Raw genomic sequence first — 57,671 nt, 5'->3', positions numbered from 1 at the left:
CTCGGAAGGGATGTGAATACATCCATTATCGACGAGTTGGCCGCCGGATAAACGCGACCGCGCGAGCGACCGCGCGAACGCGCCCGCTCGCGCGCGCCGCCGCCTTCGCGGGCGTCACGTCGAGTACCGTTTCCGGAATTGCAGCGGGGACAAGCCGGCGAATTGCCGAAAGCGGCCGGAGAAGTACGGGGCGCTGGCAAAGCCGGTCTGCTCGGCGATCCGCGCGACGGGCCATTCCGTCTTCAGCAGCAGCAGCTTCGCCTGCTCCAGCCGGTACCGGTGGAGATAGGCCATCGGCGAGCAGCCGAACGTCTCCTTCATGCAGCGCACGACGTAGTTCGGGTGAAAATGGAGCGCCGCCGCCAGCGAACGGTTCGTGATGTCCGACTGGAAGTGCTGCCGGAGATACGCCTCCGCCTTGTTCGCGAGGCGGACGGCGGGCGCGTCCTCGTCGCGCTCAGCCCCGCGGTCCTCCAGCAGGTCGAGCAGCTCCAGGAACAGCCGCTGCTCCTGCCAGTACGCCGCCGTCCGGCCGCGGCCGGCTTCCGCCAGCAGCTTGGCGAGCAGTCCCCGCGCTTGGGCGAACTCCGCGGGCGAGGCGTATTGCGGCAGGCGGAGCGTGCGCGGGTTGGTCCACATTTGCCGCAGCGGCGGGGCTTGCTCGGCCGCCGCATCCGCCGTCCAATCGCCGGCGAAGTCGAAGTGAATCCAGTAAAATGCGGTTTCCGTCTCGCACGGCTTGACCGCGTAATGGTACCGATCCGGCAGCAGCAGGAGCGTCTGCCCCGCCGCGACCTCCCATTGCCGGTTCTCTTCGCCGATGTGCAGCGTGCCCTGCACGACCCAGAGCAGGTCGAAGATGCCGAGATTGCGCCGGTTCGGATGCTGGTCGCCGGGGGCGAAGACGGACAAGCCGGTCGTGACGTAATACGGCAGCGGCGGGAGCGACAGCGCGATCAAGCCGTTTCGGTCGGACATGCGCATGGCCTCCTTGTTTTCGTGAGGGTTAAATATCGCAAGAAACTGTGTCGTTTTGGGCGTAGAAGTCCCTTTATTCCGAGGATAAACTATCGGTAGGCAATGTTCAAATCCCATCATTTTTTCATGCAAAAGGAGAGGACGTTCGTGGCGAAGCCAATCAGCGGCAATCCCGGAAGCGGCGTACGCATTCGGGACGATTTTTGGGACCGGTACATGGACTTGGTCCGGGAGACGGTCATTCCGTACCAATGGGAGGCGCTGAACGACCGCATCCCGGATGCCGCGCCGAGCTATGCGATCCGCAATTTCCGCATCGCGGCCGGGCTTGAGGAGGGCGAGTACGGCGGGATGGTGTTCCAGGACAGCGACGTGGCCAAGTGGCTGGAGGCCGTCGGGTATTCGCTGGCGAAGCATCCCGATCCCGAATTGGAGCGCACGGCGGACGAGGTCATCGACTTGATCGCGCTGGCTCAGCACGACGACGGGTACTTGAACACGTATTTTACGGTCAAGGCGCCGGACGAGCGGTGGACGAACCTGCACGAGGCGCATGAACTCTACTGCGCGGGCCATATGATGGAGGCGGCGGTCGCCTACTACGAAGCGACGGGGAAACGGAAGCTGCTCGACGTCATGTGCCGGTTCGCCGATTATATCGGCGAGGTGTTCGGCGATGGGCCTGGCCAGATCCGGGGCTACGACGGCCATCAGGAAATCGAGCTCGCGCTCGTGAAGCTGCACCGGGCGACGGGCGAGGCGCGGTACTTGAAGCTGGCGCAGTTCTTCATCGACGAGCGCGGCGCGCAGCCGAACTTTCTCGTCGAGGAGACGAACCGGCGCGACGGGCGGAGCATCTGGACCGAGCGGCGGCTGCGGCCGACCGCGGCGGACATGGCCTATAACCAGGCGGACGTGCCGGTGCGCGAGCAAACGGCCGCGGTCGGCCATTCCGTGCGGGCCGTGTACATGTACACGGCGATGGCGGACTTGGCCCGCATTACGGGCGACGTGGAACTGGCCGCGGCATGCCGCCGCTTGTGGGCCAATATGACGCATAAGCAGATGTACATTACGGGCGGCATCGGTTCGACGCATCACGGCGAGGCGTTCACGTTCGACTACGACCTGCCGAACGATACGGTCTATGCCGAGACGTGCGCTTCCATCGGGCTGATCTTCTTCGCGCAGCGGATGCTGAAGCTGGAGGCGAAGGCCGAATACGCCGACGTCATGGAACGCGCGCTCTATAACAACGTGATCGCCAGCATGTCGCAGGACGGCAAGCATTACTTCTACGTCAATCCGCTGGAGGTCTGGCCGGAGGCGTCCGCGCGCAATCCCGGCCGGCATCACGTCAAGGCGGTCCGGCAAAAATGGTTCGGCTGCTCCTGCTGCCCGCCGAACGTGGCGCGGCTGCTGAGCTCGCTGCACGAGTACGTCTATACCGCCGACCCGGCGTCCGGCACCGTGTACGCGCATCTCTTCATCGGCGGCGAGGCGCGCTTCGCGCTAGCGGCCGGGCCGGTCGCGGTCACGCAGCGCTCCTGGCTGCCCTGGGAAGGCCGCGTCCGCTTCGAGCTGACCGAGGCGCCGTCCGTGCCGTTCGCGCTCGCCCTGCGTATTCCGGCCTGGTGCGGGGGGAAGGCCGCGCTCGCGATCAACGGCCGGCCGGCGGCGTACGAGACGAAGGACGGCTACGCGGTCGTGCGCCGCGCATGGACGGCGGGCGACGTCGTCGAGTGGGCGCCCGAGCTGACGGCGCGGCTGACGGCAGCGCATCCCGACATCCGCGCGAACGCGGGCAAAGCCGCCATCGAGCGCGGGCCGCTCGTGTACTGCCTGGAGGAGGCGGACAACGGCCGGCCGCTCGCGTCCTTGTCGGTGCCGGCGGACGCGGAGCTGAATGCCGCGCACGACGCCGCCCTGCCCGGAGGGGCGGTCGTCCTCGAGGCGGAGGGACAGGCGGACGACCGGGCTTCCTGGCGGGAAGATACGCCTTATCGTCCGCGCTCGGAGCGGCCTCGGTCCGTCCCGGCCCGGCTGAGGGCGGTTCCGTATTACTTGTGGGGCAACCGGGAGCCGGGCGAAATGACGGTATGGATCCGCGTGTCGGAGGCGGCGGGCGGGAACGGATGAACGAAGGCGGGCAATGCGGCGGCTTCGGGTGCGTAGGCACCCGGGGCCGCTTTTTTGGCGTCTCGCCGGGCCGCCTTCGGATGATTCCGGCGGCCCGTTCGCGCGCGGGGACATCAGGCCGCCGGTCCTGCCAGGCCGCCGTCAAATAATTATGCGGACGGCTCAAGATTCGACCAAATCCGCCATGCGGTTTTATATACAATGGAGAGGTACGAGCCAAGGAAAGGGGAGGGCGACGCGATGGAGCGCGAGCGCATATCGGCTGCTTTGGCCGCCGGCGCGCCGGGAGGGGCCGGGCTGTTGTTTCCGGAAGGCGGACAGGACGAATTTTGGCGGCAAGCGAACGAAGCCGACGATTACCGCGACATCGTCGCGGAAATCCGCGAAGAGGGGCGGAGGCTGCTCGGCGAGCCGATTCTCGAGCCGACGTACGCGCAGTTCGCGGCGTTCGAGCGGACGGGCCATCGGCTCGCCTACGAGCGGGCATACTTCGCGAAGCGGCGAAGGCTGAACACGATGGCGCTCCTGACGCTGCTGGAGCCCGGGAACGAGGCGTACCGCGGGGCGCTGCAGGATATCGTCTGGTCGATCTGCGGCGAATATACGTGGTGCCTGCCGGCGCATCTGCGGGGCTCCGCGGAGACGGACGGCGGTCAGGCCTTCGCCGTCGAGTCGCCCGAATGGAGCCGCCGGGAACGGGATACTTGCATCGATCTGTTCGCGGCGGAGACGGGCTTCGCGCTCGCCGAAATCTCGGTACTGACGGACGGGGCGCTGCCGCCGCTCCTGCGGAGCCGCATCGAGGAGGAAGTCGTCGGCAGGCTGTTCAAGCCGTATCTGCGGCAAGGGCCTTACTTTTGGGAAACCGCGGATCATAACTGGGCGGCGGTCTGCGCCGGTTCCGTCGCCTCTGCGGCAATGCTGCTTCTGCCGGGCTCCGAGGCACTGACGGCGATCGTCGGCAAGGCGATCGGCACGATGGAGCATTATTTGGCCGGCTTCGGCGCCGACGGGGCTTGCCTGGAAGGGATCGGCTACTGGAATTACGGCTTCGGCTATTACACGTACTTCGCAGATCTGCTGAAGCAGCGGACGAAGGGCGGCATCGACCTGTTCCGCGGCGACAAAGTCCGGCGGATTGCCGAATTTCAGCAGAAGGCGTACTTGGACGGCGCCACGACGGTGAATTTCTCCGACTCCGCCGGGCAGGCTTACGTGCAGATCGGCCTGTCGCATTACTTGGCCGGCCTCTACCCGGGCATCGCGGTTCCGCCGGACGCGCTGCGGGCGCCGTATGCGGACGATCACTGCAGCCGCTGGGCGCATGCGCTGCGCAACGTGCTCTGGTTCGATCCCGCGCTGCGGGGCGCCGATTGGGCGGACGGCGATTATTATCTGCCGGACGCGCAGTGGCTCGTCGGCCGAAAGACGACCGGCCGCGGACGCTTCGGCTTCGCCGCCAAGGCCGGCCGCAACGACGAGCCGCACAACCATAATGACATCGGGCAGTTCATCCTGACCGCGGACGGCGAGACGTTCGTCTGCGACCTCGGCAGCGGCGAGTACACGGCCGATTACTTCGGCGCCGGGCGCTATGCGTACGCCTGCAACGGCTCGCAGGGCCATTCCGTGCCGGCCGCGGACGGATACGTACAGGCGGAAGGCGCGCGAAGCGCCGCGCGGGACGTGACCGCGTCGATCGGCGAGGAGGCGGACGAGCTCCGGCTCGAGCTGGCGGACGCCTACCGCGCGCCGGGGCTTCACTCGCTGAGCCGGCGGCTGGAATGGCGCAAGACCGAGCTGCCGCTGCTCATGCTGGAGGACGAGTGCCGCTTCGGCGACAAGCCGGGGACGTTTGCGGAGCGCGTCGTGACCCGGCTCGAGCCGGTCCTGCGCGGCGACGGCCGCGTGACGCTGCAGGGCTCGGCGGGCCGCCGGCTGGTCATCGCCTACGACGCCGGGGAGCTGGAGGCGAGCGTCGGGACGCATGTCATGCGCGGCCACGACGGCATGGACACCGTCTGGCACGCCGTTGATTTCGCCAGCCGGCGGCCGAAGACGGAGCACCGGGTCAGGCTGGAATTTCAATTCGAATAAGGCGTGCGGCCGCGCGCGGCTTCCCGCGCCGGGACGACGCTTCGAGGCATACGGTTCGAGATCGATTCTTGCGGAGGAGGAATTGGACATGACGACGAACATGCTGCCGGCCCACGAAGTGCGCCAGCGCGAAATCGTGCGGAAGGCGGCCGTCCGGGCTTTCGAGCTGCCGGAGCTTCCAAGCGGCTTATGGTTTCACGGCGATATCCGCGACAATTTCTATTACGCCTCGTATTTGTTCGCGGCGGCGGCCGACCACGAGATGGACCTGCCGTTCGACCGCGGCGAAGCGGCTGCCGCGGCGGTCCGCGTGCTCGGCGAGGTGCTGGCGCTGCAAAACGCCGACCCCACCGCCGAGCTGTACGGCCATTGGCCGCTCGGCCTGGGCCCGGCGCCGCGGGAGGCGCGGCCGAGCCCGCTGCCGGCGGAATTGATGGCCGGCCTGATGGCGTATTTCGCCGCCCGGTATGACGCCGCGCTGCCGGCAGGGCTGCGCGCGGCGTTCCGCGACGCGCTGACGCACGCGTACCGGAGCCGCTTCTACGACAAGCCGCTGCGGGATTTCAACCACCACGAGGCCAAATACACGGCGCTCAAGCTGATCTTCGGCCGCCTGTTCGCGGACGAAGCGCTGCACGCGGACGGACGGCGCAGCCTGAAGCGGACGCTGGCGCATGTCCGCGAGCGGGGGATGGCCGAATACGGGGCGCTGCCGTGGTTCTGGCATTGGGTGCAAGCGTTCACATGCGCGCTTGCGCTTGCGGGGGACGACGGCGGGCGCGAGGACGAAGAGGAGCGGGCCGACCTGCGCGGGCTGCTCGATTGGCTATGGCACGAGCGGGCGCTCTATTATTTGAAGGGCGCCTGGGCCGCCCCGCATGCCCGCGCGCTGGGGCACGATCTGCCGAAGGACGGCAACGTCCTGTTCGATTACGCGCAGTTCGGCGATTTTCCGCTGCCGGATGCGCTGCCGCGCACGGAGTACGCCGGCCTGCTGTTCTACGAAGCGCCCGAGGAGGCGCGCCGCACGGCGCTCGACCGCCGGAAGCCGGCCGAGGTGCGCAAGCGGATCGCGCGGGAATACGGCGGCGAAGAGAAGATGCTGCACGCGTACACGTACCTCACGGCGCGGTTCGCCGCGGGCGGCCTGCTGGAGCGGTGCGAGGAATTCGACAACGAGCAGCACCGCTGGGACGTCACGCTGCCGCTGATGGCTTCCGGCAGCGTCAACAAGGCGTACTTCTTCCATCCCGGCCGGGGCTACGCGGAAGGCGACCCCCGCCACCGCAGCGGCCATGAGCAGGTGCTGTTTCACAAGAACATCGTCATGGCGCTGTACGACATTCCGGAGACGGAGGACGGGCGGATCGTCGGCGTGCTGCCGAAAGGCGAATGGATCGCCGCGGGCAACGCCCTGCATGCGCTCGTGAACGACGTGTATTTGACGGTTTATCTGATGCAGCCGTTCGCGCTGCGCGAGGAACGCGACCGGATGACGGTCGTCTGCGCCGGCCGGCGGCACGGCGCCGTGGTGGAGGCCATGTCGGCGGAGGACGCGGACTGCATGGGCATCGACAGCGTCGAAGCGCTGGCCGCCGGCCGGAAGCAGCGGCCGCCCGCGTTCAGTGACGGCGAGACGCTCCGCATCGATTACGTGACCCGGCAGGGGCAGCCGCTGCGGCTGGAGTGGACCGGCGCGAACGGGACGCCGGCAAGCGAAACGGCGGAATTAAAATCAAAGGGAGGCGTTTGGCGATGAGTTTGACGACCGATTGGATCGAGGAAGCTTGGGCGCGGACGGTGGACAAGGTGAAGCGGACGAGCGGACGGATCGGCAGCGGGTATCCGCACGCGAGCGTGAACGGCCGCTACACGCTGGAGGCGCCGGACTGGTGGACCGCCGGCTTCTGGCCGGGGCTGCTCTGGCTGCTGCACGACGGCAGCGGCGAAGCGTCGTTCCGGCAGCTGGCCGAGGCTTGCGAGGGAGGACTCGACGCCGTGCTGGACCGCTACGATGAGCTCGATCACGACATGGGCTTCATATGGGCGCTGACGAGCGTCGCGCGGTACAAGCGGTACGGCGCCGAGGATTCGAGAAACCGCGCGCTGCTCGCCGCCGGCCAGCTGGCCGGGCGGTTCAACCTGAAGGGGAACTATATCCGCGCCTGGAACCCATGGCGGGCGAACGACGACAACGCGGGCCTCGCGATCATCGATTGCGCGATGAACATGCCGCTGCTGTTCTGGGCGTCCGCCGAGACGGGCGACCCCCGTTTCCGGCACGTGGCCGAGGCGCACCTGGACACGGTGCTGCGGGAATTCGTCCGCCCGGACGGCTCCGTCTACCATATCGTCCGGTTCGATCCCGAGACGGGCGAGCGGCTCGAGCGGATCGGCGGTCAAGGCTTTGCGCCGGAATCCGCCTGGTCCCGCGGCACCGCGTGGGCGCTCTACGGCTTGGCGCTCGCCTATCGCCACACCGGCCGGACCGCGTATTTGGACGGGGCGAAGCGCGTGGCGCATTTCTTCGTCGCCCATCTGCCGGCGGATCACGTGCCGCACTGGGACTTCCGCCTGCCGGACGGCGTCGAGCGGTTCCGCGATACGTCCGCCGGCGCCTGCGCGGCCTGCGGCCTGCTGCTGCTGGCGGATTGCGAGCCAGCCCACGGCGCGCCTTACCGGGCGGCGGGCGTCCGAATCTTGGAGTCGTTGTACCGCAGCTACGGCGCTTGGGACGACGACGGGGAGGAAGGGCTGATCCGCGGCGGTACCAGCCATTATCCCGAGCGTAAACACGTCGACGTGCCGCTCGTCTATGGCGACTATTTCTTTATAGAGGGGCTTGCGCGCTTGAGAGGCGCGGCTGTTATCGCCTGGGAGTAGCGGAGCTTCGCCTTCGCGTTGTTCGCGACGGACGGGTTGCACGAGGGGGTCCCCCGCAGGTTCATGCGCTTCCAAGACGCGATTGTTGTGTAGATAGCGTGCGGGAAGGCCGCGAACGGGCGGGACGACGAGTTTACGAGGGAGAGGAGCGAGCATGTATTTTTGTTTGAAGTGCAGGCGTCTTCACGAGCAGACCGTTCCCGGGATGACCATGGAGTCCGGCTTCGTGTACCGGGATTGGATGCTCGTGCACGCGGGGATCTGCTCGGAGCCGGCGGCCGCCGCCGAGGAAGACGGCGAGGACAAACGGCCGTTCGAAAACGCCGGGCTGATCCTGGCGTAAGGCGCCTCCTGGGAAGCCCTCCTCCGCATGGGCGAGGCGCTTCACCGGCATGCCGGCGGCAGCGGCGCGCATGAGCGCGCCCGCGGCGGCTTCGCACGCACGCGGCCGCTTGGCGGCGCAAGGACGACAAGGACCGGAGCAGGCGATTGCCCTCCGGTCCTTGTCGTTCTATTGGCGCGCGCGTCAGGTGCCGCCGAGCACGAACCGCTCGAGCTCGGCCAGCTTCGCGTCCGTGAGCGGCCCCGAATTGTCGAAGCCGAGGACGGAGCCCGGCGGAAGCGTCCAGGAGATCGTCCTGCGGCGCAGCGAGGACCGGAACGCGTCCCAATGGCCGAGCTTCCACGCGTCGAGCGAGGAGTCTCTGGCCTCGATGCGCGCGCGGTAATCGTCGTCTCCCGGCAGGAAGACGGAGACGACCTTGACGTTCGCGTCGCCGGTGGTCGCGCCGATGCGGGCGAGCTCGCGGTCCAGCCATGCCGGATCCGCCGTCTCCTTCGTGAACGGGCCGATCACGACGGCGTCCAGGCCGAGCGCCAGCTGCTGCAGCGCGGCGTCCATCGTGATTCGGTAGCCCAAATCGCGGCAGTGCGCCTTGTAGAACGGCGAATCCCGGTCCTCCGGGTCCTTGCCGGCGAGCGTCATGAGCGCTTCCGCCGCCGGCCGCAGCAGCGTGTCCATGTCGAGGAACGCGCCGCCGTGCTTGCGTACCCACGCTTCGGCCAGCGTTGTTTTCCCCGCGCCGGCCGGGCCGACGAAAAAGAGCAGCTTGCGCATGCGTTCACCTCCGGTCCGTTTGGTCGTCACAAGAGCTTATGAGCTTGTACCGACATTGTAGCACAGCAGGAGCCGTGAGCGCGCGGCTGCTGGTGGATGAACGAACGGCCGAACGCTCGGCAGCCTGAAGCGCCTCGCGGGAGGCCTCGTTTGACCGCGCGTGCTATTATGAGACGGCAGAACCGCTCGCAGATCGGATTTTTGCCAATCGGTATTCATTCGTGATCGGCCTGCCATAGATTCGACCGCCGCTGCCCTATAGCGGCGGTCTTTTTACATATTCTTCTTATGCACTTTCATGCCGGGCATTCATCTAATCCCCGCTCCGTAATCGGGCTTTTCCCTTGTTAGGAATTATTATCCATATATCGTCTTACTTCCTAAACAATTTCTTCGTGTTCTCCGAACATCCGGCTAACAAACCGCCAGTAGAATGATGTCGTTTTTATCCAAGAAAGGAGAAGCGACGAGAGGGGAAACAGGTCAGGGAAGCATGGAATTGCGATAGTACCATACGACGGAAGGAAGATCATTCGACCTTATGTGGAAAAAATGGCTCAATGCGGGGATTGCCGCCTCGCTCGTGTTCGGCATGTTGCCGTACGGCAAAACGTACGCGGCGATCGAGGGCAATGCGGGCACCTCGACCGAGGCGCCTCCCTTTACGTACGAAGGCGGCACGACCGGCAAGGACGTGACCGCGGGCGACACCTACTATTACGTGCAGAACGACAAGGCGATCGCCATCATCTCCAACAAAGTCGGCAAGAACAACGCGCAGGGCTCCTTCAAGAAAGGATGGCCCGTCGATTTCGTCTCCAAGGACCCGAAGGCGAACATGAAGGAAACGCTGGACTGGTCCGAGCTCGTCATTAGCCCGACGATGAACGACAAGTACGCGCAGACGGGATCTCAGCTCGACTTGAGCGGCATCTCCGTCGCCGGCGATTCGATCGTCGCTTCGGGTCAATGGGACGGCAATACGAAAATCAAAGGCTCGGTCAAGTACGAGATGCTTCCGGACGCCCCTGTCATGAAAATGACGCTGACGCTGAACAACACGGACACGAAGGACTTCTCGGGCTACTTCCTCTATTCGCTCGATCCCGACGTGCCGGGCGCTCAGGTGTCCTACGCGCCAGGTCTTGGCTGGCTGCCAGGATTGCGCACCTCCGGATGGAGCGAGAATTATATCTATGACGGCACCGATACGTCTTCCGGCGAACCGGCCCACGCCATCGCGTGGCTGGACAGCCAGCCCACGGGGATTCACGGCAACGATATTTATTTCGGCGCTTGGTTCGACGCCAGCATGAAGGCGGGCGAGAGCAAGCAGATTTCGTGGTACCACATCACGGAAATCCCGTCCGAGCGCGGCAACGCGTACGATAATTTCTCCGCGTACGCCAAAGAGCTTTCCGTGCTCGATCCGGCCGTACCGGACTACAGCAAGGTCAGCGGCACCATGACGGACGCGTCGACGGGCCAAGGCATCGCGGGCGTGACGCTGATCGCCAAAAACATCAACGCCCAGGTAGCGGGCACGGTCACGACGGATTCCGCGGGGAAGTACGAGCTGTACCTGCCGGCCAATACGTACACGCTCACGGCATCGCGGGCCGGCTACGAAGCGAAGTCCAGCTCCGTCGAGATCACGTCCGATCCGACTATCGAGTATCCGATGGATTATTCGATGACGCCGATTTCGGTCAGCGCGGGAACGGGGGTCAAGCTGCTCGGCTCGATGTCCGAAGGTTCCATGGACGATATCGTGCTCCAGAATTCCAAAATCGCCATGGCGATCGCGAAGACGACCGTCGACTCGCAGCTGAAAAATTCGATCGGACGTCCCCTTGATTTTACCGTGCAGGGCATGGCGGACGATCTGGACTGGATCAACCTGCCGTATTTGCGGACGGGCACCATGCCGGCGAACAATCCGTGGGACGTCGAGACGGTCACGTCGACGAGCGTGGACGTCGGCACCGTCACGGCGGAAGAGGCGTCCGTGAACGTGACGGGCACGTATGCCGAAGTGCCGGGCATTCAGGTCGATACGACCTACTCCCTTAAACAAGGCAAACCGTGGATCGACGCCGAAACGGTGTTCAAGAACACGACCGGCGAGGACCTGACGGCCTATGCCGGCGACGCGCTCGACCACGACGGTCCGGGCACGATCTCGTACGTTCCGGGCGTCGGCCAGCTGCCCGATACGGGCACGTACACGCCGTCTTCGCCGTGGTTCGCGCAATACGGCTCGTCCGGGCAGGAATACGGCATCATTTACGATACCGGCTTCAGCGGCTTTACGGTCTACGGCAACAACACTTACGTGGTGAGCGAGAAGCAGATCACGATTCCCGCGGGCGGCGAATACCGCATGCTGCGCCATCTCGTCGCGGTCGGCACCGAAGGTCTCGTGGACAAGAGCGCCGCGATGAACGACGTCTACGACACGCTGATCAGCGAGCAGACGGGCATCCGCATGGATCTCGCGACGGACAAGAGCACGCTGGAAACCGGCGATGCGTTCAAGGCCACGCTGACGGTGACGAACGATTCCGAGCAGACCGTGACGGGTCTCGCCGGCAACCTGAAGCTGCCGGCCAACCTGTCGACGGGCGACGCGCTCGAGCAGCCGATCCCGGATATTCCGGCGCACGGCAGCCAGTCCGTGTCCTGGAATCTGAACGCGAGCAGCGGCGGACACGGCAACCTGGAGGTTGGCATCGACAAGGACGGCGCGCCGTATACCGTCAAGACCGAGCAGGTCTTCGTGAACGGCCCGGGATGGTACGCGGGAGATAACCACACGCACAGCCGCTACAGCGACGGCAGCGGATCGATTAACGACAACGCGACCGTGGCCCGTAACAAAGGGCTGGACTTCCTCACGGCGACGGATCATAACTCCATTAAGCAAAAAGATGACGTGCTGAAGGAGAACCGCCCGGATTTCGTCGAGCTGCTCGGCCAGGAAGTGACGACGGGTACGGGGCATTCGCTCGCCTACGATATTTCCAGCCTGATCAACTGGGCGCAACCGACGCAGGGCTATATCGACGAGACGCGCGCCAATAACGACGGCCAGGGCATGCACTTCATCGCGCATCCGTTCTACCCCGGCCTGGAGTGGGAAGATTGGAGCGTCAAGAATTACAACGGCATCGAGGTGTGGAACGGCTTTTACCCGCCGAAGCACACGGTCAATGCTCAAGCGTTCGCCAAGTGGGACGAGCTGAATAAGCAAGGCCGGCACTTGATCGGTCTCGCCAACTCCGACGCCCATAACCCGGGCAAGGTCGGCGATCCGCATATCAAAGCTTACATGGACAAGCTGTCCAAGGAAGACGTCTACAAGGCGATACGATCGGGTATGCTGTACGGCACGAACGGCGACATTGACCTCGAATTCACGGTGAACGGACAGCCGATCGGCTCCGACGTGACGGTCGATCCCGCCGGCGGCGATGCTGCAATTACGCTAAGCGGCTCCGCTCCGGGTGGCGTAACGGCCGCACGCCTGATCAAGAATGGCGCGATTTTGCAAGAATATAAATCGCTCTCGGGCACGAGCTGGACGCAGACGGTACAGGATGCCGCCATGCCGGGCGACTTCTACCGGATGGAGCTCGAAGGCGCCGGCGGCAAATTCGCCTTCTCGAACCCGATCTGGGTGACGGACGGCGTGAACGTACCGCAAAGCATGAGCTTCGATCACCCGAATCCGAAGCTGCTCGAAGGCAAGTCAGCCGTGCTGGACGTTACCGGCACATACATCGACAAGTCGACGCGTGCCTTGTCCGCGACGGGCAAGCTGGCGTTCGCCAGCAGCGATCCGGCGACGGTCGCAGTCGAAGCGAACGACAGCTTGACGGCCGTGAAGCCGGGACAAGCGGTCGTGACCGTGTCCTTCGGCAACCTGGAGATCCATACGACGGTCACCGTCGAGGCGAATCAGGCGCCGATCGGTCAGCCTGGCACGTATTCGACGACGGCCGGGCATCCGGTAGACGGCTTGCTGGCCGCGACCGACGCGAACGGCGATCCGCTGACGTACGGCATCGCAACCCAAGGCACGAAAGGCGTAGCTACCGTGACGAACCCGGCGACGGGCGCGTTCACATACGTGCCGAACGAGGGCGTCGAACCCGGTCTGGACAGCTTCACGTTCACGGCAAACGACGGCAAGCTGACTTCGGCTGAAGCGGCCGTGACGATTACGATCAACGCGGAAGAGCCGGGCAATACCGCACCGATGGCGGCTGACGGCAGTTTCGAGACGGATCAGGGCGTCCTGCTGAAGGACGTGTCGTTATCCGCGGCGGATCCGGACGAGCACGATGCGTTGACGTTCGCGATTGTTACGAACGGCGAGAAGGGTACCGCTTCGATCGTCGACCCGGCGACGGGCAGCTTCACGTACACGCCGAAAGCCGGGGTTTCGGGCACGGATCATTTCACGTTCAAAGTCAATGACGGCCATGCCGACTCCAACGCGGCGACAGTCACCGTCACGATCAAGCCGGGCAATCATCTGCCGGCAGCGCAGAACATCACGGTTAATACGACGACGGGCGTCGCCATCGAAGTGACGCTGCAGGGTACGGACGCGGACGGCGATCCACTGACGTATGCGATCGTCGATCAAGGAACCAAAGGCGTGGCCGAGATCGCGAATCCCTCGGTCGGCAAAGCGGTCTATACACCGAACGCCGACGTGACCGTGGAAGCGCAGGATACGTTCACTTACCAAGTCAGCGACGGGAAGGGCACGTCCGCGGCGGCAACCGTCACGGTCTCGATTAAGCCTCCGGGCCCAGGACACGGAAACGACGGAAATCCGACGCCTCCGCCGGCGCCTCCGCAGACGCCGAGCAAGCCGGAGGAACCGGTCGATGCGCCTAAACCGCCGGCGCCAAGCAAGCCAGTCGACCAGATCTTTAACGACGTGGCGGGCAGCTGGGCGAAGAGCTACATTCAGCAGGCCGTCGACGGCGGCCTGATCAACGGCTTCCCGGACGGCACGTTCAAGCCGGAGCAGCCGATTACGCGGGTCGAGTTCCTGGCCGTGCTCGTCAGGGCGATGCGTTACGATGAAGCAGGCTCGACCGGCCAATTCAAGGATCTGGCGAACGCTCCAGCCTGGATAACCGACGCCGTCGGCAAGGCGCTCGCAGCCGGCCTCGTTTCCGGCTACGACGACGGCACGTTCCGTCCGAACCAGCCGCTCAGCCGGGCGGAAATGATCACGCTGCTCGCAAGAGCAATGGGGTTGACCGACAACAGCATGCCGTCTACGTTCGCCGACGCCGCTTCGATTCCGGCGTGGGCGCGGAGTCTCGCGGAGCAGCTGAAGCAGCAGGGCATTATCGAAGGACGCGGCGCCGGCAACTTCGCGCCGAATGCGATTTCGACCCGGGCCGAAGCGGTCAAGGTCATCGTATCCGCCCTGCAAGTGATTCAATAACGCAAGTTCGACCGATGCGGGAATACGGCATGGCTCGTATTCCCGCCTTTTATGAACCTGCGAAGGCGGAAGGGGCTCGTCCAAATGGAAAATTTTACGCAATACTTGACCATGGGCATCGAGCATATCTTATCGGGGTACGATCACTTGTTGTTCCTGTTCGGGCTGATCATCGCGAGAATGCCGAAGCTGAATATTTTGAAGGTGCTGACCGCTTTTACGGTCGGCCACTGCATGACGCTCGCGTTGTCCGCGCTGGAGGTCGTGAGCCTGTCGCCGGATATAATCGAGCCGCTTATCGCGCTTTCGATCGTCTATATCACCGTCGAGAACTTGTTCATGAAAAGGTTGAATCACCGCTGGATCGTGACGTTTTTTTTCGGGCTGATTCACGGTTTCGGATTTGCGGACATTTTGCGCGGGACGCTGTCGGAAGACTTCGCTATGCCGCTCTTCTCGTTCAATCTCGGCGTTGAGGCGGGCCAAATTCTCGTGCTGGCCGCCGTGCTGCCGTTAATCTGGGCGTACAAGCAAACGAAGTTGAACGAACGTTTTCTCGTATTCGGGGGTTCGGCGGTAGTGGCGTGCATCGGGCTGTTTTGGTTCTTCGAACGCGTGACGCAGCAATTTCTTTAATGGTCGAGGGAGAGTCTATGAACGTGAATACGATGAAGAGATTTATGGCCGGTCTCCTGCTTGGCGCCGGCTTGCTCGCCGCTTGGCCGCTCGCGGCGTCGGCGCATTTCGAGCCGGTCGGCTACTCGGACGTGACGGTCGGCGGAGATACGGTCGATTACGCACTGTATATGGATCCTTATCAGCTGATGGAATTCGTCGATCTGGATCTCAATACGGACGGTTACGTAGACGAGGAGGAAGTGGCCGGGCAGAAAGAAGCGCTGGCGGGATTCATGGGTACTGGACTGCGGCTGTCGAGCGGCGGCGAGGAGGCCAAGCCCGTTATCGGGCGAATCGAGCTCACGGAGAAGGGCAAGCTGCCGATGGTGCGAGCCGATCTGCAATTCAAGTTCAGCGGGCCGGTCAACAATCTCGACATCGAGTACGCGTTTTTCGAGAAGGAAGACTTCGTCCATCATCTGAACATGGCCCATATCCAACTCGCGAACGAGACGAAAGATGTCGTGTTCACCAAAGCGGCATCGTCGTTCGTCTGGGACCGCGCAAGCGGCGCGACGCACAGCGCTTCGGCCGTTCCGACGCAAACCATCGTCAAGCTTGGCGCCTTGATCGCGTTCGCACTGCTTGCGGCGCTCGGCGCGGCGCTTTGGAAGCGGCGCCGAACGGCGAAGGCTTAAGCGTAGTCGCAGGGGATGTTAGCGGATGGCCTACGGAATTTAACGGAAGTCCAAAAAAATGCATAACCAGAGAAGTCCCGGCGATTTGTTCGTCGGGGCTTCTCTATTTTGCTAAAGAACGCTTTCGGCCCGCCGCGAAACAGCTGCCGTCCCTGCCCGCGCCGCTTCCGCCTGCAGCCGCTGGCCGTGATGCTTCGGCGCGGCGCCGACGACTTTCTTGAACAGCCGGGAGAAGTAGGCGGGCTCCGGGATGCCGACGCTTTTACCGACTTGGCCGACGGTCATCGCGGTCGTCGAGAGCAGCCGGAGCGCCTGATCGATCCGGTATTTGATCAGGTATTGCTGCGGCGATTCGCCCGTCGATTTGGTGAACTGCTTGGTGAAGTACGTCCGTTCGAGGCCGACGTAATCGGCGATGTTCTTGATGGAGATCGGGCTCTGGTAGTGGGTCTCGATGAACTGCAGCGCCTTGCCGACGTAGTCCGCGGCATCGGCTTTGGCCGGCATCGCCGGGCGCGAAGCGAGGCAGGACAGCTCCAGCACCGCGAAAATATCGTACAGCGCGCCGTGAATCCGCGTTGCGGGGAGATCCCGGCTAGGGTAGGCGCGCAGCGTCTCGTTCAGGAGCTCGACGTAGCCGCGGATGGCGTCGCCGCCGTGGACACGGCGAACCGGCACGTCCTGGGAGATGCCCGCCCGCCGCAGCATTTCCTTGCTCCGTCTGCCGTCGAACGCGAACCAGCAAAACGTCCACGGGTCGCCCGGGTCCGTCTCGTACGAGATGAGCTCGCCCGGGAAAATCGCGAACAGTTCGCCGGCTCCGACCTTGTGGCGCCGGCCGCGGCTTTCGAAGAACCCGCTGCCGCCGATGACGTAGTGGATCAAATACCGGTCGCGGATATGCGGGCCGCAGGTAAAGAATCGCTCGACTTCCTCCACCCCGCAATAGTAGAGATCGAGATCGGAAACGACCGGCGGCGTATGGAAGCTCTCGATTCTCACGAACATCCCCTCCTCATCCGAGACTAGCAAACAAACCACATCCGTGCAAGAAAAACGCACAGCAATTCATAGCGCTTGCGCGCGCGCCGCGCTTACAATGGGGGTATCGGTACCGGTGCCGTCCATTACGCTAGAAAGCGCAGGTGTTATGCATGCCCAAGCAATTGATCGCGGTCGCGCCCCGCCAAGCGGCGCTGCGCCCTTACGAGGAGGCAGCCGAGCTTCGGCCGGGCCACGTCGGGGTCCGCGTCGAATACGCTTCGCCGAAGCACGGCTCCGAGCTCGCGGCCTTCCGCGGACTCAGCCCGTTTGTGACGGATTACTACGACGACGGCTGGCACGCGTTCCTGCCGCGCGAAGCGGCCGAGCCGCAGGAGAAATTCGGCGAGTGGAACCTCGGCAACCAATACGTCGGCGTCATTGCCGAGGTCGCGCCGGATGTGCGGCGGTTCGCGATCGGCGACCGCGTGTGCGGCTACTCGGGCATCCGGGAGACGGTCGTTGCGCATGCGGACGGCCTGCTGCGTGTGCCGGACGGGATGTCGTGGAAAAGCGCGGTCTGCTACGATCCGGCCCACTTCGCCCTCGGCGGCATCCGCGACGCGCATATCCGCGTCGGCGACCGCGTGGCGGTGTTCGGGCTTGGCGCGATCGGCCAGCTGGCCGCGCAGATGGCGAAGCTCGCGGGCGCGTCCTACGTCGCGGCCGTCGACCCGATCGCGAAGCGCCGCCAGGCCGCAATGCGCGCCGGAGCGGACGTCTGCTACGATCCGGCCGCCGACGACGTCGGCCTGCTGCTGAAGCGGGACACGGACAAGCACGGCGTCGATGCCGTCATCGAGACGAGCGCCAATGAATTCGCGCTGCAGCACGCGCTGCGCGGGCTTGCGTACGGCGGCACGATCGCGTTCGTCGGCTGGGCCCGTCCGTTCAAGGGCGGCATGAATTGGGGGCGCGAGGCGCATTTCAACAACGCGAAGCTCGTCTTCTCGCGGGCGTGCAGCGAGCCGAATCCGGATCACCCGCGCTGGGATTTCAAGCGCATCCGCGAAGCGAGCTGGAGTCTGCTCGCCGCGGGCAAGATCGACTGCGAGGCGATTATCGATCCCGTCGTGCCGTTCGAGCAGGCGGCGGAAGCATACGAGACGTACGTCGATCAACAACCGGAAGCCAGCATCAAGCTAGGCGTTTCGTTTACGGGAGAGGGGCTGACGCCATGATTTTTTCACCATCTTTGGACGCGATCTTCAGCAAGACGACGCTGACGTTCGCCGAGCGCGTGGAGCGGACGCGGGAATTGGGCTTTACCGCATTTGAGTTTTGGGGCTGGGGGGACAAGGATCTGGAGGCGCTCGCCGCCCAGAAGGACAGGCTCGGCCTGCGCGTCGGTTCGTTCTGCACGAAGCACGGCAACCTGGTCGATCCCGCGCAGCGCGGCAAATTCGTCGACGGCCTGATCGAGAGCCTCGCGGCGGCCGAGCGGCTGGACTGCGCGTACTTGATCGCGACGGTCGGCGACGCCCGCGAGGGCATTCCGCGCGAGGATCAGCACGACAGCATCGTCGACGGGCTGAAGGCCGCCGCGCCCTTGCTGGAGGAGGCGGGCGTCACGCTCGTCGTCGAACCGCTGAACGAGCTGGTCGACCACCGCGGCTATTACCTCGTCCGCTCCGAAGAGGCGTTCGCGATCATCGACAAGGTCGGGAGCCCGAACGTGAAGGTGCTCTACGACGTGTACCACCAGCAGATTTCCGAAGGCAATCTCATCCCGACCATCCGGGCGAACATCGAACGCATCGGTTATTTCCACATCGCCGACCATCCGGGCCGCCACGAGATCGGCACGGGGGAAATCCATTACCGCAACGTGCTGAACGCGATTCGCGATGCGGGCTATGCCGGCTTGATCGGCCTCGAGTATTTCCCCGAACGCGGCGTCGATGAAGGATTGACGGCGTTCTTGAAGGAATTCGCCTGATAAACGGGCATGCGCCTGGCCATCCTGCGCGAGAAGCCGCTTCCGGACCCGATCCGGGAGCGGCTTTTTTTGCGCCCGTTTCCGCCCTCCGCCGCTTTCCGGCGTTTACTGCATAAGGTACACTAAGAGCAGGAGCAGCAAAGGGGCGATGACGGCATGAAAATCAAAGTATTGATCGCGGACGACAATTCGTTCATCCGCGAAGGCATGCGCATCATACTGAACACGTTCGAGGAATTCGATGTGCTCGGCGCCGTCGAGGACGGGCGGCAGGCGGTGGAGTATTGCCGGGCGAACGAGGTGGACGTGGCGCTGCTCGACGTGCGGATGCCGAACATGAACGGTGTCGAGGCGACGCGCCTCCTAACGGAGCAGACCGGCACGAAGCCGCTTATCCTGACGACCTTCGACGACGACGAATACATCGTCGAGGCGATCCGCTGCGGCGCGAAGGGGTACCTGCTGAAGAATAACGACCCCGAGCGGATTCGCGACGCGATCAAGAGCGTCTATCACGGCAACAACGTGCTGCAGGACATCATTCTCGACAAGCTGAAGCCTGCGATCGGGGCGCCGTCGCCGGCGGCCGGGGAGCCGCCCGCGTCCGCGGGTACGCCGATCGACCTCTCCCCGTTCACGGAACGCGAGATCGAGGTGATGGGCTTGATCGCCAAAGGCTACGCCAACAAGGAGATTTCGAAGCAGCTGTTCATCTCCGAAGGGACGACGGCCAACTACATCACGTCGATCCTGAACAAGACGTCCCTGGAGCACCGGACGCAGATCGCGATCTACTACTTGACGGGCAAGACCCGCTAGCCGCTGCCGGAAGGAGGCCCGTGCCATGGAAGTATGGACCGTCGGCAACAAGACGATCGTCTGGCTGTATGTCATCGCGCTGGCGTATTTCGCCCGCCCGCAGGCGTCGAAGCTGCTCGTGCTTTATTTGCTGCTCTATCTGATCGTGAACCTGATCCTGCATATCGCGAAGCCGGCGCCCGTCAAGCAGGGGCTTGCGGCCGCGACGGTGGCGTACGTGCTGCTGTGCGGCGCGTACGTACGGCCGGAATTGCTGCTGCTGCTGCCGCCCAGCCTGCTCGAGCTCGCGTCCTTCCGGCTGCGGCGGCACCGCTTCGCGCTCGTGCCGGTCGCCGCGCCGATGTTGTTTCTTCCCGCGTCGCTGCTGCTGCATTACGCCTTCGTCGCCGTGTTCGGCTTCTTCAACTACGCGATCGTGAGGCGGTACATGATCCGGACGAACGCCCAGGAGGACGAGCTCGAGCGGGCGCGCCGCCGGCAACAGGAGCTCGGGCGCCGGCTGAACGACAGCGCCGGGTTCGCGCAGGCGGGCGAATATTTGGCGAAGCTGGAGGAGCGCAACCGGGTCGCGCAGGAGATCCATGACGGCATCGGACATGCCATCACCGGCGGTCTCATCCAGATGGAAGCCGCCCGCCTGACGCTGGGGCGCGATCCCGAAGGGGCGGAGGCATTGCTGAACAACGCGATCGCGATCTCCAAGGAAGGCATCGAGCAGATTCGGCGCACGCTCAAGGATTTGAAGCCGCCCGTGGAGCAGCTGGGCCTAATCCGGCTGCGCGCTGCCGTGGAAACGTTCGGCGGCAAGTCGGACCTGCTGACGACGGTCGTGCACGAGGGAGATATGGAAGCGATCACGCCGCTGCAGTGGAAAATCATCCACGAGAACGTCATGGAGGCGCTCACGAACGCGGCCAAATACGCGAACGCGTCCGCCGTTCACGTCGAGGTGCGCGTGCTGAACCGCTTCGTGAAAGCCGTCGTCTCCGACAACGGCCAAGGCGCGGACAAGATCGTCAAAGGCATGGGCCTCGTCGGCATGGAGGAGCGGACCGCCGTCGCGAACGGCACCGTGACGGCCGACGGCTCGCGGGGCTTCGCCGTGACGACGCTCATGCCGCGGGCGGCGCCGGGCCGACCGTGATCCGCAGGCGCCGCGAGCCGTCCTTGGCGCTCGGCGCCTGCCAAGGCCGCCAGACCAAGGCTGCGCCATGAATGCGGCCGTGAACATTTTCACGCCCGGTCGGCTGGCGCAGGCGGAGCACATGAGCTTTGAATATGAGATTTCCCATGGGAACGAGATGAACTTATGCACTGACATAAGGACGTCTCGTTTTTTTATACTGGATATAGAGATCAAACGAAAGCGAGTTGAAGGCTATGAACGTGCTGGATATCCGGGGACTGACGAAGAAGTTCGGCGATTTCGTCGCGGTGGACAATATTTCGCTGAAGGTGCGCGAGGGCGAAATTTTCGGCTTTCTCGGCGCGAACGGGGCGGGCAAGAGCACCACGATCAATATGATCTGCACGCTGCTGCAGCCGACCGGCGGCGAGATCCGCATCCTGGACCGGAACATCAAGGCAGAGCCCCGCTTCGCCAAGCAAAGCCTCGGCATTGTGCCGCAGGACCTGGCGATCTACGAGGACTTGACGGCCTACGAGAACGTCAGCTTCTTCGCCGGCCTCTACGGGCTCCGCGGCGGGCTGTTGAAGGAGCGGTCGGAGGAGGCGCTGGCGTTCGTCGGGCTCGCCGACAAGGCGAAGAGCTACCCGAAGAACTTCTCCGGCGGGATGAAGCGCCGGCTGAACATCGCCTGCGCCATCGCGCATAAGCCGAAGCTGATCATCATGGACGAACCGACGGTCGGCATCGATCCGCAGTCGCGCAATTACATCCTGGCTTCAGTGCGGAAGCTGAACGAATCGGGCTGCACGATCATTTACACGAGCCATTACATGGAGGAAGTCGAAGAGATCTGCTCGCGGATCGCGATCGTGGACCACGGCAAAATCATCGCGGAGGGCACGAAGGAGCAGCTGACGGCGACGATCACGGACATGAAGGACCTCGTCATCGAGCTGAAGAGCGCGGCCGGCGGCGAAGGCGAGACGCTTGCCGGACTGCCCGGCGTCCGCACGGTCAGCCAGGAAGGGAACGTCATTCGCGTTCACAGCGACGCGACGGTCGACAATTTGAACCGCATCCTGAAGCGGCTGATGGACGGCGAGTCCGAGATCCGCACGGTCGAGGAGCGCGAGCCGAACCTCGAGACGGTGTTTCTGACGCTGACCGGCCGCAATTTGCGGGATTGATGGAGGAGACGAGGAAAAAGGAGGGGATATCCGGATGATCACTTGGTTGATGACGGTCAAGGAAATCAAACAGCATTTCCGCGACTATCGGACGTTTATTTTCATGCTCGGCTTTCCGATCGTGCTGATGCTCGTCCTCGGCATTACGCTGACGAACGCTTTCGTCACCCAGCTCGAGCTGAGCGACATCAAGGTGCTGGTGCACGATGCGAGCAGCGGCGAATTGTCGCAGGCGTTCGACGGCTTCGAGAAGCAGCTGGCGAGTACCGGCGTCGCATTCGAGACGCTGAAGGACGGCGAGGACGGACGCGCGGCGGTCGAGGATAATCGATATACGGCGTACGTCGAGGTGACGGACGCGGGAATCTCGCAGTACGGCAGCAGCCGCGACACCGTCGAAAGCGGCATCGTGCAAGGGATGCTGAACGCGTTCGCGGACCGGTACAACGCCGCCGCGGCCGTCGCGCGGACGGATCCGGACAAAATCGGGCAGCTGCTTGCGTGGACGGACGGCGGAAGCTACCTGAAGGAGGAATCGATCGCGGCCGACCGCACGCCGGGCTCCATGGATTATTACGCGGTCGCGCTGACGGTCATGGTCGGCCTCTGGGGCGCGATGTCCGCGGGCGGTCTGCTGCGCTCGGAGCAAGTGCGCGGCACCGGCATCCGGCTGGTGGCGGCGCCGATCCGGCGCGGCGAAATCTATGTCGGCAAAGTGCTCGGCAACGTCGTCTCGAACTCGTTATGCATTCTGGCCATCATTTTCTTCAGTAAATGGGTGTTCAAGGCCTACTGGGGCGCGCACCTGCCGCTCGTCATCGCCGTGCTCGTCTGCGAGATTATCATGTCGACGAGCCTGGGCATCGCGGCGAACGAGCTCTTCAAGAACGGCGGCGGACGCGGCGTGGTGATGCTGATCGTGCAGGTGGGCTCCTTTCTCGGGGGCGCGTATTTCCCGGTGAGCGCTACCGGCATCATGGGGCTGGCCGCCTGGGCATCCCCGATCCGCTGGGGCAACTCGGCGCTGACCCAAATTATCTACGCGGGCCAAACGTCGTCCGCCTGGTCCGCCATCGGGTTGTATCTAGGCGCGGCGCTGGTGCTCCTCGGGGCAACGGCCGCCATCCGCCGGAACAGGGAGGGCTTCTGATATGCGCAATGAACTGTGGTTCCTCGTCGTATGGACGCTGCGGCACATCCTCCGCAACCGTTCCAATTGGCTGATTCATTTCGGCCTGCCGATCGGGGGCGTCATCCTGGCGACCGTCGTGTACGGGGCCTCGGCGCAGCCCGATGTCCGGGTGGGTATCGTGAACGAAGACGGCCAGGCGACGATCGCGGCCGATACGATCAGCTTCATGAATAAACTGGATCATATGACCATTACGATGGTGACCGAAGCGGAGCTGAAGGACCAGCTGGCAGCCGGGAAGCTGGACAGCGGCCTCGTGCTGTCGAAGGGCTTCTCCGACAGCGTGATGGCGGGAGAGCCCGGCCATATCGCCCTGCGGTCCGTGAAGGGCGCGACGGTGACGGCGTACTTCAAATCGATGCTGACCGGCTATATCGACAACGTCAGCGCGATGGCGCTCATCGCGAACGGCGACGCGGCCAAGTTCGACCGCTTCTACGCGGATTACCGCGCTTCGGCGTTCCAGGTAACGGCGCAGTCCGTCAACGATACGTTGACCACCAAACAAGTGTCGGCGCAGTCGATCGGCTTCCTGCTCCTGTTCATGCTGACGTCGGCGGGCAACCTGACGGAACTGATCTTGCGTAACCGGGAAAACCGCACGTACTTCCGCATTGTCTCCTCGCCGATCTCGGCGCGGACGTACGTGCTCTCGAACATCGTCGTCAACCTGATCGTCATGGCGGTTCAGATCGCCGTCGCGCTCTTCTTCATGCGGACGGTCTTCCGTTTGAGCATAGGCGTGCCGTTCGGGGAGATATTCGGGCTGCTGGTGCTGTACGCGCTTATCGCGGTCAGCCTCTCGCTCGCCATCGTGGCGTTCTCCAAGTCGTCGAGCGCGGCGAGCGCGCTGCAAAATCTCGTCTTCACGCCGACCTGCATGCTCGCGGGCTGCTTCTTCCCGATCGCCATCATGCCGGACGCGGTGCGGCGCGTGGCGGATTTCCTGCCGCAGCGTTGGCTGCTGGACGCGATCGGCAAGCTGCAGGACGGCAGCGGTTTCGGCGCGCTCGGGCTGCATCTCGCGGTGCTAATTGCCTTCGCGGCCGTCTTTTTCCTGATCGCCGTCTATAAATTCGGCCGCGGCAACGATACGCGCAATTTCGTGTGATGCGGACGCGGCACGGTCTATAATCGTATAATCGGACCCCCGCTAAGACTCTTGCCCCGCGCAAGAGTCTTTTTGCTTATTCCATGGCCCAAACCGCCGTTTCGGGTTATGATGGAAGAAGCTAGCATGTTGGAGGATAGGAGCTGAAGGCCATGGGCGATGAACGGCATTCCCGGCAGCGGTCCATTACGATCATCAGGGAGGAGGCATATCCGATGTCCCGCGCGCTGGCGTGGGACATGATGTCCGACATCGAGCGCGTCCGCCGGGCGATCGGGCTTAGCCCCGTCCGCGAACGGCCGCCGGCGCCGGGCGAGGCCGGCAGGCCGCTGCTTCGCTTGAAGCCGCTCCGACTTCCGGAACCGGCAGCGGAGCAGTTTGAGTGGTCCCGGTACCGATGGCACGAGGTCTCCCGCGAATTCGCCGCGGGACCGCTCCGAAGCTTCCGCTTCGGCGTCCGGCTGGACGATAAAGCCGCCGGCGGCAAGCCGGGCACGCTCGTGCAGCTGTACGCCGGCATCGTGCCCGCGCATCCGGCGCTGGCGCTGCCCGTCCGGCTCGCGGCGAAGCGGCTCATGGCGCGGATATTCCGGTATTTGGCGAGCGGACCGGCCGCGGAGACCGAAGCGCTAAAAGCGTCCGGCGCGTCATCCGCGGATCGGCCCGCCGCGCGCCATGCCGTGGACGAAGCGAAGCTGGCGGAAGGGATGCGGCAGCTCGCGGCCAGCGGCAATAACGAGGCGCTCGCGGCGCAAGCAACCCGCCTGATTCGCCTGGGCGGAGACGCGGCGGTCACTGATATTCGCCCGTACGCGCTGGCCCGGGCATGGAACGCGCCGCGCGAGGATGTGCTCCGGCTGATGCTGACTGGCGCGCGGCTCGGGCTGTTCGAGCTCGCCTGGCGGCTCGTCTGTCCCGTCTGTAAGGCAGCCGAGACGGCGGAGCCGGGGCTTCCCGGGCGTGCGGAGCGGCATCGCTGCGCGGCCTGCGGCGCAGCGCGCAAAACGGCGTTCGGCCGCAGCGCCGAGCTCCGCTTCGCGGTGCATCCCGCGGTCCGGCGCGCGGAACGGACGGCGCAGAGCGCTGGCACGGCCGCGCTGCCGCCGCATATCCACGCGCAGCGAATCGTGCCGGCGGGCGGGACGGTCGAGCTGGAGCTGCCGTCCCATGCGATCGATTGGCGGCTGCGGGCCGCGGGCGGCAACGAACGGTTGAAGCTTGCGCTGCTGGCGGGCCCTTCCGCGGGACGCAGCGGGATCGGGACGGCCATCTTGACGGAGGACGGCTGGACCGCCTCCGCCGTCACGGGATACGCGGGCAGGCGGATCGCGGTGACGAACGAGCGGAGCGTAGACGCGGTCGTGGCCGTGGAGCGGGAAGGGCTGGACGATGAAGCCGTGCTCGCGTCGGATGCGCTGCGGCTTCCCGAATATCGCGCCTTGTTCGCCGATTCCAGCGCGATGGCTTTCTTGGAGGATGACGAACAGCTCGAGGCGGATCGCATCGAATGAGGAGGCCGGGGGTCTTGCATAGATTGCAAACGCTTCCGCAATATCTGCCGCTAAAGCGTGAACGTTGGTTTGCCGCTTAGGGAATCCGGCACAGCGGAACTAAAAAGTTGCCAGCATAGCGCATCCCCGTTCGGCTAACGCTACTTATGGGCCGCATGAGTAGGGTTCAGACGATAAAACGGAGGATGATGGGATGCAGCATCGGAAGTGGGCAATGCTTGCAGCCGGAGCAATGTTATCGACAATGCTTACGGGCTGCATGGAGAAGCACGGCGAGCTGGGCAATCGCAACATTCGCGGGAACAGCGTCTCGTACGACATGAACGGCAACCGCATTTTGAATACCCGTTTCGCCAACGATCAGATGAATGAGATGAACCGGGTGGACGGCCACCGGCTGAACAGCAACAACCTGGTCGGCCTTCACAAGAACTACCGGATGGAAATGAGCGAGGCGATGGCCGACCGCATCTCGGGCATCAAGGGCGTGGGCAAAGCTTACGTCATGCTGACCGACAACAACGCCTACGTCGCCGTACGGCTTGATAACCGCGCCGGAAGCGGCAAAGGGAAGGCGGGAGCGGCCGTACACCAAAGCGGCGCAAGCTCGATAAGCTTGGGCAGTCCGTCGTTGCTGAGCCGCACGCAGCAGGCGTATCTGCGCCCGCACACGATGCGTTCGATGAACGCGCATGCCTATCGGGGCAAGGGCATGCACCGGATGACGCGGGCCAGCTCCATCTCGACGCCGAACGTGCCTTTATCGGGCACCAAGAATACGTACGGCTTGAACGGCATGATGGGCACGAGCGGCAACTACGGCATGAACGGCATGTACGGCACGAGCGGCACGGCCATGTACGGCAAGGCGGCTAACAAGACAAAGGGTCTGGCGAACGGCCGTATGAGCAGCTCGTTCCATAACGTGTCGCACGGCGTCCGCAACATGTCCCTGAGCATGAACACGAACAGCTATCTTCGCGGTCCTTCTTACAATTTCGTCAACAGCAACCGCAATAATATCAACGGATTGACCGACGGGCATCCGTCCGGCTTGACGAACCAGTCGCGCAATACGGCGAGGGACTTGACGAATCTCGCCAGCCCGAACGCGCTTCCGCGCGCGATGAGCAAAGGCACGAACGCGCTGTACCGGGGCTCGTACGACGTCGCGAAAGGCACGGCTAACGCCGGCCGCGACATCGGCCGCGGGGTGACCGGCTTGGCGCGGGGCACGGGCAACCTGCTGCGCAATACGGCCAACCTGCCGGCGGACATCGCGAAAGGCACGCCTAACCCGCTTGGCCGCGACCTGGCACGCGATACCGGCCTCGCCGGCCGCGACATCGCCCGCGGCGCGGCGGATATCGGCCGGACCGTCGGCCGGGGCGCGGCGGACGTCGCGTCCGGTACGGGTAACGCGATCGGCAACGTCGCCAGGGGTACGGGCAATGCGATCGGGAACGTCGCCCGCGGTACGGGCAACGCGATCGGGGACGTCGCCCGCGGCACGGGCAACGCGATCACGGACGTCGCCCGCGGCACCGGCAACCCGATCACCGACGTCGCCCGCGGCACCGGCAATGCCATCACGGACGTTGCGCGGGGCACGGGCAGCGCGATGACGGATCTCGGCCGCGGCGCGGGCAGCGCCATCAATGACGTGACGCGCGGCACATCGCGCGGGTATACCGATTTCGCCGATGGCCGGACAGGCTCCGTCACGCCGTTCGCCGCCGGCCGCACGATGGCGGAAAGCGACGTTCCGGCGGCGCTCAAAGCCCAAATCGCGCAAGAAATCAAGAATATGTCGCCGTCGATCAAGGCAGTTTACGTCTCGGCGAATTCCGAATTCGTAGATCGCATGGCCGCTTACGAAGCCGACTACAAGAAAGGCCAACCGATTCAAGGCTATATCGCCGAATTCAACGCCATGGTCGACCGCATCTTCCCGGCCCGTTACATTTCGGGCCACGCGCGCCGCTAGTCCTTAAGATGAACCAAGAATGGGCAGCCGATTCATGCTTGGCATGATTCGGCTGCCCGTTCTTTTGCTTGCCTTGTTCGCGCGCCCGGCGGCGGCGTTCGTCACGTGACCATCGCCGAACAAAATTGGCTGAAGCTCGCGCCCGTTTTCCGCTTGAACATGCGCCCGAACGTATGGACGTCCGCGTAGCCGACGCGGAGCGCGATTTCGCCGATCGACATGTTCGTCAGGATGCCGAGCTCCTTGGCGCGCTCGATCCGCACGCGGGTCAAGTACTCGAACGGCGTCATGCCGAACGCCTTGCGGAATTTGACGATAATGTAATTGCGGCTCAGCCCCGACAGCGCTTCGAGCTCGGCGTGCTTGATGTCGCGGTCGTAATGGTCCGCGATATGATTGCGGATGAGCACCATTTTCGTCTTGATCTTCTGCTGTTCCGTGGTTTGCGACGCCTGCTCCTGCTTGTAGTCGGCCACTTCGCTCAGCATTTGCATCAGCAGGCCTTGGCAGGCGGCGTGATTGGCGAGGCCCGGCTGATGGTAGCGGGCGATCAGCCGCGTCAGCAGCTGTTCGACCGCATGTCCGGCGAAGTTGCCGACATACCGGTCCGGCCGGAGCAGCTCCTCGACGGGGTAGGGCACGCCGCCGAAATCGAACAGGATGGAGATACAGACGTATTTCTCGTCGGGAAAGGTACGCACCCCGTGCGCCTGCGCGGGAGCGTGGTAGATAAGATCCCCGCGTCGGGTCGCAATGGCGCGTCCTTCGATCGTGTATTCGGCGGCGCCTTCGACGACGTACTGGAATTGATAGCTCGACAGCACCCGGCTCGGGAATCCCCACAGCCGCGGGGCGTGGAAGAGATGGGCCAGCGTGATATAAGGCGGGTGAAAATACGAATGGGCCGCATGCTCCGGCAGCGGGGCGGCGCTTCCCGACATGTGACGTCCTCCTTCGCGCTTTCGCGTCCATTTATGTATACGTTCTCATATCCGTGTGATCCCGGCAACCTCTTTGTTACTTTGCGCTACTTACAGGCCGCCCGTTCTCCCTTATACTACGGGTTAAGCAGCACATTTTCCTACCCAGGGAGGCGTGAATCATGGAGAAGACCGGCATGAACATTCCGGTGTCGGACGCGCGCAAGCAGGCGACGATCACGGACGAACAGGCGCAGTATTTTCTGGATAACGGCTTTCTCGTCGTGCGCGGCGTGCTGGCGGGCGAAGAGCTCGCCCTCGTGCAGCGCGAAATGCGGCAGTTGTACGAGAAGGGCGCGGCCGGCGTAGAGAACGACCCCGACTATATGTACGGGACGGGCGTGAAGTCCGGTCAGCCGGTGCTCCGGCGCATCGAATACGTCATCGACAAGAGCGATCCGATGAAGGCGCTGCTCGGCCATCCGTTCATTCTGCGCTCCGTCGAGAAGCTGCAGGGACGCAATCTGATTCCGACGTGGGACTCCATGGTGCTGAAGGCGCCGGACGAAGGCGTCATCGTGCCGTGGCACCGCGACGCGGCCGTGCCGGACGGCTGTACCGATCCGCGGCCGATCTTTAATGTCGATTTCTATCTCGACGAAGCGGATCTGAAGACCTGCCTGTGGGTCATACCGGGCAGCAACAAGTGGACGAAGGCGGCAGCTGACGCGCGCTGCAGGCAGCCCGGCTTCTCGACGGACGACGCGATTCCGGTGCCGATGCAGCCCGGCGACGTGATCTTCCACAACATCGAAGTGCTGCACGGCTCGCCTTCCGGCGACGGCAACCCGCTGCGCCGGACGGTATACTACGAGTTCCGGCCCGGGGAGATCGAGGCGGAGTTCGGCCCGCACACGCTGGAATATTTGACGCTGAAGCAGCAAGTGCTGCTCGACTGCATCGAACGGCGCAAGGCCGCGCCGTACGCGCAGGGCGAGACGCCGTTCGAGTACCGGCCGCATGGCGCGTTCGCCGTGCACGCCGCAAGGCGGCCGGCGCAATACAGGTACGGGCACGAGCATTATTGGCGCAGATAAGGGAGAAAGCTCGCTTTAACGCGACCAATCATTCCCGAGCGTTCTGATTCATAACGACTGCCCTCCGCGGGAAGACCAACAGTAGCAACTCACTTTTCCCGCAGAGGAGGCACTACCTTTGAAAAAGATGAAGCACCTGCTTTGCTTTGCCGCGCTTGGCTGCTTCGCGCTCCTGTTCGGCGCCGGCATGCTTAGCGCCGCCGGCAAGGAGCCCGTCAACAGCATGACATCGCCTACTACGCAAAGCTACGACAATGCGGACAATCGTATCCTTCAGACGAACATGTATAACGGCAACCGCGTGACCGGCGGAGACTACCGGGCCGCCGCGGTGGACAATGACAACGATTTCGATTGGGGCTGGCTCGGCCTTCTGGGCTTGATCGGCTTGGCCGGCTTGCGCGGCCGCAACCACGACCAGACGCCGGAGCGTTCGTAATCTGCTTCGCCTGCGTGAAGCGCAAATTCAAGCAAACCGGGAAACCCGTGCCGCGAGGCCGGGTTTCTTTCTTTTGCCGCCTGCGGCAATGCCGCCCGTTCATGTTCCCGGCGCGTCAAAAAACCTTCTTGCAGCGGTCCCGTATGAATACGGAATCACTGCTAGAAGGCTTGAGCAAGGTATGCGGCGAAGAACGTCAAATTTTTAATTCCCCAAGCTTGATCAGCTCGACAACCGCTTGCGAACGACCTTTAACGTTCAACTTTTGCATGACGTTGGAAATGTGGTTACGGACGGTTTTCTCACTGATGAACAGCTGCTGAGCGATGTCTCTAGTCGTCTTATCCTGCACAAGCAGTTCAAAAACCTCGCGTTCACGATGAGTTAACAAGAACTTGCTCTTCTGGTCGCTACCCATTAATTGTGTCACCCCTCCTTGCTCGGGTTTTTATGGTGTAACAAGGTTAAGGGATACAGTCAAAGTATCATATGAAAGGGCTTATGGAGTGGTGCGGTTATCCGTAAAAATGGGCGGGTATTCGTCGGGTTTCGCGTTCTAAAAGCGATCGCGGCCGCATAATCGGGCGTTTGCGGCCAATAGGTCCCGTTCCGGCGGATTATCGTGCCGCGGGAACCGGCTGCGCCCGGCTGCGCGGGCCTTGGCGGCCGCAGTCCGGCAAGCTCCGAGATTTATCGGCGGCCCCGCCGGGCCGGTTGCGGACGGCAAAAAGGACGCTTCCGCGAAACAGGTGCGGGGCACCTCGTTTCGCGGGAGCGTCCTTTATCGTGCGCGCGGCCGAGCGACGACCTTAGCAGAAAAACAAACCGTCGTAGAAGCGGATGTATTTCGCCTTGATCTCCTCGATGGAGAGCCCGCGGTCCTTGATGAGGTAGTAGAAGTTGCTGGGATTGAACGAGGCCGCGATCGTGAAGGCGGCGAACTCCGCGTCGCCCGCTGCCGCCTCGCCGTTCTCGGCCGCTTCGTCGAGCAGCGACTTCAGCGTGGCGACGATGTAGACGAACGGCTCGGCCTGGTAGACGTTCGTCTGGTCCTCCTGGCACCATGCCGACGGTTTGATGGCGTTCAGCCAATCGATCTCCCGTTCGATGTAGCCCAGGATGCGGTCGAGGAAGCCAGCGAGCCGTTCCCGGACCGGCGCCTCGGCCGCCTGCTCGAAGTACTGCCCGATCTCGGCCTTGAACCGCCGGAAGCTGTCCGCCATCAGCTCCAGGCACAGCTCGGCCTTCGAGGAATAGCGCCGGTACAGCGTGCCTTGCCCGACGCCGGCGGACTTGGCGATCTGGTGCATGCTGACGCCCTCCACGCCGTGCTCGTGAAACAATTGGGAAGCGGTATCGAGAATGAGCTCGCGATGCCGGGCGGCATCCTTCCGTTCGTTGCGCTGCTGCATAAGCGATGACCCCCTGTGAATTTTAAAAAACTTTACGCGCCGTTCATTGACAATGGGCGCGCGGTCCGGTAAGCTGTGTATAGAAAACGGACAATTGTCCATTTTACAAATAACCGCACGGCGAAATGAATGCTCCTCGCTGCTATCATTTTAACCTCACCTTCGATGTAGGGTCAATGAGCGGCAGGAAGCGGCGCCGATAGCGGAATCAACGTTTTGGGTAGGAGGGTATGCATGTCGGCACAAGCAACATCCGCTGCAAGCATGGAGGAGCCGTTTTCCATCAAGAAAATTTTGGCCCCGCTCGCGGCCATCATCATCGGCATCTTCATGGTCGTCTTGGACGGTACGGCGGTCAACGTCGCCATCCCGGGCTTCATTAAAGAGTTCAACTCCACGTTCCAGATCGTCGGCTGGACGGTCACGGGCTACGCGCTCGCGCAAGCCGCCGCGATCCCGCTTTCGGGCTGGTTGTCCGACCGGTTCGGCGCCAAGAAGGTCTTTTTGATTTCCGTCTTCCTGTTCACCTTGGGCTCGCTCTTGTGCGCCCTGTCCACGTCGGTTGAAATGCTGATCACGTTCCGCGTGCTGCAAGGCCTCGGCGGAGGCATGGTGCTTCCGATCGCGATGGCCTTCACGTACCGCCTGAGCCCGCCCGAGAAGGTCGGCCAGGTTATGGGCATGATGGGCATTCCGATCCTGCTCGCACCGGCGCTCGGTCCGGTGCTCGCGGGCTGGCTGATCGAATCGGTCAGCTGGAAATGGCTGTTCCTGATCAACATCCCGATCGGCATCGTCGGCATTCTGCTCGGCATCCGCACGCTGCCGAGCATCGAGCGCAAGGAAGTCGCTGCGCTCGACCGCTTCGGCTTCATTCTGGCGCCGCTCGCGTTCGCCGGCCTGTCGTACGGCGTTAGCGAAGGCGCGAACGGCTGGGACTCCGCGAAGACGCTCACGGGCATCATCGTCGGCGCCGTCGCGCTGATCCTGTTCATCATCGCCGAACTGTCGCGCAAGGAGCCGCTGCTGGAGCTTCGCGTGTTCCGTTCCTCGGACTTCTCGCGCGGCATCATCGTGCAGTGGATCTCGCAAATCGCTCTGTTCGGGACGATGTTCCTCGTGCCGGTGTTCCTGCAGAACGCCCACGGCAAAGGCGCGCTCGACACGGGCCTCATTATGCTGCCGCAGGCGATCGCGGCCGGCGTGTTCATGCCGATCGGCGGCAAGCTGTTCGATAAGATCGGCGCGCGTCCGCTCGTCTTCGTCGGCATGCTGCTCGTCACGGTGGCGGCGTTCATCCTGTCCCGCGTCGACGCGGAATCCAGCATGATGATGATCATGGGTCCGCTTGCCCTGCTCGGCGCGGGCATGGGGCTGTCCATGATGCCGCTGAACACGCATCTGATGCAGTCGGCGCCGCGCGAGCTCGTCGGCCGCGTCACGTCGCTGACGAACGCAGCGCAGCAGGTCATGACCTCGTTCGCGGTCGCGGGCCTGTCCACGATTCTCGCGAAGCGGATGGAAGTGCACGCCGCGGCGGCGAAGAGCCAGCTCGACGCGTACTCGCAGTCGTTCGGCGACACGTTCCTCGTGCTGACGTTCATCGCGGTGTTCGGCGCCGTGCTCGGCCTGATGCTTCGCCGTCCGGCGAAGGTCGAAGGCCAAGAAGGCGCGCAGCCGGAAATGATGATGCACGTCGGTTAACCGGCATGACGAAACGAAGCCGTGCAGGCTCGAAGCCTGCACGGCTTTTTTTTGCCTTCCGCGTTCAAAACATCGACCATTCCAGCTCCGCCGCCATGGTTCCGAGCAGATGGACGCCGGCCGTGCTGTTGCCTTTGGCGCCGAGCGCGGGGCCGACGACGCCGATGCCGAATCGGCCGGGCACGAGCGCGAGAATGCCGCCGGACACGCCGCTTTTGGCCGGGATGCCGACCTGGATCGCGAATTCGCCGGAGGCGTTGTACATGCCGCACATGAGCATGAATGCCTTGGCGATCTGCACGTACCGGCGCGGCACGAGCCGCTGTCCGCTGACCGGGTCGACCCCGCCGAGCGCGAGCACGAGCGCCATCCGCGCGAGCTGTCCGCAGTCGACCTCGACCGCGCAGTGGCGGAAGTACACGGCGAGCACGTCCTCGACGTCCACGTCATCGCCGAGCACCTCGTTGTCCTTCAGGAAATACGCCAGCGACCGGTTGCGATGGGCCGTCGCGGATTCCGAGCGGTACACGTCCAGGTTGACGTCGAGCCGAGCCCCGCCGGCCGCTTCGCCGAAGAAGGCCAGGATGCGTTCCGTCTTCGCCGCGGGCGTGTCGCCGCGGATGAGCGAGGTGACCGCGATGGCGCCGGCGTTGATCAGCGGATTGAACGGCTTGCCCGGCTCTACGAGCTCGAGCTTCAGCATGGAATTGAAGTCGTCGCCCGTCGGCTCCTTGCCGACCTTCGCGAACACGCCGGCCTCGCCGTTGTCCATGAGCGCGAGCAGCAGAGTGAACACTTTGGAGATGCTCTGCATCGTAAAGCGAAGCGCCGCATCGCCCGCGGAGACGCTCCGGCCGTCGGCGGCCATGACCGTAACGCCGAGCGCTTCCCGCGGCACTTTGGCGAGTTCTGGTATATAGGAAGCGACGTTTCCCTCGCAGGCTTTCGCCCGGCTTGCTTCCACCCAGCCCGGAAGCTTGGCGCGCAGTTCGTCCAGCATTGATATCGCCTTCTTTCCGTAAGGATGGCCGTTGCTTGATTCCAGTGTACGGTCCGGCGGGAGGACGCGCAAGACCGCAATGGCGCTATCCGGGACCGGGCATATCGTGTACAATAATGGCAGGTTTACCATTCCTTATCTCGGCAGGTGGCACATGATCAAAATCTTGTTGTTCTTTTTGTTATGGCGGCTGTTCGGAAGTCCGTTTTTGGCCGTCGTCATCTTGCTGGTCGTGTTATACGCGCTCGAGCGCCGGTTCCTCGGCTTGACGCCGAGCATCGTTCGGCCGCTTCGCCGCTTCGGGACGATCCGCCGGCTGCGGCAGCAGATCGCGATGAACCCGAACGATATCCCCGCCAAACACGAGCTGGCGCGGCTCCTCATCGAACGGAAGCGGTACGCGGAAGCGAAGTCCTGGCTCATGCCGCTGCAGGATCCGCTGGACAACTCCGCGGAATTTTGGGACGATCTCGGCGCCAGCCTCGCGCCGCTCGGCGAGACGGACGCGGCCGAAGCGGCCTTGCGCAACGCGCTGTCCATCAATCCGCGGGTGAAGTACGGTTCGCCGTATTTGCGCCTCGCATCCTTCTACGCGAAGAAGGATCCGCAGAAGGCGATCGGCTTCCTGCAGGAATTCCGCGGCATCCACTCGTCCTCCATCGAGGCGTATTACCGGCTCGCGGGCCTCTACGCGGAGCTCGGGCAGCAGGACGAGGCGAAGCGGATGCTCGCCGAATGCGGCGCGATCTACCGTTCGCTGCCCCGCTACAAAAAGCGCCAGGAGCGCCGGTGGGCGGTGCTCGCATGGTTCAGAAGTCTGCGCGGGTAGCCGTTTCCGCGATGGAGATGACGGGGATATTTCAGGCGTGCGGAAAATGATGCTTGAGCTGCGCCAATGTGCCAAGAATGCTTATTTCTCACATTGTCACTCGGTTTGAAATCCGTCATAATGAGAATCGCTTGGCATCATCGCGCTCATCCGCGACGCCGCAGAAAATACTGGTTTGATCGGAGAGTACGGGGAATGCGTCGTAATGCTTGGCTATTGGCAATGATCTTGATCGTGGTGCTGCTCGGAGCGAACAACACCGTGTATTATTTCACGACGAAACAATCGCTGGAAGACGGGCTGCAGCATGAACTCGATTCCGTGGCGAAGCAGATCGGCATCTCGATCGAGACGTCCCGCCAAGGGGCGGAGATGTACCAGGAGGAGATCGGGCGGGAGCTGCGGGCCGCCGCCGTCGCGGCGCAGTACGCGCTCGATCCCGACGTCGAGAAGGTCTCGAACGACCAGCTCGGGGAGCTGGCGAGGAAGCTCGATCTGGTCGACATCACCCTGCTGAAACGGACGGCCGACAACATCGTGCTCTATAAATCTTCGGATCCGAAGGAGCTGGGCTACGAGACCGACGGCTGGGATCCGTGGTACAAGGCGTTCAACCAGCTGTTCGACGACAAGAACGTGACGATCGGCTGGGGGCAGAAGCTGACGAATTTCTGGACGGGGCCGTTCGAATTCTCTACGACGTCGACCGACCGAATCCATAAATGGGGCTACTATTACGACGGCTCCACCAACTATATGACGGACCCATACATCAGCTACGAGAGCCGGCAGCTCGACTACGACTCGGCGACGGGCGTCGGCAGGCTGATCGCGGACACGCTGGACGCGAATCCGTGGCTGAAGGAAATCGCCGTTATCAACCCGGCGACGTTCCCGGACGGCGAGAACCGGACCGTGACGGACAACGGGGAGACGCTGGCGCACCGGACGCAGAATCCGATTATCGAGGGCACGTATTCGCTGAAGGACAAGCACGACGCCGCGAACGTGAAGACCGCCAACGAGAAGAACGCGAAGGTGTACCAGAACGCGTCCGTCGGCGGCGAGCGCATCATCAAGCTGTTCATCCCGGTGGACGTCGATACGAAGGTCGCCAGCATGCTCGACGGCGGCGGCAAGCCGATCCCGCGTTACGTGCTGTCGCTCGTGGCGGATTACAGCACGATTCAGGACACGCTCGACAAGCAGTTCCGGAACGTCGGCATTATCATTGCCTGCGCGTCGGCGGTCAGCCTCGCGCTGCTGTACGGCGTCGTGACGGCGTACAGGAAGTCGCAGGACAAGCTGGCGCGCCGGGCGCAGGAGACGTACCTGGACGAGATCAACGGGATGTTCCAGTCGATCCGCTCGCAGCGCCACGACTTCATGAACCACGCGCAGACGATCCGCTCCCTCGCGGAGCTTGGGAAGACGGAAGAGCTCAGGGTGTACACCGCGGAGCTGACGGGCGAGATCCACCAGATGAACGACATCATCAGCATCGGCAATCCCGCGATCGCGGCGCTCGTCCGCTCGAAGACGCTGCAGGCGGAGATGCTCAAGATCGATTTCGCGACGGAATTCGGCGATATGAAGCAGCTGCCGCTCGGCATGAAGTCGCTTGATTTGACGCGCTTGTTCGGCAATCTCATCGATAACGCGTTCGACGAGGTCTTGAAGTACGGCGAAGGGAACCGCGTCGTTCGGGTCTCGGCAAGCCAGCGCGACGGATACTTCCAATGCGAGATCAGCAATACCTGCCTCCATCCCGAGGAGCTGCGGGACAAGCCGCTATTCAAGGCGGGCTACACGTCCAAGGGCGACGGCCATTCCGGCCTGGGGCTGCATATCGTGAAGTCGCTCGTCGACAAGTACAAGGGCGATATTTCCTTGGCGCTCGACGAGCCGGATACCGTAACCTTCATGATTAAAATTCCGTTCTGATCCGCCGGAGAAGGCAGCAGCGAGCTTGAACTTATACGTACGTCGTGCCCGGGGCAGCCCGGCAGCCATAAGCGAATGGCTGCCGGGCTGTTTCTTTTTTGTTCCTTTTTTGTCTCGCTCCGCCGGGCAGCGCGCCTTTCATGTTCTTGGAAGTCCCGCATGCCGGCTGGCCGGACGCCTTCTAGTACATCTATCTTCCGCCGGCAGCCGCCTAGCAACATGCGCGAGAGTCGTGAATAGGGTGTAGGTGTATCAGGCAATCCGACGAATCGATTTCGGGCGCAAAGGAGAATCGTATGCCGCGTTATGTAGGAAGCAAATGGAGAAAGACGGTCGTGATGCGGAGCAGCGCGCCGCTGGCCGGATACGTGCCGGATACGGCGAAGATGACGGCAGCCGCCCTGCTGGAGCGGTTGAACCGCTATGGGATGGTGTACGTGAAGCCGGACCGCGGCATGCACGGCAACGGTGTGATGCGGGTCGAGCGCTCCGGCGGGGGCTACCGCTACCAGGCCGGGAAGCGGATCCGGAGATTCGATCGGTTCGCCGCGCTGTACGGCTCGCTCAAGGCGAGAACCCGCGGCAGGCGGTATCTCGTCCAGAAGGGCATCCATCTCCTCGAATACGACGGGCGCAAGTTCGATCTGCGGGTCATGGTGCAGTTAAGTCCTGCCAAGAAGTGGGAAACGACGGGCATCATCGGCAGGGTCGCCGCCAAGAACAAGATTGTCACCAACTTCCACGGCGGCGGCAAAATCGTAACCGCGGAAACGCTGCTGCGCGCGCATTCGGCGGAGCCGGCCGCGAAGCTGCAGACGCTGGCGAAGCTGGGCGTGCAGGCGGGAGCGGCCATGCAGCGGGCGTTTCCGGGCGTCTGCGTGATCGGGCTCGACATCGCGCTCGATCGCGCGCTCCGTCCGTACATCCTGGAAGTCAACACTGCGCCGGACCCGTACATCTTCAGGAAGCATCCCGATCCGCGGGTATTCCGGAAGATCATGCGGTACGCCAGGGCGTACGCCAAGCGGTAACGGCGGCCTCTCGCGTCAAGGACGCCGCCGCAGGACGAGCGCACGACCCAAAGGGGCAGGCGCGCCCTTCGCCAGGCCCTTCGCCGTGCCCTTCGCCGTGCCCTTTGCCACGCGCCTCGCGACGTTCTTCGCCAGGCGCTTCGCGACGCCCTTCGCCGCGCCTTCAATGTACGTCGAACCCCCGCCTTCCGGATAGGTCCAGTCTTGCGTGCCATCGGCCTGGTCCGCCTCGTCCGGACGAAGCGCCCCCGGCAGCGGGAGCTGATGGAGCGGCCGTTCCACGAAGGGCCTGAAATCGGAGGTGCGGACGATTATCGCGCCCTTGGAGGCGAGCAGGCGCTGCTCCGACACCCGCCAGGTATGCGATTTCCGGTTCGGGCGGCGGTAAGCGGCGAAGTTGTAGGAGGAGCTCGTGAACACCTTGAATCCGTTTCTCAGGCAGCCGTTGACGAAGCGGACGTCGGATCCCGCGGCGACCTTCGTCGAGAACGCGACCTTCTTGAGCACCCGCTTGCGGAACATGATGGTGGCGCCGGCGATGCGCCGGCACCGGCTGTATGGCTTGACGGTTGTTCGGCGCAGCAGCAGCACGGAGCGGTGGGGGAAGAAGAAGTAGCATGAGCGCTTGCCGACGACGTCCGCCTTCTTCTTGGCGAATACCAGCATGGCTTCGTCCAGGTAGTGGGGCGCGTAGTAATCGTCGTCGTCGAACTTGGCGACGTAGGGGCAGCGGGCTCGGGCCGCCGCGTAATTCAAGCAAGCGCCGAGGTTGCGGCGCCCATCGACGCGGAAGACCCGGACGCTGCCGTACCGGGCCGCCAGTTCCTTGTAGGGGCGGAGCGCGATGCCGTTGTCGTTGACGATGACGATGAGCTCTTTGACGGGCCATAGCTGGCGCTCGAAGTTATCGAAAATATTTTGCATGTGCTTCGTCCGAATGGTCGGGGTAACGATCGTAATCCCCGCGGTCCGGTTCGCGGCCATCGCTTCGCCTCCTCTTGGACCCATCAAGGTCAACCGGCCGGCGGTTGACCTTGCGTTCGTTCGCCCGCCTGCCGGCGCTAATTGACGTAACGGCGGAAGTTCGACGTCCGGCGCACGAGGCGGCAGTGCCGCATGTACCGGCGCGTGCTCTTCTTCTGCGTGTGGCTGTTCCAGTTTTTCCGGCGGACGCAGACGTAGTGCCGCTTGGAGACGGAGAAGATGCGGTAGCCCCGGCTGATGCAGCGCGAGAGCCAGCTGGAATCCGTGCCGACTTTGCGGTAGGCGGGGAATTTGACCCGGCGCCAGACCGACTTGCGAAACACGAGGGTGCCGCCCTTGACGTTGCGCTTGTATTTCCACTCGCCGCCCCGCCGGAACACCATCAGCGCCTTCTTCGCGTTGAAGTAGAGGTAGGCGGTATGCTTGCCGACGATGGCCGCCCGGCCGTGCTTGATCGCGCGGGCGGCTTCCCGCAGAAACTTCGGGCCGTAGTAATCGTCGTCGTCGAACTTGGCGATGAGGCCGTTGTCCGCTTTATTGATGGCATAGTTCAGGCACCTGCCGAGCCGGTACTTCTGGGGAAGCTGGTACACGGTTACTTCGCCCTCGGGATATTGGCTCGCCCGCTCCTTGTACACCTCGATGTCCATGCTGTCGTTGTTCAGGACGATGATCATTTTCTTGTTCTTCCAGAGCTGGCGGTCGTAATTCTCGAACACGTTGTCGATGTAGGCGGACCTCATCGTGCACGCGATCACGGTTACCATCTAATTCTCATCTCCGTTCGACGTTGGTTCAAGCTTGGCTTTTCGCCGGTTCCATAATGTGTTTTTCCTGATTTTGTACAGCTTCTTATTGATGACCCTGCGATACAGCTTCAGGAACGCGTCCGTCATGTTGCGGTCGGAGTAGCGGGTCCGGGCGTACCGCCGGAGCGCGCGGGCGCTGGGCAGCCGTTTGCGGTTGCGGACTTTCGCCGCCATGCCGGTCGTCGTGTTGCACACGAGCCGCGGCATCCCGCGCAGCACCTCGGGCACGGCGCCGCGGCGGAAGCCGAGCACGGGCGTGCCGCTCGCCATCGCTTCGACGAGGACGAGCCCGAACGGCTCATCCCAGGTCGACGTGAACAGGACGCAGTGCGCATTGGCCAGCAGCGCGCGTTTGCGGGAGCCGCCGACGGCGCCGACGTAGCGGATTTTTTTGCCCAGATGTGGCTTGATCTTGGCGTTATAGTACTTCCGGTCGTTCAGCGTGCCGGCGATGATGAGCTTGCGGCCCGTCTTCTTGGCCACCTTGATGGCTAGGTGAACGCCCTTCTCCTTGATCAGCCGGCCGAGGAAGAGCAAGTACTTTTGCTTCTTCTTCTTGAACGTGTAATCGTCCATGCTCATGCCGTTGTAGACGGCGTAGCCCTTCCCCCTGCCGTACTTCCTCAAAATGAATTTGCTCACGTAGACCCGAATCTGCACGTTCGACTTGATCCGCTTGGAATGGGACTGGCAGATGGTCGGGATCGGCGGATTCGCCTTGGCGACGATGCCGTAATGGTCGTGGATGATGTCGATGTCCGGCGGCATGTTCCGGATGATGAAGTCCAGCTGCGCGGTCTGATCGTCCGATTCGTATTCGAATGTTTGGGTTGCGTTCGACGTCGAGCCCTTCTTGGCGAACAGGAACACCTCATGCCCCCGTCTGACCAGCTCCTCCGTCAAATAATGCACGTCGCGCTGCGTCCCTCCGTAATCCTTCGGCGGGACAGGGATCGTGTTCGTCGAAATTTGCGCAATTCTCAAGTGTCCCTCAGCTCCTTAGGTCGATGTCTGCCATGGGCATTCACTGTAGGATATGAGCGGACTTCCGAGCAGGGCACGGCGCATTCATCAAATTCGGCGGCAATATCGGCTGTTGGAAGTGATGGCCTATACCGAGTGAAAGCCGTTTTCATAGAATGATAGCAAGCGATGGAGAGGGGAGTGGAAAGCAATGAAGGGATTGATTCTCTGCGCGGGAAAAGGAAGCCGTCTCTATCCGTTTACGTACAGCCGGCCGAAAACGCTGATCCCCGTGGCGAACATGCCGCTGCTGCAGCTGGCGATCGTCAAGCTGACGGACATCGGCATCGACGAGATCGGCATCGTCGTGCATCCGTCCCAGGAAGCGGGCATTCGCGAGCAGTTCGGCGAGGGAGAGGCGCTCGGGGCCGCGATCACGTATATATACCAGCGCGAAGCCAAGGGCATCGCGCATGCGCTGAAACAGGCGGAAGCTTACATCGGGGGGCAGCCGTTCATGCTGCTGCTCGGCGATAACTTGATATCGGCTTCGCTGGCCGCGCTCAAGGACGATATCGAATCCGGCGCCGCGCAGGCGTCGCTGCTGCTTGCGGAGGTCGAGGTACCGCAGGATTACGGCATCGCAGACATCCGCGACAGGCGCATCGTCGGCTTGGAGGAGAAGCCGCAGGAGCCGAAGTCCAACCTGGCGGTGCTCGGCGCGTACGCGTTCGCGAAGGAGATCTTCGCCGCGGCCGGCGATATCCGCCCTTCGAGGCGCGGCGAGTACGAGATCACGGACGCGATCCAGCGGCTCATCGACTGGGGCTTCGCCGTGACGTACCGCGTGACGGATCAGCTGAACATCGACGTCGGCACGATGGACCGGTGGCTGCGGGCCAACCGCAAGCTGCTCGCCGCGGAGGCGGCGGCTGACCGGATTCATGGCACCGCGCGGCTCGAGGGCTGCACGATCATCGAACCGGTGGCGATCGGCAAAGGCTGCGTGCTGAAGGACTGCCGGATCGGCCCTTATGTGTCGATCGGGGCAGGCTCGACGCTCGAGAATTGCAGCATCGAGAACAGCATCATTTTGAACGGGGTACATGCGAAGGACGTGCCATTCCCGATGAAGAACGTCATCGTCGGAGACCGCGCCGTCCTCGCAGGGGTGCCCGATAAAGGAGTGGAAGAACCTTGAAGATATTGATCGTAGGCACGGGCTACGTAGGTGCCACGACCGCCATGGTATTCGCCGAGACGGGCTGGCAGGTGACCGGCCTCGACGTCGACGCCGGGAAGATCGAACGGCTGAAGGAAGGGCGCCTGCATTTTCACGAACCGGGCCTCGAGGAGCTGATCGCCAAGCACGTGCGGAGCGGAAGGCTGCGCTTTACGACGGACAAGGCTGCTGCGATCGCCGGACACGACGTCGTCTTCATCTGCGTCGGCACGCCGTCCGGGCCGGACGGCAGTGCGGATCTTCGCTACGTGCGGCAGGCCGCCGAGGATATCGCGCGCCATATGGACGGCTACAAGCTCGTCGTTACCAAGAGCACCGTCCCCGTCGGCACGCAGGAGCGGGTCAAGGCCTGGATCGCGGCGGCGCAGCCGGCGCCCCATCCGTTCGACGTCGCGTCGAATCCGGAGTTTCTGCGTGAAGGCAAAGCCGTCGAGGACGCGCTCCGGCCGGACCGCATCGTCATCGGTGCCGACGGGCGGCGGGCGGCGGAGCGGCTCAAGTCGCTGTACGGTTCGTTCGCCTGCCCGCAGCTCGTCACTACGCCGCGCACGGCGGAGCTGATCAAGTACGCATCCAACTCGTTTCTCGCGACGAAGATCTCATTCATGAATGAGCTAGCCAAGCTGTGCGACAAGCTGGAAGTCAACGTGAGCGAGGTGGCCGAGGGCATGGGGCTTGACCCCCGGATCGGACCGAGCTTCCTGCAGGCCGGCCTCGGCTACGGCGGTTCGTGTTTTCCGAAGGACGTCTCGGAGTTGGTCGGTGCGGCGCGCAAGCATGACACGGACCTGCGCATTCTGGAGCAGGTGATGGACGTGAACCGGACGCAGTCCGCCTACTTGTTGGACAAGGCGAGACTCCGGCTCGGCGGCTTCGCGGGACGGACCGTCGCGGTGCTCGGACTCGCGTTCAAGCCGGATACGGACGATATCCGGGAAGCGCCGGCGCTGCGGATCATCGACCGCCTGCTGCGCGAAGGAGCCGGCGTGCGGCTGTACGATCCCGTCGCGTCCCTGCCGGGAGGCGGCGACTACCGGGCGGTCGCGGTCTGCGGTGAAGCGGAGGACGCGCTGCGGGACGCGGACGCGGTCATGCTGTGCACGGAATGGCCCGCGTTCGGCCGCATCGACTGGGAGGAAGCGAGGGGGCTGCTCGCGCAGCCCAATGTCTTCGACGGGCGCAATATGCTGGACGCGGACCGGATGCGCCGCATCGGCTATTATTATCAAGGCATCGGCAGCGGCCACTAAAGCCGGCTCCGGTCATGCGGAAGGAAAGCCATTCATAACCATTCGCGTTCGCAGGAACGTTCGACTCGCGGCAGGGCGCTTCGCGCCATCCTCCGGCGGGTCTTTTTGTTTTTTGCGGACCGCGGGCGGGCAACTTCGCGCTTGCTCGCTTTATTCGCCGCCGAATGTGGTATAATGGCGGGAATGGGCATACACGAACGGAGGGTCGCCATGAGCACGTTTTTTCAGCTGGAGGACGGGCGGCTTCGGGCGCTGGAGGCCGCGATCGCAAGCGGCATCCCGCTCGACGTGCTGGAGAAGGGATTCGATTATTACCGCCGGGAGAAGGTGCTCTCCGTCCAAGCGATGGAGGGCTTCTCCATCTATGGCGTTGTGAAAGGGACGGCGATCTATGCCGTCACGCTGGACACCGACGACTTCGCGTTCAGCACGTGCACCTGTCCCGTACGGGGAAGCTGCAAGCATATGGCGGCCGTCTTCTACGCGTATTACGCGTCGATCGGTGAGAGTGCCGATGAGCTGCATAACCGGCTGCTGAACGGCCTCGCGCCCGAACCGGACGCGGCGGCGGGGCGGCCGGCATCGGACCCGTCGTCGCTCGAGCACGCGCCGGACCGGTGGCTGGGCGACATGGAGGCGCGGCACGGCGAGACGTGGCGGCAGTGCCGTCACTCGCTTCATCCGCTTCAGTCCGTCCTGACCGCGGTCAAGGCGGCCTCCAAGCTATGGAGCGAAGGGCTGCGCCGGCTGCACTGGATGCACGGCATCGTCTTCGTGCTGGAGCAGGCCGAGCGGGCATACGGGCATACGGACAGTTACAGCCGCTATTATTACGAGATGGCGTTCGCCCGCATGACGGAGCCGTGGATCAACCAGTACCAGGAGCTCGCGGCCGAGCTCGAGCCGGCGGCGCTGACCCCGGAGGAGCGTGCGGCCGTGAACGGCCTGTTGGCGTTCTTCCACGCCCGGGACATGGACCGCGAGCAGCAGCTGCACCGGTGGGAGACGCTCTACTTCGCGCTGTGGTCGCGGCTGATCGGCGACGCCGGCTGGGCGGCGAACGAAGAGGCGCAGCTGCGCGCCGAGCTCGACCGGACGCAGGGGGAGCGCGGCTTGTTCTTCGTGCCGATGGCGCTCGCGTACCTGGCCTTCGCGGACGATCGGGACGACGACGCGATGGCGCTGCTTCGCCGGACTACGTTCAACCGCACGGCGCTGCTCGCGTCGGACTGCGCCCTGCAGCGACTGGAGGAGCGGAACTGGGACCGGCTGGAAGCGTGGATGGCCTATCTGTACGCCGGGCTGTCGGTCGACCGCAAGTCCAAGGCGTTCGGGCCGTTCTTGACGATGTGCCGGCTCGCGGACCGGCAGCAGCCGGACAATCCGAGCTGGCAGGGGCATCTGATGTCGTTCCTGCCCTACTCGTACTCGGCGCTGACGGAGCATTGGCTCGACATGCGGCAGTACGAGAAATGGGCCGACCTGCAGCTCCTGTTCGGCATCGAGCCCGACGAGATCGACGTCCAGCTCGTCCGGGAGATCGGCAAAGCGGCGCCGCGGGTGCTCTATCCGCTGTACCACCAGGCGATCGACGGGGCGATCCGCTCACGCAACCGCCAAGGCTACCGGCAGGCGGTCAAATTAATGAAGCGGCTGGAGAAACTGTATAAAGCGGAGCAGCAGGGCGAAGCCTGGAGCCGCTTCGTCGACGGGATCGTGCGGAAGCATCAGCGGCTGCGGGCGCTGCAGGAAGAGCTGTGGAGGGGAAAGATCGTCACATGAGAGGATTCACGGGCGCGGAAACGATCGTAGTGGACGGATTTTGGAAGGACGGCGAGGGCGTCGTGCTCGCGGCCGCGCATGCTGCCGGGCTGACGACCCGGCTGCGCCGGCTGCTGTTCGCCTGGCACGAGGCGTCCTGGTACGGCGCGGAGATCGAGGAGACGAACAACGAGCGGCTGAAACGGACGGAGATGCTGCTGACGCCGGCAATCGCCATGGATTATCTGTCGGCGCCCCAGCCCGTCCGGCTGCTGCGCGTGGAATGGACGGCGCGCGCCGCTGCGCTGTCCGAGCTGGCGGCGCTGCTGCGGCAGGCGCTGCTGAACGGCTGGTACACGCCGGACTGGTCGCGCTGGCGGCCCGAGGCCCGCGCTTGGCGCCTCGATGTGCCGCCGCGCGAGGCCGGCGCGCTGGCGGCCTGGCGGGCGCTCGTGCCGCGGCTCGAGGCGAGCGGCGATCTCGGCGCCGTGCAGGGCTGGCTCGATGGGACCGTCGAGGAGCTGATCGCGACGAATCCGGCGGCGGAGCAGGCTTGGCGCGGCGCCGCCGCGGCGGCGGGCGAAAGTGCGCTCGCGATGAAGGCGGCGGACGAGGACGATTGGCTCGTCTCGATCGGCATGAAGCGGGACCACGTGCCGTTCCGCATCGCGCTGCAGCTGCTCGAGCCGGTCGAGGGCCGCGGCTGGCGGCTGCGGCCGGCGCTGCAGGACCGGGCGAGCGGCGGGGCGTGGTTCACGCTGGAGCCGTCCGCGGGCGATGGTTCGTTGGCGCTGCCGGACGATCTGCCGGCGGAGTGGCAGCCCCACGTCGCCGCGCGGCTCGAGCGCGAGGCCGCGAAGTGGGCGGCCGCGCTGGCGGACTGGAAGCGGTTCGGCGACGGCGCGAACGGCACAGAAGACGCGCCCGGCGAACGCGTCGGCGCGGCGGAGCTCACGGACGAGGAGGCGTGGCAGTTTCTCGAGCGCGAGAGCGTCAAGCTGCTGGCGGCGGGCTGCTCCGTGCTGCTGCCGGGCTGGTGGGAAGCCGCCCGCAGCCGAAAGCTGAAGCTGAAGGCGAAGGTCAAGTCGTCTGTCGGTTCGTCGGACCAGTCGATGTTCGGCCTGCAGCAGATCGTCGACTTCGACTGGAAGCTCGCCGTCGGCGACGTCGACATGAGCGAAGCGGAATTCATGCAGCTCGCGGCCCAGAACAAGCGTTTGCTGCAAATCGGCGGGGAGTGGGTCCACCTCGATCCCGGCGACATGGAGCGGCTGCGCCGCTGGCTGAAGAAGAACGGCGCGAAGAAGGGCTTCACCATGCGCGACGTCTTCGAGATGCATTTGCGCGGCGAGACGGAGCTCGAACCGGAGAACGAGATCGGTGAGGCGCTCACCGCGGAGGTCGAGCTGAACGAGCATTTGGCCGCGTGGATCGCGCAGCTGAACGAATCCAGCGAGCTGCCGCTCGTCGAGAAGCCGAAGGCTTTCCAGGGCGAGCTGCGGCCGTACCAGCTCCTAGGCGTGTCCTGGCTGGCGTTTCTGCGCCGCTTCGGCCTCGGCGCTTGCCTGTCCGACGACATGGGCCTCGGCAAAACGATCCAGTTCACCGCGTATTTGCAGCATGTCATGGAGACGAGCAGTCTCGGCCCTTCGCTCCTCATCTGCCCGACGTCGGTCATCGGCAACTGGGAGAAGGAGCTGGAGCGGTTCGCGCCGGGCATCCGCGTGCTCGTCCATTACGGGCCGAAGCGGCTGCACGGCGAGGAGTTCGCGGCGGCGGCCGCGGACGCGGATCTCGTCGTCACGTCGTACACACTGGCGCCGATCGACGAGGCGGAGCTGACGGGCGTCGGCTGGGACGTCGTCTGCCTGGACGAAGCGCAGAATATCAAGAACTATTACACGAAGCAGTCCTCGGCCATCCGGCGCCTGCCGGCGAACCATCGCATCGCCCTGACGGGCACGCCGATGGAGAACCGGTTGACGGAGCTGTGGTCGCTGTACGATTTTACGAATCCCGGCTATCTCGGCAGCTTGAGCGATTTCCGCCAGGCGGTCGTCCTCCCGATCGAGAAGGACCGGGACGAAGAGCGGATCGCGGAGCTGCAGCGCTGGGTGAAGCCGTTCATGCTGCGGCGGCTGAAGAAGGACCCGGCCATCCAGCTGTCGCTGCCGGAGAAGAACGAGATGAACACGTACCTGTCGCTTACCGTCGAGCAGGGCGCGCTTTACGAGAACGTCGTCTCCGAGCTGATGAACGGCCTGGAGAAAGCCGGCGGCCTGCAGCGGCGCGGTCTGATCCTGTCCGCGCTGACGCGGCTGAAGCAGGTGTGCGACCATCCGAGCCTGCTGCTCAAGGAGGCCCGCGGCTCATCCGGAGCTTGGGATCCAGAGCGCTCCAACAAGCTGCTGCGGCTGCTCGAGATGGCGGAGGAGATCGCGGCGGAGGGCGAACGCTGCCTGATCTTCACGCAGTACGTGGAGATGGGGGCGGCGTTGAAGCGGCTGCTGGAGGAGCGGCTCGGCCTGCCGACGCCGTATCTGTACGGCGCCGTGCCGAAGGCGGAGCGGGACGCGATGATCGCGACGTTCCAGAACGAAGCCGAGCCGGGCTGCGCATTCGTGCTGTCGCTTAAGGCGGGAGGCACAGGGCTGAACCTGACCGCGGCCAACCATGTCATCCATTTCGACCGGTGGTGGAATCCCGCCGTCGAGAACCAGGCGACCGACCGGGCGTTCCGGATCGGCCAGCGCCGCAACGTGCAGGTGCACAAGTACGTGACGCTCGGCACGCTGGAAGAGCGGATCGACGACATGATCGCGCGCAAGCAGCTGCTGAACGAGCAGGTCGTCGGCGGCTCCGAGAATTGGATCACCGAGCTGTCGACCGACGAGCTGCGGGAGCTGTTCTCGCTGCGGAAGCATCGGCTGAAGGGCTAAACCGCGGCGCTGGAATCGGATGCGGCGCCGCGATGCGAAGGAGGGATCTATGATGGCGGAGGATCAAGAGGACGGACAGGGCGCGGCAGGACGGGCAGGAGCGGGACGCGATGCCTGGGCCGGGGCGCCGGAAGGCGCGTCCGGCGGCAAGCTTGCCGGCGGCGCGGAGCCGCCCGGCGGGGAACGGGCCGAGGGCGGACATTCCGACATCGGACCCGAAGGCGCTGCCCCGGAGTGGCGCGTCTTTTACCGAGCCGTGCGGGATGCGGTGCTTGGCATGCGCCCCGAAAAATAAGATGTCCTGACATACCCATAACCGCGTGCTTTTCATTATAATGAGGAAGGGAATCCTTTCCTCATTTTTTTGTTGCGCGTTTTGCCGTTCGAGAGTCCGGCGCGCTGCAGGCCGGCGAGGGCCAGGGCCGGAGCCGCCGTGCGGCCGGATAAACACAAACGAAGGAGCGATGGCAGATGAAGTACACGTATTTGGGACGTTCGGGCCTCAAGGTCAGCCGTCTGTGCCTCGGCACGATGAATTTCGGGGTCGACACGGAAGAGAAGGAAGCGTTTAAAATCATGGACGCGGCGCTCGACGCGGGCATCAACTTCTTTGATACGGCGAATATTTACGGCTGGGGCGAGAACGCCGGCCGCACCGAGGAGATCATCGGCCGCTGGTTCGCGCAGGGCGGCGGACGCCGCGAGCGCACCGTGCTCGCGACGAAGTTCCACGGCGACATGCACGACGAGACGGACGGCCCGAACCGGGAGAGCGGCCTGTCGGCGTACAAGCTCCGCCGGCATCTCGAAGGCTCCCTGAAGCGGCTGCAAACCGACCACATCGAGCTGTACCAAATGCACCACGTCGACCGCAACGTTAGCTGGGACGAGCTGTGGAACGGCTTCCAGGTCGCCCAAAACCAAGGCAAGATCGGTTACGTCGGCGCCAGCAACTTCGCAGGCTGGGATCTGGCGGTCGCCCAAGGCGAAGCGAAGGCGCGGGGAATACTCGGCCTCGTCTCGGAACAACATAAATATAACCTGCTCTGCCGTTTGCCGGAATTGGAAGTGCTGCCGGCGGCGCAGGGGCTCGGCATCGGCGTCATTCCGTGGAGCCCGCTCGACGGCGGCCTGCTGGCGGGCAACCTGAACCGCGGCGGCGCCGGCAAGCGGAGCGGCGACAGGGCGCGCGCGGACAAGCACGCGGCGCAGCTGACCGCGTACGCGGCGCTGTGCGACGAGCTCGGCGAACGCGAGGACGTCGTCTCACTGGCCTGGCTGCTCGCCAATCCGGCGGTGACCGCGCCGATCATCGGCGTCCGCACGCTGGAGCAGTTCGAGCGCTCCCTGCGCGTCGTCGACGTGGAGCTGGACGCTTCGACGCTAGCGCGCATCGACGAGATTTTCCCGGGACCGGGCGGCGATGCGCCGCGCGCGTACGCCTGGTAACGATGATGGATTTGCGTGATCGATCCAAAGATCGAACATGCAGCCTTCATCGATACAACGGACGACCCGCTCGCATTCGCCCGCTGGGGGGATACGATTCTCCGCATCGCCCGCCGCCCACAGGATGTTCGCGTCCTGTGGGCGTTTATTATTCTCCCTCGCCCAGGCGCCTCCGTCGAAAAGTCGCCCGCGCCCGTCGCATATTCGACCTCCCACCTTTTTCCATCCCCCTTTATAATACAAGTGTAAGCAGCGGCGGCATGAACGGATAACGATACGAAACGGGGAGGTCTTCTCATGAAGAAAGGCTTGACGGCGGCCGCGGCGACACTGATGTCGTCGGCACTCCTGCTCTCGGCTTGCGGTTCGTCGAACGGCGAGGGAGGCGCAAACGGCAATGACGGCGCGAACGCGGGCAACGGCGGCGGCGCGGCGAAAAAAGCGCCGAATGCGCCGGCGGATGGTACGGTCGGCACGGACGCCAGCGCGCCGAAGGACGTCGCCCTCTCGCTTCGCCACACGCAGATCAAGGAAACGAGCAAGGTCCGCCTGAACATTCTTCAGGACGTCGTCGCCAAGACGATCGCCGAGAATCCGGGCCTGAAAATCAATCTGGAGGGCATCGACGAGATCGTCAACCGCGACCAGAAGCTGAAAGCGGAGATGGCGGCGGGCAACCCGCCCGATATTTTCGAAGTGTTCGGCGGCGCGGACCTGAACCTGTACGTGAAGGCGGGCCGCATGCTCGACTTGACGCCGATCATTGAGGAGCTTGGCATCAAGGACCAGTTCGCGAGCCTCGACGAATTCACGGTCGATGGCAAGGTGTACGGCCTACCGTTCGGCGGCTACAGCGAAGGCATTTTCTATAACAAGCAAATGTTCGCGGACATGGGGCTGTCGATTCCGAAGACGTTCGACGAGCTGCTGGCGCTCGCCGATGCGATTAAGGCGCAAGGCAAGACGCCGTTCGCGCTGGCCGCGAAGGACGCGTGGGTCAACGGCATGCTCTGGAACACGGTCATGGAGCGCCACGTCGGCATCCAGGCGTTCGAAGGGCTCGTGATCGGCGCGGCCAAGTGGACGGATCCCGATTTCGTCGCCGGCTTCGCGGATTACGCCAAGCTTGTGAATAACGATTATTTCACCAAGGGCGCGCTCGGCCTGCCGTACGCGGAGCAAGGGGCGCGCTTCCTGAAGGGCGACGCCGCGATGGTGTTCACGGGCACGTGGGACGCGAACCGCTTTACCGGCGACGAGGCGGGCGGCCTGAAAGGCAATATCGGCTATTTCCCGTTCCCGGCCATTCCGGGCGGCAAGGGCGACCAGACGTCGATCAACGCCAGCTACTCCAACGGGTTCGGCTTCTCCTCCAACCTGACGGACGGTCAGCAGGCGATGGTTAAGGCGTTCATCCGCAACTTCTACACCGAGGACGTCCAGAAGCGGACGCTGCTCGAAGACAAGGTTTTGCCGTCCATGAAGCTGTCCGATCTGTCCGGCGTCGATCCGCTCATCTCCGAGGTGCTGCGGGTGATGGCCGGCGCGTCGTCCTCGTGGAAGGCGTTCGACGCGATCGTGCAGCCGAGCGTGGCCGCCGACGTCGGCGTCGGCCTGCAGGAGCTGATCGGCAAGGTGAAGAAGCCGGAGGACGTGGCGAAGGAAATCCAGGCGTCCCAGGAGAAGGCGAACGCGCAGAAATAAGCCGTGACGGCGATCCGCCCAGGGCGGGCCGCTTGCGATACGGGGAGGACGTCCCGCCGAACCGGGCGTCCTCTTGTCCGTTCGACCAGTCCACGATCAGGAGGTCCCCATGAACAAAACGCTGCGGAATCCATGGATCTACGCGGCCTTCGTGCTTCCGACCCTGCTGCTTTACGCGCTGTTCTTCGTCTACCCGGTCATCGTGTCGTTCGCGTACGGTCTGTTCCGGTGGGACGGCATCTCCGAGCGGACGTTCGTCGGCTTCGATAATTTCAGACGCCTGCTGCGCGACGCGGCGTTCGGCCGGGCCTTCGGCAACAACCTGCTCTTCATGGCGTTCTCGCTCGCCGTCAACATTCCGCTCGTGCTGGCCGTGGCGATCGCGATCGCCAAGGTCCGGCGCCTGCGCGGCTTCTACAAATCGGCCGTGTTCGTGCCCGTCGTCATCTCGACCGCCATCGTCGCGATTCTGTTCGGCGTGCTCTACGATTACGACGCCGGCTTGATCAACCAGGCGCTCCGGCTGGTCGGCGGGGAGAGCTGGGCCCGGGAGTGGCTGGCCGATCCGCACCTCGCGATGCTCGCCATTCTGATCGCGAACGCCTGGCAGAACGTCGGCTTCTTCATCGTGCTGTGCCTGGCCGCGATACTGAACATTCCGGGCGAGGTGTCCGCCGCCGCCAGAATCGACGGCGCGAACGGCTGGCGCGAGACGCGCCTGATCACGCTGCCGCTCATCCGTCCCGTCCTGTTCGTCATGCTGCTGCTCAGCGTATCCGGCACCCTGAAGGTGCTCGACATCGTCCAGATCATGACGAACGGCGGGCCGTTCCGATCGACGGAGGTCATGTCGACGTACATGCTGAAAGTCGGCTTCCGCTCCCTGGAGCTCGGGTACGGCAGCGCCATCGGCGTCGCGATATTCATCATCACGCTGGTCATGACCGGCATGCTGCAGCGCATCGCCAGGTCCGAGGGGGTGCAGGAGGGATGAAGCACGCCGCGTCCTTGAACGATTCCCGGCCGGATCCGGTCCGAACCGGACCTCGGCTGGCGGACCGGATCCGCCGAAGCCAGCTCCCGCTGCATCTGCTGCTGTGCGCCTATGTCGCGGTCACGCTGTTTCCGCTCGTCTGGCTGCTGCTCTCCTCGTTCAAGACGAACCGGGAAATCACCGTCGACACATGGGCGCTGCCGAAGCGGCTCGACTTGGCCAACTACAAGGCGGCCTGGGAGAGCGCTCATATCGGCCGGTACGCGCTGAACAGCCTCGTCGTCACGCTCGCGGCGTGCTTCCTGACGCTGCTGTTCGCTTCGGCCACCGCCTTCGCGCTATCGCGCATGCGGTACCGGGGGCTGAGCAAGCGGCTGTACGCGTTCGTGCTGGCAGGGCTGATCGTGCCGCCGAGCGCGGTGTTCATCCCGCTGTACCGGCTCGTGACGGAACTCGGGCTGATCGATACGCTGCCGTCGCTGATTTTGGTATACTGCACGTATGCGCTGCCGATCACGGTCTTCATTCTCCACGCCTTCATGCGGTCCGTCCCGCCCGAGCTCGAGGAAGCGGGCGTCGCCGACGGGCTGGGGGCAGCGGGGCTGTTCGCGAGGATCATCCTGCCGGTCACCGCGCCGGCACTCGTGACGGTGTTCATTCTGGCGTTCATCGGCAATTGGAACGAATATATTTTCTCCCAGCTATTCGTGACGACGGAATCCCTCCGCACGCTGCCGACCGGCATGGCGACGTTCAACGACGGCTACCGGACGAATTTCTCGTCCCTCTCCGCGGCCGTCATCATCGGCATCGCGCCGGTGCTGGCCGTCTACCTGTTCCTGCAGCGGCGGATCATCGACGGGATGACGGCGGGCAGCATCAAGGGCTGATCCCGCCGTCCGGCGCCCGTCCGGTCCATCCCGGCGCCCGCGAAAGCTGCGACATCGACAAGGAGCCCACCGCCCATGAACCTTCGCCCCAAGCTGCTGCTCGCCTTCATCGCGCTCATCGTCGTGCCGCTCATCGGGCTCGGCATCGTGTCGTTCCTTAATTCGGAGCATCTGCTGGAGAAGAAATACAGCGAGCAATCGGAAATTACCCTGAAGGCGGTCGGCGGCAACATCCGTTATTTTTTCCGGGAGCTGGACCAGCTGACGGACGCCAGCGTGACGAATCCGAGCGTGCAGGACGCGCTGCGCAGCTCCCGCGATTCCGAGAACGACGCGAGCCGGCTGATCGCCATCAGCCAGTATGAGAAAGCGCTCGGCAAGATCCTCTTTCAACATCCCGCGCTCAGCATGGTCGTGCTCTACGGCAGGGACGGCACGATGTTTCGCTCCTACCGCAACGACCCGACGACGTTCAAGCCGATCCCGTACGAACGGCTTCAAGCCCACCCCGTCTATCCCGAGATTCTGAAGCTCGCCGGCCGGCCGCTCTGGCTCGGTCCTTACGAGCAGCAAGAGCTGACGGGCACGGGCGCCGCGCTGTTCACGCAGATGCGGCTCGTCAAGGACGCCGACACGATGAACGATTCCGGCATCATGGTCACGCAGGTGAAATCGGACGAGGTCGACAGCATGCTGCAGGACTTCACGCTGACTGGCAGGCAGCAGACGCAGACCCGGTATCTCATCGTCGACCGGGACGGCCTCGTCCTGATGGACAGCGGCCATGAGCTCGCGGGCCGTCCGTTGGGCGCCGAGACGAAGCTGGACTTGCCGGCGGCCGCGCGGTACGCGAGCAACCGTGGCGTATTCGGGCAGCAGGACTCGCTGATATCCGCTTACGATCTCGACCGGAACGGCTGGGTGCTCGTCTCCGTGAAGTCGTGGCAGTCGCTGACGAGCGAGAACGTCCGCTTCGTCCAGTGGATCGGCGGGATCACGCTGCTCTGTCTCGTGTTCGCGATCCTGTTCAACATTTTCTTCGTCAGCGGAGTGGCCAAATCAATCATCCGCGTCGTCCGCAAAATGCGCCTCGTCGAGCAGGGCATGCTGGACATTCGCGTCCCGGCGAAGGGCAAGGACGAAACCGTGCTGCTCGCACGGAGCTTCAACAGCATGGTCGAGACGATCGGCCGGCTGCTGACCGAGGTGCGTCAGGAGCAAGGACGCAAGCAGCGCGCGGAAATGATGCTCATGCAGGCGCAGATCAAGCCGCATTTCCTGTTCAATACGCTGGAATCGATCAACGCCCTCGCGGCCCAGAACGAAGGCGCCAAAATCATGGCGATGGTCCGCCGCCTCAGCATTCTGCTGCGCACGAGCATGCACCATTCCGAGACGATCACGGTCCGCGAGGAAATCGAGCACGTCCGCAGCTACCTGGAGATTCAACAATACCGGTTCGAGGACATGTTCGGCTACGAGATCGACGTGGCGGACGACGCGCTGGACGGCATGATTTTGAAGCTGACGCTTCAGCCGCTCGTGGAGAACAGCATCCAGCACGGCTTCGAGGGGCTGCCGCGCACGGGCATGATCCGCATCGTCGTCACGGCCCGGGCGGAGGAGCTCGTATTCGAGCTTGCGGACAACGGCATCGGCCTGGACGAGGCGGCGCTTCAGCGGATCAACGGCCTCGGACGGCACCTGGCGTCCGGCAACGCAGCCGAGCAGGGCGAGCGGCGGGGACTTGGCCTGCATAACGTCGCGGACCGGCTGCGCATCCATTACGGGCCGAAGTATGGCCTGCGGCTTTGTTCGGCGCCGGGGCACGGGACGGTCATCCGGATTACGATTCCGAAGCAAGAGGTGAAGAGATGAACGGCAAAGTATTGCTCGTCGACGACGAGCCTCCGATCACGCGCAACCTGGAGAAGGTCATTCCGTGGAGCATGCTGGGGCTGGAAATCGCCGGCACGGCGAAGAATGGCGTCGAGGCGCTGGAGCTGCTGACGGCGAATCCCGCGGACCTCGTGCTGTGCGACATCCGGATGCCCGTGATGGACGGCCTGGAGCTCGTGCGGCAAATCCGGGAGCGCGGGCTGCCGTGCGACGTGATCATGCTGTCGGGGTACCAGGATTTCGCGTACACGCGGTCGGCCATTCAGTACGGCGTCAAGGATTACATCCTGAAGCCGATTCCGTACGACGAGCTGACCGGAGTCATCGCCCGCGTCATGGCCGAGCGGCGCAAGCGCATGCAGCGGGAGCAGGAGGAGCAGCGCAAGCTGGAGCGCATCATCGATCTGGCCAACGAGAAGCTCCTTTACGACGTCCTCATGGACTATACCGATTCCACGCCGGACAATTGGCTGCTGGCGGGACAGGAGCAGCTGCTCGGGGAACCGAAATACACGCTGATCGTGCTCGACATCGACGTTTGCTCGGAGGATGTGCGGGATTGGCGCGACTGGCCGGACAAGGAGCGGAAACGGTGGAATTTCGCCGTATGCAGCATCCTGCGGGACGCGCTGCGGCGCGGGGAGCTGCCGCATTCGGTCATTCAAATGCGCGACGGGGAATGGTGCGTGCTCGTGCTGGGCGGCGCGGACGATCCGCCCGGCCGCGGCGGCGCGGATGCCGAGCGCGACCAGCTGTGCGGCAAGCGCGTCATCGGCTGGGCGGAGCTGCTGCTGAAGTCCGTGCGGCAGCACGCGAAGCTCGGGCTGCATGCGGGCGTGTATTACAAAATCGCCGCGATGAATGAGCTGTCGGCGGCGTATGCGGCCGTCCGGCGCGGCATGCAGCTCGCCGCTGACGACGCGGCGATCGCCTTCTACGGCGGGGAACAGCCCGCGGCCTGCGAGCTCGGCCGGACGCTATGGGAGATCGCCGAGCGGCTCATCGCGGCGATGAAGCGCGGGGATGCCGCCGGCGTGGATGCCGAACAGCGGCGCATTGCGGAGCGGCTGCAGGGAGCGGGCGGCGTGCCCGAGGGGCGGCTGAAGGCGTGGCTGCATTTTCTCGCGCTCCACCTGATGCGGGAACTGAAGGAAGCGGGCCTGCTTCTCCGGGAGCAGGAGGAGGCGCTGTGGCGCAAGATGGACCGGCGTTTCGGCGTCAAGGACCTGCTCGCCGCCATCCGGCAGGCGTCGAGCGAAGGCGCGGCACGGTCGACGGACAAGCGGAAGCATTCCGAACTGCTGATGGCGCAGGCGAAGCATTACATCGACCGCCACCTGTTCCGCGATCTGAGCGTGGAGGAGGCCGCGACGCACGTCGGACTGTCGACGTCGCATTTTAGCCTGCTGTTCAAAGGCGCGTACGGCGAGACGTTCATCGAGTACGTGACGCGGCAGCGGATGGAGACGGCCAAGGCGCTGCTGCAGGACACGCCGAAGACCGTCGCCCAGATCGCGAAGGAGGTCGGGTACTCCGAACGCCGTTATTTTACTAAGGTGTTCATGAAGTATACCGGCCAAAATCCGACGGAATTCCGGATAGCGCCGCAAGGCGCGGCAACGTACGCCCAGGTCGAGGAAGAGCCGGAAGAAGAGCGGTGACCGCCGGTCGCCGTCTAGCAGAAGCAGCGGAACTCGCAGGGGAAGAAGCGGACGTCCCGAGTCCGAGGAACGGCGCTTGATCGGCTGGAGCAGGGAAAAGTTAGATTTCGAGATACTGTAAAATTTTACAACTTGCAACTCCATTCGACATCATGGTATATTCTAACTCCGGCCGGGACGCACGAACAACGGCACGGTGATCGAAATCGGAACAAGCCCGAAATTAAAGCTTGCCAAACGGTTACGAGATATGATATATTCTAATTCCGGTCATGAGCCGGACGATGAATGAAACACCATTTGTTCCTTGAAAACTGAACAATGAGCGACCTGTCAAAAGGTTTTAACAAGCTAGTATTTGAATGAGCTAACAAGCGAATTCATGCCAGCGGAATGCTCCATTTGAAGCTTTGGCTTCGAACGGAAACCAATCCGCTTTTATGGAGAGTTTGATCCTGGCTCAGGACGAACGCTGGCGGCGTGCCTAATACATGCAAGTCGAGCGGAGTTATTCCTTCGGGAATAGCTTAGCGGCGGACGGGTGAGTAACACGTAGGCAACCTGCCTGCAAGACCGGGATAACATTCGGAAACGAATGCTAATACCGGATACGCAGTTTCCTCGCATGGGGAGATTGGGAAAGGCGGCGTAAGCTGTCACTTGCAGATGGGCCTGCGGTGCATTAGCTAGTTGGTGGGGTAACGGCTCACCAAGGCGACGATGCATAGCCGACCTGAGAGGGTGATCGGCCACACTGGGACTGAGACACGGCCCAGACTCCTACGGGAGGCAGCAGTAGGGAATCTTCCGCAATGGACGAAAGTCTGACG

44 protein-coding genes and 1 rRNA gene are annotated in these 57,671 nt (G+C 63.7%); 35 read left to right on the top strand and 10 right to left on the bottom strand.

Going from position 1 to position 57,671, the window contains the following annotated elements:
• Positions 1-114: 114 nt before the first annotated feature.
• Positions 115-978 (bottom strand): helix-turn-helix transcriptional regulator, encoded by an 864-nt coding sequence (locus tag ACFPB1_RS16410; protein WP_379227187.1) that lies wholly within the window; start codon positions 976-978, stop codon positions 115-117.
• 126 nt (positions 979-1,104) lie between these two features.
• Here ACFPB1_RS16410 and ACFPB1_RS16405 point away from each other — a divergent pair, with 126 nt between their 5' ends.
• The 5 genes from ACFPB1_RS16405 (at position 1,105) to ACFPB1_RS16385 (ending at position 8,440) form a co-directional block, all read left to right on the top strand.
• Positions 1,105-3,117, top strand: coding sequence for a glycoside hydrolase family 127 protein (locus ACFPB1_RS16405; RefSeq protein ID WP_379227186.1), 2,013 nt, complete (start codon positions 1,105-1,107; stop codon positions 3,115-3,117).
• 240 nt (positions 3,118-3,357) lie between these two features.
• Positions 3,358-5,214, top strand: coding sequence for a heparinase II/III domain-containing protein (locus tag ACFPB1_RS16400; protein ID WP_379227185.1), 1,857 nt, complete (start codon positions 3,358-3,360; stop codon positions 5,212-5,214).
• An 88-nt stretch (positions 5,215-5,302) separates the two neighbouring features.
• Entirely contained in the window at positions 5,303-6,973 is a 1,671-nt protein-coding gene (locus ACFPB1_RS16395) for a hypothetical protein (RefSeq protein WP_379227184.1), read from the top strand.
• Positions 6,970-8,097: a glycosyl hydrolase gene (locus ACFPB1_RS16390; RefSeq protein ID WP_379227183.1), complete on the top strand. Its 1,128-nt coding sequence runs from the start codon at positions 6,970-6,972 to the stop codon at positions 8,095-8,097. The genes ACFPB1_RS16395 and ACFPB1_RS16390 overlap by 4 nt, the downstream gene beginning before the upstream one ends.
• 154 nt (positions 8,098-8,251) lie before the next feature.
• Positions 8,252-8,440: a DUF3973 domain-containing protein gene (locus ACFPB1_RS16385; RefSeq protein ID WP_379227182.1), complete on the top strand. Its 189-nt coding sequence runs from the start codon at positions 8,252-8,254 to the stop codon at positions 8,438-8,440.
• Positions 8,441-8,623: 183 nt separating this feature from the next.
• Here the strand turns inward: ACFPB1_RS16385 and ACFPB1_RS16380 are convergent, their stop codons facing one another.
• Positions 8,624-9,214: an AAA family ATPase gene (locus ACFPB1_RS16380; protein ID WP_379227181.1), complete on the bottom strand. Its 591-nt coding sequence runs from the start codon at positions 9,212-9,214 to the stop codon at positions 8,624-8,626.
• Positions 9,215-9,755: 541 nt separating this feature from the next.
• Here ACFPB1_RS16380 and ACFPB1_RS16375 point away from each other — a divergent pair.
• The 3 genes from ACFPB1_RS16375 to ACFPB1_RS16365 all read left to right on the top strand — a co-directional run bounded on the left by ACFPB1_RS16375 (position 9,756) and on the right by ACFPB1_RS16365 (position 16,003).
• Positions 9,756-14,687, top strand: a complete 4,932-nt coding sequence (locus ACFPB1_RS16375) for a CehA/McbA family metallohydrolase (RefSeq protein ID WP_379227180.1) — start codon at positions 9,756-9,758, stop codon at positions 14,685-14,687.
• Between the two features lie 84 nt (positions 14,688-14,771).
• Complete coding sequence (locus tag ACFPB1_RS16370) at positions 14,772-15,323, top strand: HupE/UreJ family protein (RefSeq protein WP_379227179.1); 552 nt, start codon at positions 14,772-14,774, stop codon at positions 15,321-15,323.
• 23 nt (positions 15,324-15,346) lie between these two features.
• Positions 15,347-16,003, top strand: a complete 657-nt coding sequence (locus ACFPB1_RS16365) for a hypothetical protein (RefSeq protein ID WP_379227178.1) — start codon at positions 15,347-15,349, stop codon at positions 16,001-16,003.
• Between the two features lie 111 nt (positions 16,004-16,114).
• Here the strand turns inward: ACFPB1_RS16365 and ACFPB1_RS16360 are convergent, their stop codons facing one another.
• Positions 16,115-17,005 carry an AraC family transcriptional regulator gene (locus ACFPB1_RS16360; RefSeq protein WP_379227177.1) on the bottom strand — a complete coding sequence of 297 codons (891 nt, stop codon included), beginning with the start codon at positions 17,003-17,005 and terminating at the stop codon, positions 16,115-16,117.
• Between the two features lie 152 nt (positions 17,006-17,157).
• Between ACFPB1_RS16360 and ACFPB1_RS16355 the strand changes: the two genes are divergently transcribed.
• From ACFPB1_RS16355 to ACFPB1_RS16315, 9 genes are all read left to right on the top strand, one after another.
• Entirely contained in the window at positions 17,158-18,225 is a 1,068-nt protein-coding gene (locus ACFPB1_RS16355) for a zinc-dependent alcohol dehydrogenase (protein WP_379227176.1), read from the top strand.
• Positions 18,222-18,983, top strand: coding sequence for a hydroxypyruvate isomerase family protein (locus tag ACFPB1_RS16350; protein WP_379227175.1), 762 nt, complete (start codon positions 18,222-18,224; stop codon positions 18,981-18,983). Before ACFPB1_RS16355 ends, ACFPB1_RS16350 begins: the two co-directional genes overlap by 4 nt.
• 156 nt (positions 18,984-19,139) lie before the next feature.
• Positions 19,140-19,802, top strand: coding sequence for a response regulator transcription factor (locus tag ACFPB1_RS16345; protein ID WP_379227174.1), 663 nt, complete (start codon positions 19,140-19,142; stop codon positions 19,800-19,802).
• A gap of 25 nt (positions 19,803-19,827) precedes the next feature.
• Complete coding sequence (locus ACFPB1_RS16340; protein WP_379227173.1) at positions 19,828-20,946, top strand: sensor histidine kinase; 1,119 nt, start codon at positions 19,828-19,830, stop codon at positions 20,944-20,946.
• 236 nt (positions 20,947-21,182) lie between these two features.
• Entirely contained in the window at positions 21,183-22,118 is a 936-nt protein-coding gene (locus ACFPB1_RS16335; protein ID WP_379227171.1) for an ABC transporter ATP-binding protein, read from the top strand.
• Positions 22,119-22,152: 34 nt separating this feature from the next.
• Entirely contained in the window at positions 22,153-23,268 is a 1,116-nt protein-coding gene (locus ACFPB1_RS16330) for an ABC transporter permease (RefSeq protein WP_379227169.1), read from the top strand.
• A 1-nt stretch (position 23,269) separates the two neighbouring features.
• Complete coding sequence (locus ACFPB1_RS16325) at positions 23,270-24,421, top strand: ABC transporter permease (protein ID WP_379227167.1); 1,152 nt, start codon at positions 23,270-23,272, stop codon at positions 24,419-24,421.
• A 152-nt stretch (positions 24,422-24,573) separates the two neighbouring features.
• Positions 24,574-25,932: a DUF5939 domain-containing protein gene (locus ACFPB1_RS16320; RefSeq protein ID WP_379227165.1), complete on the top strand. Its 1,359-nt coding sequence runs from the start codon at positions 24,574-24,576 to the stop codon at positions 25,930-25,932.
• 232 nt (positions 25,933-26,164) lie between these two features.
• A complete protein-coding gene (locus ACFPB1_RS16315) occupies positions 26,165-27,919 on the top strand; it encodes a YhcN/YlaJ family sporulation lipoprotein (protein ID WP_379227163.1) in 1,755 nt (584 codons plus the stop codon).
• Between the two features lie 101 nt (positions 27,920-28,020).
• Here ACFPB1_RS16315 and ACFPB1_RS16310 read toward each other — a convergent pair whose 3' ends face one another.
• Complete coding sequence (locus ACFPB1_RS16310; protein ID WP_379227161.1) at positions 28,021-28,860, bottom strand: helix-turn-helix domain-containing protein; 840 nt, start codon at positions 28,858-28,860, stop codon at positions 28,021-28,023.
• A gap of 161 nt (positions 28,861-29,021) precedes the next feature.
• On the opposite strand from ACFPB1_RS16310, the gene ACFPB1_RS16305 reads away from it, so the two are divergent.
• The gene (locus ACFPB1_RS16305; protein WP_379227159.1) at positions 29,022-29,936 is read left to right on the top strand and encodes a phytanoyl-CoA dioxygenase family protein; all 915 of its coding nucleotides are present in this window, start codon (positions 29,022-29,024) and stop codon (positions 29,934-29,936) included.
• Between the two features lie 127 nt (positions 29,937-30,063).
• Positions 30,064-30,375, top strand: coding sequence for a WGxxGxxG family protein (locus ACFPB1_RS16300; protein WP_379227237.1), 312 nt, complete (start codon positions 30,064-30,066; stop codon positions 30,373-30,375).
• A gap of 196 nt (positions 30,376-30,571) precedes the next feature.
• Here the strand turns inward: ACFPB1_RS16300 and ACFPB1_RS16295 are convergent, their stop codons facing one another.
• Both ACFPB1_RS16295 and ACFPB1_RS16290 read right to left on the bottom strand, forming a co-directional pair.
• Positions 30,572-30,793: a helix-turn-helix domain-containing protein gene (locus ACFPB1_RS16295; protein ID WP_090641524.1), complete on the bottom strand. Its 222-nt coding sequence runs from the start codon at positions 30,791-30,793 to the stop codon at positions 30,572-30,574.
• 391 nt (positions 30,794-31,184) lie between these two features.
• Entirely contained in the window at positions 31,185-31,787 is a 603-nt protein-coding gene (locus ACFPB1_RS16290; RefSeq protein WP_379227157.1) for a TetR/AcrR family transcriptional regulator, read from the bottom strand.
• Between the two features lie 234 nt (positions 31,788-32,021).
• Between ACFPB1_RS16290 and ACFPB1_RS16285 the strand changes: the two genes are divergently transcribed.
• On the top strand, positions 32,022-33,491 hold the full coding sequence (locus ACFPB1_RS16285) for a DHA2 family efflux MFS transporter permease subunit (RefSeq protein WP_379227155.1): 1,470 nt from the start codon (positions 32,022-32,024) through the stop codon (positions 33,489-33,491).
• 64 nt (positions 33,492-33,555) lie between these two features.
• Here the strand turns inward: ACFPB1_RS16285 and glsA are convergent, their stop codons facing one another.
• Positions 33,556-34,491, bottom strand: coding sequence for a glutaminase A (gene glsA, locus ACFPB1_RS16280; protein WP_379227153.1), 936 nt, complete (start codon positions 34,489-34,491; stop codon positions 33,556-33,558).
• Between the two features lie 154 nt (positions 34,492-34,645).
• Between glsA and ACFPB1_RS16275 the strand changes: the two genes are divergently transcribed.
• The 3 genes from ACFPB1_RS16275 to ACFPB1_RS16265 all read left to right on the top strand — a co-directional run bounded on the left by ACFPB1_RS16275 (position 34,646) and on the right by ACFPB1_RS16265 (position 38,295).
• Positions 34,646-35,320: a tetratricopeptide repeat protein gene (locus ACFPB1_RS16275; RefSeq protein WP_379227151.1), complete on the top strand. Its 675-nt coding sequence runs from the start codon at positions 34,646-34,648 to the stop codon at positions 35,318-35,320.
• Between the two features lie 195 nt (positions 35,321-35,515).
• A complete protein-coding gene (locus ACFPB1_RS16270; protein WP_379227149.1) occupies positions 35,516-37,264 on the top strand; it encodes a sensor histidine kinase in 1,749 nt (582 codons plus the stop codon).
• Positions 37,265-37,560: 296 nt separating this feature from the next.
• Positions 37,561-38,295 carry a YheC/YheD family protein gene (locus ACFPB1_RS16265; protein WP_379227147.1) on the top strand — a complete coding sequence of 245 codons (735 nt, stop codon included), beginning with the start codon at positions 37,561-37,563 and terminating at the stop codon, positions 38,293-38,295.
• 15 nt (positions 38,296-38,310) lie between these two features.
• On the opposite strand, the gene ACFPB1_RS16260 is transcribed toward ACFPB1_RS16265, so the two are convergent.
• The 3 genes from ACFPB1_RS16260 to ACFPB1_RS16250 all read right to left on the bottom strand — a co-directional run bounded on the left by ACFPB1_RS16260 (position 38,311) and on the right by ACFPB1_RS16250 (position 41,072).
• Positions 38,311-39,279 carry a glycosyltransferase family 2 protein gene (locus ACFPB1_RS16260; protein ID WP_379227145.1) on the bottom strand — a complete coding sequence of 323 codons (969 nt, stop codon included), beginning with the start codon at positions 39,277-39,279 and terminating at the stop codon, positions 38,311-38,313.
• Between the two features lie 77 nt (positions 39,280-39,356).
• Positions 39,357-40,046 carry a glycosyltransferase gene (locus tag ACFPB1_RS16255; RefSeq protein WP_379227143.1) on the bottom strand — a complete coding sequence of 230 codons (690 nt, stop codon included), beginning with the start codon at positions 40,044-40,046 and terminating at the stop codon, positions 39,357-39,359.
• Positions 40,047-41,072, bottom strand: coding sequence for a glycosyltransferase family 4 protein (locus ACFPB1_RS16250; RefSeq protein WP_379227141.1), 1,026 nt, complete (start codon positions 41,070-41,072; stop codon positions 40,047-40,049).
• Between the two features lie 190 nt (positions 41,073-41,262).
• Between ACFPB1_RS16250 and ACFPB1_RS16245 the strand changes: the two genes are divergently transcribed.
• The 12 genes from ACFPB1_RS16245 to ACFPB1_RS16190 form a co-directional block, all read left to right on the top strand.
• Positions 41,263-42,252, top strand: coding sequence for a sugar phosphate nucleotidyltransferase (locus tag ACFPB1_RS16245; protein ID WP_379227139.1), 990 nt, complete (start codon positions 41,263-41,265; stop codon positions 42,250-42,252).
• Entirely contained in the window at positions 42,249-43,544 is a 1,296-nt protein-coding gene (locus ACFPB1_RS16240; protein WP_379227137.1) for a UDP-glucose dehydrogenase family protein, read from the top strand. The genes ACFPB1_RS16245 and ACFPB1_RS16240 overlap by 4 nt, the downstream gene beginning before the upstream one ends.
• A gap of 210 nt (positions 43,545-43,754) precedes the next feature.
• Entirely contained in the window at positions 43,755-45,326 is a 1,572-nt protein-coding gene (locus tag ACFPB1_RS16235) for an SWIM zinc finger family protein (protein ID WP_379227135.1), read from the top strand.
• Complete coding sequence (locus ACFPB1_RS16230) at positions 45,323-48,244, top strand: DEAD/DEAH box helicase (protein WP_379227133.1); 2,922 nt, start codon at positions 45,323-45,325, stop codon at positions 48,242-48,244. The genes ACFPB1_RS16235 and ACFPB1_RS16230 overlap by 4 nt, the downstream gene beginning before the upstream one ends.
• A 52-nt stretch (positions 48,245-48,296) precedes the next feature.
• On the top strand, positions 48,297-48,539 hold the full coding sequence (locus ACFPB1_RS16225; protein WP_379227131.1) for a hypothetical protein: 243 nt from the start codon (positions 48,297-48,299) through the stop codon (positions 48,537-48,539).
• Positions 48,540-48,715: 176 nt separating this feature from the next.
• On the top strand, positions 48,716-49,693 hold the full coding sequence (locus ACFPB1_RS16220; RefSeq protein WP_379227129.1) for an aldo/keto reductase: 978 nt from the start codon (positions 48,716-48,718) through the stop codon (positions 49,691-49,693).
• A gap of 297 nt (positions 49,694-49,990) precedes the next feature.
• Positions 49,991-51,397 carry an extracellular solute-binding protein gene (locus ACFPB1_RS16215; RefSeq protein WP_379227127.1) on the top strand — a complete coding sequence of 469 codons (1,407 nt, stop codon included), beginning with the start codon at positions 49,991-49,993 and terminating at the stop codon, positions 51,395-51,397.
• A gap of 109 nt (positions 51,398-51,506) precedes the next feature.
• Positions 51,507-52,391, top strand: coding sequence for a carbohydrate ABC transporter permease (locus ACFPB1_RS16210; protein ID WP_379227125.1), 885 nt, complete (start codon positions 51,507-51,509; stop codon positions 52,389-52,391).
• On the top strand, positions 52,388-53,281 hold the full coding sequence (locus tag ACFPB1_RS16205; RefSeq protein WP_379227123.1) for a carbohydrate ABC transporter permease: 894 nt from the start codon (positions 52,388-52,390) through the stop codon (positions 53,279-53,281). Before ACFPB1_RS16210 ends, ACFPB1_RS16205 begins: the two co-directional genes overlap by 4 nt.
• A gap of 75 nt (positions 53,282-53,356) precedes the next feature.
• Positions 53,357-55,159: a cache domain-containing sensor histidine kinase gene (locus ACFPB1_RS16200; protein ID WP_379227121.1), complete on the top strand. Its 1,803-nt coding sequence runs from the start codon at positions 53,357-53,359 to the stop codon at positions 55,157-55,159.
• A complete protein-coding gene (locus tag ACFPB1_RS16195) occupies positions 55,156-56,841 on the top strand; it encodes a response regulator (RefSeq protein WP_379227119.1) in 1,686 nt (561 codons plus the stop codon). Before ACFPB1_RS16200 ends, ACFPB1_RS16195 begins: the two co-directional genes overlap by 4 nt.
• 437 nt (positions 56,842-57,278) lie before the next feature.
• Positions 57,279-57,671 (top strand): 16S ribosomal RNA (locus ACFPB1_RS16190); the annotation flags it as partial.

This window comes from Paenibacillus sp. GCM10023250 (assembly GCF_042653205.1).
Lineage (GTDB): Bacteria > Bacillota > Bacilli > Paenibacillales > Paenibacillaceae > Paenibacillus_Z.
Note: the sequence above shows the minus strand (reverse complement) of the source record. Positions and strands in the feature narration are given on the sequence as shown.

Coding starts and splice junctions, on each gene's coding strand:
- ACFPB1_RS16410 (WP_379227187.1), bottom strand. CDS start 978: ATGTCCGACCGAAACGGCTTGATCGCGCTGTCGCTCCCGCCGCTGCCG.
- ACFPB1_RS16405 (WP_379227186.1), top strand. CDS start 1,105: ATGCAAAAGGAGAGGACGTTCGTGGCGAAGCCAATCAGCGGCAATCCC.
- ACFPB1_RS16400 (WP_379227185.1), top strand. CDS start 3,358: ATGGAGCGCGAGCGCATATCGGCTGCTTTGGCCGCCGGCGCGCCGGGA.
- ACFPB1_RS16395 (WP_379227184.1), top strand. CDS start 5,303: ATGACGACGAACATGCTGCCGGCCCACGAAGTGCGCCAGCGCGAAATC.
- ACFPB1_RS16390 (WP_379227183.1), top strand. CDS start 6,970: ATGAGTTTGACGACCGATTGGATCGAGGAAGCTTGGGCGCGGACGGTG.
- ACFPB1_RS16385 (WP_379227182.1), top strand. CDS start 8,252: ATGTATTTTTGTTTGAAGTGCAGGCGTCTTCACGAGCAGACCGTTCCC.
- ACFPB1_RS16380 (WP_379227181.1), bottom strand. CDS start 9,214: ATGCGCAAGCTGCTCTTTTTCGTCGGCCCGGCCGGCGCGGGGAAAACA.
- ACFPB1_RS16375 (WP_379227180.1), top strand. CDS start 9,756: ATGTGGAAAAAATGGCTCAATGCGGGGATTGCCGCCTCGCTCGTGTTC.
- ACFPB1_RS16370 (WP_379227179.1), top strand. CDS start 14,772: ATGGAAAATTTTACGCAATACTTGACCATGGGCATCGAGCATATCTTA.
- ACFPB1_RS16355 (WP_379227176.1), top strand. CDS start 17,158: ATGCCCAAGCAATTGATCGCGGTCGCGCCCCGCCAAGCGGCGCTGCGC.
- ACFPB1_RS16350 (WP_379227175.1), top strand. CDS start 18,222: ATGATTTTTTCACCATCTTTGGACGCGATCTTCAGCAAGACGACGCTG.
- ACFPB1_RS16345 (WP_379227174.1), top strand. CDS start 19,140: ATGAAAATCAAAGTATTGATCGCGGACGACAATTCGTTCATCCGCGAA.
- ACFPB1_RS16340 (WP_379227173.1), top strand. CDS start 19,828: ATGGAAGTATGGACCGTCGGCAACAAGACGATCGTCTGGCTGTATGTC.
- ACFPB1_RS16335 (WP_379227171.1), top strand. CDS start 21,183: ATGAACGTGCTGGATATCCGGGGACTGACGAAGAAGTTCGGCGATTTC.
- ACFPB1_RS16330 (WP_379227169.1), top strand. CDS start 22,153: ATGATCACTTGGTTGATGACGGTCAAGGAAATCAAACAGCATTTCCGC.
- ACFPB1_RS16325 (WP_379227167.1), top strand. CDS start 23,270: ATGCGCAATGAACTGTGGTTCCTCGTCGTATGGACGCTGCGGCACATC.
- ACFPB1_RS16320 (WP_379227165.1), top strand. CDS start 24,574: ATGGGCGATGAACGGCATTCCCGGCAGCGGTCCATTACGATCATCAGG.
- ACFPB1_RS16315 (WP_379227163.1), top strand. CDS start 26,165: ATGTTATCGACAATGCTTACGGGCTGCATGGAGAAGCACGGCGAGCTG.
- ACFPB1_RS16310 (WP_379227161.1), bottom strand. CDS start 28,860: ATGTCGGGAAGCGCCGCCCCGCTGCCGGAGCATGCGGCCCATTCGTAT.
- ACFPB1_RS16305 (WP_379227159.1), top strand. CDS start 29,022: ATGGAGAAGACCGGCATGAACATTCCGGTGTCGGACGCGCGCAAGCAG.
- ACFPB1_RS16300 (WP_379227237.1), top strand. CDS start 30,064: ATGAAGCACCTGCTTTGCTTTGCCGCGCTTGGCTGCTTCGCGCTCCTG.
- ACFPB1_RS16295 (WP_090641524.1), bottom strand. CDS start 30,793: ATGGGTAGCGACCAGAAGAGCAAGTTCTTGTTAACTCATCGTGAACGC.
- ACFPB1_RS16290 (WP_379227157.1), bottom strand. CDS start 31,787: ATGCAGCAGCGCAACGAACGGAAGGATGCCGCCCGGCATCGCGAGCTC.
- ACFPB1_RS16285 (WP_379227155.1), top strand. CDS start 32,022: ATGTCGGCACAAGCAACATCCGCTGCAAGCATGGAGGAGCCGTTTTCC.
- glsA (WP_379227153.1), bottom strand. CDS start 34,491: ATGCTGGACGAACTGCGCGCCAAGCTTCCGGGCTGGGTGGAAGCAAGC.
- ACFPB1_RS16275 (WP_379227151.1), top strand. CDS start 34,646: ATGATCAAAATCTTGTTGTTCTTTTTGTTATGGCGGCTGTTCGGAAGT.
- ACFPB1_RS16270 (WP_379227149.1), top strand. CDS start 35,516: ATGCGTCGTAATGCTTGGCTATTGGCAATGATCTTGATCGTGGTGCTG.
- ACFPB1_RS16265 (WP_379227147.1), top strand. CDS start 37,561: ATGCCGCGTTATGTAGGAAGCAAATGGAGAAAGACGGTCGTGATGCGG.
- ACFPB1_RS16260 (WP_379227145.1), bottom strand. CDS start 39,279: ATGGCCGCGAACCGGACCGCGGGGATTACGATCGTTACCCCGACCATT.
- ACFPB1_RS16255 (WP_379227143.1), bottom strand. CDS start 40,046: ATGGTAACCGTGATCGCGTGCACGATGAGGTCCGCCTACATCGACAAC.
- ACFPB1_RS16245 (WP_379227139.1), top strand. CDS start 41,263: ATGAAGGGATTGATTCTCTGCGCGGGAAAAGGAAGCCGTCTCTATCCG.
- ACFPB1_RS16235 (WP_379227135.1), top strand. CDS start 43,755: ATGAGCACGTTTTTTCAGCTGGAGGACGGGCGGCTTCGGGCGCTGGAG.
- ACFPB1_RS16230 (WP_379227133.1), top strand. CDS start 45,323: ATGAGAGGATTCACGGGCGCGGAAACGATCGTAGTGGACGGATTTTGG.
- ACFPB1_RS16225 (WP_379227131.1), top strand. CDS start 48,297: ATGGCGGAGGATCAAGAGGACGGACAGGGCGCGGCAGGACGGGCAGGA.
- ACFPB1_RS16220 (WP_379227129.1), top strand. CDS start 48,716: ATGAAGTACACGTATTTGGGACGTTCGGGCCTCAAGGTCAGCCGTCTG.
- ACFPB1_RS16215 (WP_379227127.1), top strand. CDS start 49,991: ATGAAGAAAGGCTTGACGGCGGCCGCGGCGACACTGATGTCGTCGGCA.
- ACFPB1_RS16210 (WP_379227125.1), top strand. CDS start 51,507: ATGAACAAAACGCTGCGGAATCCATGGATCTACGCGGCCTTCGTGCTT.
- ACFPB1_RS16205 (WP_379227123.1), top strand. CDS start 52,388: ATGAAGCACGCCGCGTCCTTGAACGATTCCCGGCCGGATCCGGTCCGA.
- ACFPB1_RS16200 (WP_379227121.1), top strand. CDS start 53,357: ATGAACCTTCGCCCCAAGCTGCTGCTCGCCTTCATCGCGCTCATCGTC.
- ACFPB1_RS16195 (WP_379227119.1), top strand. CDS start 55,156: ATGAACGGCAAAGTATTGCTCGTCGACGACGAGCCTCCGATCACGCGC.